Below are 41,826 nucleotides of genomic sequence, written 5' to 3' on the forward strand. Positions count from 1 at the left end.
GGGTATTCGTCTTCATTCACGGTATCGGCATGTCCCACCGCTATTTCAGGCGGCTTGCCGCAACTCTGGCCGTTCACGGCGATAGCTATCTCATTGATCTTCCCGGCTACGGCTGGACTCATCGACCAGCGGACAAGCTCACAAACCCAGACAGCGCGACGCTGATCGGCTCCCTTCTGGATGAAATCGGTGGAGGACCATACGTGGTGGTCGGCCACTCCATGGGAGTACAAAGCGCAACTGAGCTGGCCATTGAACGCCCAGATCTGGTGAGTACCCTGATTCTGATTGGGGCAGCGATAGACGTGAAACAGCGGACGGTGCTCCGGCAGGCGCCACGGCTGATGTTCAATTCGATGCTGGAAAAGCCATTGCTGAACGGTTCACAGTTCTTGGACGTCCTTCGGTGCGGGCCTCGTTGGTACGTTACAGAGCTCGCGGTAGCCATGGCCTACAAGCTTGAAGAACGCTTGCCCTTGGCGGAACAACCGGTATTGATCATGCGCGGCACCCGGGATCCAATAGCTGGCTTCCGCTGGTCCCGATCTCTGACGGACTCTGCCCAGAACGGCGAGCTCATCGAGATCAGCGGTAGCCCACATGCCGTGCACCACAGCAACCCCGCAGTTGTCGCGGCCCGAATGATTGACTTCCTTGGGCGGACCGAACCACACGTTCAACGCTGGCTGGTGAACCCCCACCGACGCTGATCAAGTCCCGCACATGAGCACTTCCGGTGTTCTGTGTAACGCCACGTCCGGGCAGACCCCCCATGCTCCGCCCGAACGTGGCGNGGGACTCGTCGAGAAATTGGCAAGTGGAGGTCCCCTGGGCATTCTGGCACCCAGGGGAAGGCTTCTTCTGGGTTGCTTGCGGCTAAAGAACATCGAGGCTGTGCTTCAGCGCGGGACAGGTAGGGAGATGAGCGGGCATCGTGATCCGGAGTTGGGGATCTGCCGCGACGGTCCCCGTAAGCGAGTAGGCCTCCAGCGAATGCAATGCTTCGGTGTCGATGTGCCGTGCGTGCGAGAGGTCAATCTGAACCGCGAGACTTCCTGATAAGCCTTGAGCGCGGATGATTAGGGGGAGAAGCGCCTTACAGCCTTGAGGCGTCAGACAACCGGTAATCTGAACGGTCGCGCTGGCATGATCGATATCCAGCTTGATAATGACTCGCAATTTATGTTCCACGCATGGCTCCACAAGTTGATCTTCTTGCGGCCAGCTACTGGACCTAAGGGACAGCGTAGACGCAAATACGCCAGGGCGGTAGCCCCGAGCGCTGCAAAGTGCGCAGAAGTAGCCCACGCGTCTCTCCACGAGTTGAGGTCCAATCGTGGTACTGACGGAGCTTCGGACGATCTGTGGACTGGATTCACATAACGCGGGATACTGGGATATGGCGGAAAGCAGTACCGCACCGAACAGACTCATTGGAGCTATCCCCAGCAATGTCGCTTTCGAAGACATGGCCGAGCAGATGAGTGAGTTCGCTCGTGTGCTGCAAGCCGAAGACGATGTGGAATCCCTCCTCGCGCATATGGTCAAGGCAGCCATCGACCTGGTGCCGGGCACCGATGATGCCTCGATCAGTCTGATAACGGGACGACGGGGCGTAGAGTCCCGCGCACCGTCGAGCGATCTCCCCCGACAGGTTGATGCTCTGCAGACCCGGGTCGGTCAGGGTCCTTGCCTTGATGCGGTATTCGAACACCGCACCGTCAGTGTTCCGGATATGGCTCACGAAGACCGCTGGCCTCGTTTTGCTGAGGGGGCGATGAACCTCGGTGCTGCGAGTATGCTCGCTTTTCAGCTTTACGTGGAAGGGGACAACCTTGGGGCGATGAACCTCTATAGCCGGCACACCAACGCATTCAATGCCGAATCGGAGGAAATTGGACTCTTGATTGCCGCTCACGCGTCGGTGGCTTTTGCGGAGAGCAAAAAAATGGATCAGATGCATGATGCTCTTGCCAGCCGGGACACGATCGGTCAGGCTAAGGGGATTTTGATGGAGCGGTACGGAATCACTGGGAATCAAGCATTCATTCTGCTTGTGCGTTCGAGCTCGAATACCAATACCAAACTTGCCACAATTGCTGAATACCTCACGGGTACTGGAGAACTTCCACGCCGCAGTCGATGAGCTGGGTGATCGGCGGGCTCGTAGGGAAGATTGGGGGATTCACCTGGGCCGAGAACAGGCTTCATCAGCGGACGATGATGGTTGTCCCCTGGGCATAATGCAAGACCGCGTGCACGGTGGACCCGAGGCGAACGGTGAGGGTGTTGCGTCCTTTGGCGCCGACAACAACGCAGGAGGCCTTTTGTGCATGTAGAACGATATTCCTCGGCACAGTGGGTCCGTCCAACGAGTCTTCCACGATGGTGACATCGACGTCATCGTCCAGCAGATCGAGAGCCTGCTGGACGACTGGATCGTTCTTTGATTCTGAAACCGGTGGTCGCGTGATGGCGTATCGGCTGTAGGGACGAATATGCAGTAGACGTAAGGAGGTGTGGCGCGCTTTCGCCATATCCGCGGCAAACAGAAGGGCCTTGTCGCTTTGGGGCGAGCCGTCAATGGCGACGAGGATGCCCCTTTTTGCCAGTCGTTCTTTTCGTACGACGGCAACGGGGCAGGAGGCACAGGATGCCAGGTGGAGACTGACTGATCCGATGAGCAAGCCTTTGAAACCGCCCAGTCCTCTGGACCCGGTGACAAGCAGAGAAGCGTCCGTGGAAGCTTTCGTGAGGACCTCGGAGGGGTGTCCAACAATCAGATGAGCGCTTGTGTTGACGTCTGGCTCGGCCTGTTTCGCGAGTTCCAACCCTTTGGCAGCAGTTCTTTCTGCTGCCCGCCGGGCATTGTCGGAGGCGTCGATGATCGAGCCAGGTCCGCCTGAATGAGACATTCCCATCCAGCAGTGCACGACGACGAGGGGCAGCCCTGTCGCAGCGGCGTGGTGCGCAGCCCACAAAACTGCCCGTTCTGATGTGTCAGATCCGTCGTAGCCGACGAGAATCGGGTGCTCAGGCGCCTCGTGGGTACTCACGCTGGCCCCCCACTGTGAGTTGGGCCAGTAGACTCCGGGCGAGGAATCATAGCTCTTTTCGCATGGGGTGGGATCAAAGTCGCGTTCACGATCAGTCCTTGACTGGTTGAGGGTCTCCTCCTTAGATCATGCCCTGGCTGAATTCGGGCAGGTAGAGCCTAAGGACCCCTTCTGGAAGGCCTTTACGGCACACAGGAGCTCCCGCTGTCCTGTTGCAGTCAGTTGCTGCACTCGGTCCGAAAGTCCCTTGTCGGATAGCCAGTGTCCGAGAAGACTGAGCCTATGCCAGCCCAGTTCGCGGCATCCGCGCCGAGCTCAGTGACGCCGCCCTCATGGCACGCGTTGAATCCTTCCGAGGTCTTCTCGGTTTTGTCAACGGGCCCGCAGGGGCTCAGCGGTTCCGAGGCTACCCGCCGACTGGCTGACCTGGGCCCGAATGAGCTGAGCTTCGCGAAGGTGAGCCCCTGGTGGCGGGTACTTTTTCGCCAGTTCATCAGCCCGCTGATTGGTATTCTGCTGGTGGCGGCTGTGGTGACCCTGGTTCAGCAGCACTGGGTGGACGCAGGCGCGATCGTCCTCATCCTGTGTATCAATGCGGCCCTGGGCTTTTTTCAGGAACGCAAGGCGGAGGAGGCCGTGCGTGCACTCCAATCGTTGGCCAGCCCGACGTGCCGGGTACTGCGGGACGGCTCAGAACAGGTAATCCCGGGGCGAGACGTCGTCCGCGGGGAAGTGGTGCTGCTGGAGAGCGGCGAACGGGTGTCGGCTGACCTGCGGCTTTTCGAAGCCAACGGACTGCAGGTGGATGAGTCGATGCTGACGGGGGAGTCGTTCGCCGCGTCCAAGCATACCGCTGCCTTGCCAGCAGACGTCAGCGACGCCGACAAAACGAACGTGGCATTTAGTGGCACATTTGTTGGGAATGGCAGAGGCAAAGGCGTCGTGATTGCGACCGGGGCCAGCACTGCCCTGGGAGAGATCAACGCCCTCGTCCAGGGCCCAACCGGGAAATCACCGCTACAGCTGCTCACCCACAGCCTGGAGCGTCGGATCGGCCTGATTGTCCTCGCCGCGATTGTCTTCATCTTCATCGCCGGGCTGGTGCTAGGCAACGACGTCTCTACGATGTTCCGCACCGCTGTCGGACTGGCGGTTGCCAGCATTCCCGAGTCACTGCCGATCGTCCTGACGGTGGCGCTGAGCCTTGGGGTGTCACGGATGGCCCGGCGGAACGCGATTGTGCGCACTCTGCCTGCCGTTGAGACGTTAGGGTCCACCAATGTCATTGGTTCGGACAAGACCGGGACGCTCACCGAGAACCGGCTGACCGTGGAGAGGATCTGGACGAGTGACGGGACCGTGGATGTTTCCGCTGGGGACGACGGCGGATCAACGGACTCGCCCCTGGTGCGTGCCGTCCTGCGCGCCGGTGCACTGACCAATGAGGCGACACTCTCCGCCGAAGACGATGACCTTGAATATTCAGGCGACGCGGTCGACGCGGCAATGGCCCTGACCGCCGTCGTCCGCGCCGCGATCAGTGAAGCGGAGCGCACAGCCGAACCGGCTGCCCATCAACCCTATGAACCTCACCTGCGCTATTCGCAGACCGTTCAGCAGGATGCCGCCGGGCGCCGGACACTGTACGTGAAGGGATCTCCGGAGGCAGTACTGGCTGGGGCAGTTGTTCTGGCGGTACCCGGCGGAACCGTTCCTCTCGACGAGGCGCAGGTCCACGCGGCCAACGAGGCGATGGGCAGGGACGGGCTGCGTGTCATTGCCACTGGGTCCAGAATCCTCGCCGATAGCGAGGAACTGCCTTCACCTCTGCCGCCGCCCTCCGGTCTGACGTTTCTGGGGATGGAAGGAATGACTGATCCTCCGCGGGCCGGAGTAGCCGACGCCATTGTGAAATGCAGACGGGCCGGGATCAAAGTCATGATGATCACCGGGGACCATCCCGTGACGGCGACGGCCATCGCCGGCCGGCTGGGCCTCTCGACGGACAAACCCGCACTCACTGGCGCGGAAATGGCGGACCTGGATGATCAGATGCTCGCCGCCCGGATACTACAGACGTCCGTTGCGGCACGGGTGTCCCCGGTGGAGAAGCTCCGGATCGTGCGCGCGCTGCAGGCCAACGGCAAGGTCGTCGCTGTCACCGGCGACGGCGTCAACGATGCCCCGGCTCTCAAGGCGGCTGCGATCGGCGTCGCGATGGGTAAGTCCGGAACCGACGTCGCCCGCGAATCCTCCGATGTCGTACTGACCGACGACAACTTCGTCACCATCGTGCACGCCGTAGAAGAGGGGCGGGTCACGTTCTCCGCGGTCCGGAAGACCACTTTCTTCCTGCTCTCCACTGGTACGGCCGCCCTGGTTGCCGTAACCTTGAGCGTTTTCGCCGAGGTGCCCCTGCTGTTCCTGCCGGTCCAGATGCTGTGGATGAACGTGGTGACCAATGGCGCCCAGGACATCGCCCTGACCTTCGAACCGGCTGAAGGTGATGAGCTCACCCGCCCGCCCCGCGAGCCGTCCGAGGGCATCCTTTCGCGCACCCTGTGGTTCCGGGCGGGGATCACCGGCTGCTGGATGGCGCTGGCCGTGACCCTGACTTTCATTGTGGCTCTCCACAACGGGTACACGGAAACCCATGCCCGGACCTTCGCGCTGACGATGTTCGTGGTGCTTACCTTCTTTCAGGTCCACAGTTCGCGGGCCGAAAACAAGTCCTTCTTCCAGCTCCGGCTGCTGGCGAACAAACCTCTGCTCTTCACCTCTCTGGCGGCCCAGACATTGCACTGGGCCGTGCAAACCTGGCCGGTCTCCGCGGACTTACTCGGGCTCACGCCGCTGCGTCCGTGGGAATGGCTCCTTTGCATCGGCATCGGCTCAACGGTGCTGATTATTGTGGAGGCGGAAAAGGGCGTCCGGCGCTGGGCGCACCGCCACGACACGCCACCGGCATGATTAGAACCCCGCCCCACGGCGAGGCGGCCCGCAACAATATCCGCCCGCCCCGCGACAGAGGCAAAAAACCTATAGCGAAACCAAACGGCAACAACAGGCTCAGCGCGCCGCGCCGGACAAACTGATTGGCCAAATTCTTGCCCACCGGAAAGATGCTCAGATCCAGCCCATACAGGAACAAGACAACCCCAACAGTGACGATGAATAACCCGGCCAACAAAACCCCGGGTTCATCAGCCACGGAACGGAAAACAAAAACCTGAAACACCACAACGACGACGACGATCGGCAGAAGATTCCTCAGGGCTTTGAGGAACTCACCTTTAAATCGGCTGAAGTGCTCCATCGGGTCTCTCCCGGCGACAGTCTTGCGTCCGCTTTGACCTTTCAGTCTGCCGGGCCTCCGAGACAACGTCCACCCCAAGGCAGAAGGAAGACCATAACTGACTCCCGGGTCGCGTAGCCGAAGTCAGTGAGCATGCCGTGTGTTCCTAGGGCTCGCGAGGCCAGGAACACGTGGTCGGTAGCTGGCTCCAGGTCGGCGTTACCTCCCGCACAGCGCTAAGGACGTGGCACGGGACCCAGCGAGACAATCGCTCACGGTTCCATTCCCAGGCCGCTCAAGCTGCGCTATTCGGCCAGTTGCTGGGGCGTAGCCTTGGTTCAGCTAGTAGATGGGATGAATGGGGATGCGGGTGTGGGGTTTGATTGAAGGGTTTCGGGAGGGATTACCGGCATGACGACAACTGATGGAACTAGAGCGGCAGGTCCGTTGTGGAAACGGGTGAGCGCCGATTTGTTGACCGAGCTCCAACGTGGCACGTTCGATGCCCGGTTCCCGGGCGAGCTTGAGTTGGCGCAACGATACGGGGTCAGCCGCGGAACGATCAGGGCAGCGTTGAGGCCCTTGCGGGATGCGGGGCACGTTAACGCGCATCCCGGGCGAATGTCGCGGGTCCAGGCGGGAGGAAATACAGCCTTCGGCCCGTTATACAGCCTGCTGGCGTCCGTGCGAGACTCTGGGATGGAACACCGAAGCGTTGTGCTTCAACAGGAAATCACACAGAGTCCTGCCACGGCGACCCTGCTTTCCTTGAAGCAGGACGCCGAATTCTTCCATCTCACTCGGGTGCGCTTTGCCGACGAGGAGCCAATTGCGCTGGACGAAGTGTGGATGCCTGCAGATATTACGGGAGGTTTAGTGGATTCAGATTTCACCAGGAACTCCTTGTATGGGGAGCTCGAAAAGCATTGCGGAATGGTCCTCAACGGCGGAACTGAGCAACTCTCGGCTGTCCTGGCCGCTCCGGAGCACTCGAGGCTTCTGCAATGTGCCGCCGGTTCGCCACTTCTACTGATCGAGCGAACTGGGTGTCATCGGGCGCAATACGTCGAGTTCCGACGAACCTATGTTGTGGGTGACCGGGTGGAGATTGCGACCAACTTCGGGTGTAAAGCGGATCCGCCGACGTCCTGAACAAACGGCCGTTATACCGACTTCGCTGGGACTGGGCAACGATCCTCGTACGCGGCGCGCCGGTAGAAGGCCCAGGAGAGTAGGCCGATAGCGAGAACCGCGAGGACGGGTTGAATGGGCTCGAAGTACTGCATCGCTCCCGAGGTTCCCAGAGCGAGCAAGACGATCTTGTTGCACACGGGGCAGCCGACGGCAAAAAAGGTCACGATCGCTCCCGCGATGCCCGAACGGGTGCGCGGAGATTCCTCGATCCGATCCTGAGCGACATAGGTACCGAGGACCAGGCCGCTTAGCACCGAGGAGATGATCAGTGCTGGCACCGACCACCAGGTGGGGGGAACTTCACGGCTGAATAATGGCGTGTCGATGAGATCGGTCGGAATGGCTACGAGCAGGAAGGTCGCCACCGCACCGAATAATACGGAGATCCACCGGCGTAAGGGCCATTGACGAAGAGCATTGAACAGACTGGGTCGCTGGGTCGTGGGGTTCTCGGTGCGGGGAGTCATGGAGCTTCCTTTGACACTTGATCCGAAGACGCTTCTGGTGATGCGGGGTCATTCGGGGGTGCTGATGACCTGTGGCTGCGCCGGCGTAAGTAGATGGCGCCGGTTGCGGTGAGGAGCATGAGAATTAACAGCATGACAGCTACGTCGGGGATTGAGTCCGCGAAGGTACGTACCGCGTTCTCGAGGGCGAACTGGTCAGTAACGGAAAGGATCCCACCCAGACTCGCTGTTCCGTCTGTGGCGATGAGGAAGATTCCGATGCCGATTGAAAGGGAGCCAGAGATCACCATAATCCAGGTGTTGGACCACCGTCCGATGGTTACAGGGCGGGGACGAAGCCACCGACGTCCGGAAACACCGAGGCGGTCCCACAGCGCAGCGAGGAAGAACAGCGGGACTGCCATTCCCAGTGCATAGATGGCGAGCAGAATTCCGCCGTAGACGGCGTTGCTGCCAGCTGCGGCGACGGTAAGAATTGACCCAAGGATGGGTCCGGTGCAGGCTCCTGCGACCCCGTACGCCAATCCGAGGACGAAGACGGAACCGCCGGAACCGACAGTCGCGGACCGGGTGCGGATGAATGCCGGTAGGCGGACACCGAGGATCTGAATGAGACCCAAAACGATCATGAGGGCGGCTGCGAGCCCGATGAGAATGTGTCTGTCAGTGGTGACGAGGGACCCCAGGGTGCCAGCGAAGACCCCCAGGGGTACGAGGGTGCACAACAATCCTGCGTAGAAGAGCATGGTCCGGCCGACCAGTTGCCGTTTTGTGCTGAAGGCATACGCGAAGAATGCTGGCAGCAACAATGCTGAGCACGGACTGAGGAGGGTGAGGAGACCACCGAGGAACGCCCCGCTGTACCCGATTAGCATTACTGGGGACTGGTTTCTGCCAGCACAGTCTCAATGGCTTGTTCAAATACTTCTACCGGTTGGGCGCCCGAGATGGGGATGTCGTTCACCAGAAACAAGGGTGTTCCGGTAGCTCCCAGGGCTGCGGCTTCCTCAGCGTCGGTTTGAACAGCCTGATTGAGCTCCTCCGAGTCCAGATCCGCTGTGAAGGCCGTGATGTCGGCTACCCCAACTTCTTCTGCGATGCGGATCAGCTCCTCGCGCGGGAGGCTGATGTGTCCGCGGTCGGGGGCCGCAGCGAAGACGGCTTTATTGAACTCCCAGAACCTATCCTGTTCCCCTGCTGCCCGGCCGGCAACTGCAGCATCAAGAGACTCAGTTCCGAAAACAGGTAAATCTCGCCACTCAATCCTTAGTTCTCCGCTAGCAACATACTGCTCGACCAACGCCGGCAATGTCTCGCGAGAGAAAACCCCGCAGAACGGGCATCTGTAATCGGCGTATTCGACCAGAACAACGGGGGCGTCGACCTCACCCATTGCTAACGGGTCGTCGGCGATGCGCCGGGATAAATCAAACTTTTCTTCCTCCCGGCCGCCGGATTCCTCTGCGACGTCTGTTCCTGATCCATCAGAAGCGGGTGAGGAGGCTCGCTGGGAAGCGATCAAGCCAATAATCAGGATGAGCGCGGCGACAAGCAGGGCAGCGATGAGGGTGGCCGATCGAACACCCGCGGTTCGTTGATCAGATTCTTGTGGCATTCATTACTCCTGGCGTCGTGCGCCCCATGGGAAGGCACAAGGGGAGGGAAAAGGGGGATTCACCCGGACACCAGATCCCTGTTTGTCGGATCTGGTGTCCGGGCGCGTCCGAGAAACACCGCTGTCAGCGAGGTCTGAGACCCGCCAGCGGCGTTGGATAACTAGATGTTGACCCGGTAATAGACAGGACCGGAACCCACATTGACGGATTCCTCAACGGTCTGGTTACCGTTCCAGCCGCTGTGGATGGCTCGTCCGTCGCCGAGGTAGACGGCGTTGTGTGAAAAGCCCATCCCGCCGTCGGCGTAGTAGACGAAGTCGCCGGGCTGGGGATCTGATACCGGAGTAGCGAAGGCCATCAAGGACTCAGGGGACTCGTCTCCCACCCCCATCACCCCGGCGGCTCGCAATGCCCCTTCGCCCAGGACGGTGCAGTCCTGAATAGCGCCCAACTGCGTGTTGGCGAAGGCAAGAATACGGCTGTTGGCAGTACCGCTCTGGGGAGCGTCCGAGGAATCCCAGATATTTCCTGACTCGCTGCTCACCCGGTTACTCAGGGGACTGATCGATGCACTTTGTGTACTCACGCTAAAGTCGGAAACCGCTGATGACGAGGCTGCGGAGCCAGAGGCAACCGGTGCAGCAGTCACGGCATTCGACTCCTCGGACAGCACGATGGTGTTTCCCGGGTAGATGATTGACGTGACGGTGAGCTGGTTTAGGCTCAGCAGCTTGTGCAACGCCACACCTGTCTGAACGCTGATAGCGCCCAGCGAATCACCTGACTTCACGGTGTACGCAGTGCCTTGATTGGTGGGGCTCGCCTCCACTTCGACTGTTGAAGCAGCCGATGAGAACGGTGAAACGGTGTGATCCTGCGCCGGGTGGGCGATCGCCGAAGCGTGGGCGGGGCTTGCTCCCGCCGCAAGCATTCCGGAAGCAACCACAAGCGCGGCGATCTTGGGTCCCCCCTGAGGCAGGACGGCTTGCCTGCTGAGGAGAAGAATCGAACGGCTTTTCGTATCGGCGCGATGTCGGGCGCGCACAGTATTTGATGACATGGATAATCTCTCCCTATACCTACGAGGTGAGCTGTCGGATTCGGATGGGAGACACCCGGCCGCACGAGCACAAACGCCCGCCCGGCTTCACCCCAAGGGTTCCTAAAGAACCCACCTATGGTTTCCCCGCCCCAGCCTTCCTATTTAAAGGACCAAGGCCTTTGGCTGGGTTCGGTAAAAGGCCTCGATAAGCCCCACCTTCAGTGGGGCACTGTATTAAACCTACTCGGAAAAACTAAATGTACAAACATTTACACTAACGGCGCCTCCCTGGTTGGCAACCTCAATGAAGAGAGAGCGATTCCCAGGCATCAGTGGAGCGTCAGACCACTCCCGTGGTGCCCAGGAGTGACCCGATCAGGAAGGTGGCTGCCAATGCCAGCGCGCCGCCAAGAACGATCCTTACGGTTGGGCGCGTCGCCGGGTTGCCGCCAATCCGTGCGCTTCCGTAGCCGGTTACGGCGAGGGCAATCAGGACTGCGACGAAGGTCGCGAGGACACGAGTTTCCTCTGGAAACAGAAGAATCGTCAGCAGGGGGAGGATCGCGCCAAGGGTGAAGGCCAGCGCAGATGCGGCCGCAGCGGCTAGCGGGCTCGCCACGGCGTCCTCGCGCAATCCGAGTTCAGCTTCGAGATGGGCCCCCAGGGCATCGTGTTTGGTGAGTTCCACTGCCACCTGATGGGCTGTGTCCCGGCTAAGCCCCTTCGATTCGTAGATTCCGGCCAGCTCCGCAAGTTCCGCTTCAGGCTCGGTTTCAAGCTCAAGGCGTTCCTTGGCGATGAGGGCCTGCTGGCTGTCTTTCTGACTACTCACGGACACATACTCTCCGAGGGCCATGGATATCGCACCGCCGACAAGACCGGCAATGCCAGCGGCAAGAATCACGGGGGTTGCCGTTGTCGCTCCCGCAACTCCGACGACGAGGGCAGCGACCGAGACGATTCCATCATTGGCTCCAAGCACACCCGCTCGAAGCCAATTGAGCCTGCCATGGATGGTGTTGTCATGGGGTTCGTCACTATGCGTGCCTGGTACGGGAGAACTAGTCATGCCCGTAATCTAGGCCTCCACGAGCCAGTACACCAGTAAGGATCGACTCTCCTGTCGGGATTCCGATTCGGGTGACCTCGACGGAATTCGCTGTGATCCACTGCGGCGCTGAAAGGGGCTTGCAATAGTCACCGCGCCGGATGTTTTGTTCCGGGCGTCGGCGAAGAGGCATGGGATTCTTTGACCGAGTAAGGTAAGCGAACCAAGTAGGCACCACATACCGCAATTGCGGTTCGAAGTTCGAGGAGGAAACGTCATGACCGGAAGTGTGATTGTTGGTGTGGATGGAAGCGAGACCGCATACAAGGCAGCCTCGCGCGCCGCGACTCTTGCCGAAGGCCTCGATGCAGAACTTGTGGTGGTCAGCGCGCATATTACGGGTAACACGGAAGTTGTCCATATCGGCAACGACACTTGGATACTGGATGATGCTGAGCAGGCTCTCAAGTTGGCCGAGCAGGTTGCAGTGAAACTGCGCGAACAACACCCTTCCGTGAAGGTGCGCCCCGCTGCGGGGCGGGGCAAGCCGCAGGATGTCCTCATCGAGGAAGCCGAGCGTGTCGGTGCCCAATTGCTGGTGGTAGGTAACGTGGGAATGAAGGGGCTTCGACGGGTTCTGGGAAGCGTTGCGTGGAGTGTCGTACATAACGCACCCTGTGACGTGCTCGTCGTGAAGACCGCCTCCTGATTTCACTGCAGCTCCCAAGCTGCGGCCTGGGCTGAAACGAGGACTGCGCACGGCCACAAAGTCAGATCGACATACTTCGCAACGGGATCGTTCGTCTCTTCGGCTTGAGTCGTAACATTGAAGCGGATACGGACTTCGGTTTCCGAAACGCGTTGTAAAGGACTATAAGAACTTGTCACTCGAATCACTGCCCGTCCTGGATTACTCTCAGCTGAACGCAGGGCCCGAGGAGGCATCGGACTTCCGGGACGATCTGCGCAATGCGATGCACGAGGTCGGATTCCTGTACCTGGCAGGCCATGGCATCCCGCAGGAGCTCACTGACGCCATGCTCGCTACCTCCAGACGCTTCTTCGACTTGTCGGAGGAGCAAAAACTGGAGCTGGAGAACGTTCATAGCCCCCAGTTTCGTGGCTACACCAGGATGGGCGCCGAATTGACTGATCGGGCGGTGGACTGGCGAGAGCAGATCGACATTGGCGTCGAGCGTAACGCTGTGGAACCGGCGGCAGGGGTCGCTGACTACTGGCGGTTGGAAGGCCCCAATTTGTGGCCGGCTGAATTGCCCGAGATGCGGAAGATCGTCTCTGAGTGGACACAGCGACTGAGTGCCATCTCCCTCGACCTTTTACGGGCGCTTGCTGTGTCTCTCGGTGCACCGGAGGACAGTTTCGATGAAGCCTTTGGTTCAAGCGCCTTCCCGATGCTGAAAATCGTGCGTTACCCGGGGGAGTCCGGCAACGAGCCGAAACAAGGCGTCGGGTCGCACCGCGACGGCGGAGTGCTCACACTGCTCCTGGTGGAACCGGGAAAGGGCGGACTCCAGGTCGAATACCAAGGAGAGTGGATCGACGTACCTCAGGTCCCTGGAACGTTCGTGGTCAACATCGGTGAAATGCTCGAATTGGCGACAAACGGCTACCTCAAAGCGACACTGCACCGTGTCATCTCACCTGGTACCGGAACCGACAGGATTTCCCTGCCCTTCTTCTACAATCCGGCGCTGGATGCCACCATGCCCGCACTGCGCATGAGCCCGCAGTTTCACGCCAAGGCCCAGGGGCTGTCGGTGGACCCGACCAACAGCCCAATCCTTGAAACCTATGGGGATAATGCTCTGCGCTATCGGTTGCGGGCCCACCCAAACGTTGCCGCGCTTCACCACGCCGACCTCCTGCAGCAGCAAGGGCAGCAATAGGGAACGTAGACAGTCACCAGGCATGAAGCGCAGCGGAACCGCTGTACCGATCCGTTGGTTAGCCACCCAGCGTCGCAAGCAGCGGACTCATCCGGTAGGGGATGGGCTGGCGAAGAAACATGCTGGTTCTGGTTCGCAGGATTCCGGGGCAGAGGCGAATCTCTTCTGACACTCGGTAGAGGTCGTCCGGGTCGCGAGCGACAACCCGGCAGAGAAGGTCCGTTTCTCCTGCGGGTGCAAGACATTCGACAATTTCTGGAATGGCGCGGAGCCCTTCAACGGCAACATCGATCCTGTGCTGGTCAAGCTCTGCGGCTACATGCGCTGATATGAACAGGCCGAGGGCCTCTGGCACGATGCGCACGCTGTTATCCCGCAGGGCACCTTGTGACTCGTAGCGCTCCAGGCGCGCCTGGACCGTGCCGCGGGCCAACCCTGTGCGGTGCGCGATGGCCAGCACGGTCATTCGAGGGTCAGCGTCGAGTGCTTCGAGGACAGCGCGATCAATAGCATCCCTGATCGGACGTTGATCTTTGTTGATGGCCATGGTTCTCCTCAATAGGCGCGGTCAGGATGACCAAGGTTGACATCCGGATAACTAAAAGTCTAGTCAGATTGACTACCAAATACGCCGACTGTTGCACACAGGTATGACGATGTTGCTCAATGGAAGACAGAAAGGTCAGGAATGGAGATCCCCTTCCCAGGCTTTGCAAGCAGCTAGTGAGTACACCCCTCCAAGGTTGCGAAGTGTCGCTCCCATAAGGAGCGCACTCGGTCCGTCGCCCCACCCCTGCTGCGGACTCCATTGAGCTGGATTGCGGCCGACGACACCGCTGGAAGGGTTCATATCTACGGTTGACCCGCACACTGGTTCTTGTCCCTGCGGTGGTCTGTGGGACGCTCGTAACAGGCGAGACACTGAATGCAAGGTGTTGCCGGAGGTCAAAAAGACGCCAAATATCGGTTTGTTGAGATGCCGGCGCGTCGTACCGGCCATGACAAGATCGAACCACCTGGGAGGTCACCACGAAGAAGTTTGCGTTCTTGCCTGCACTTGTATTGTTGGTGGCCGGTGCTGGCTGCGCTCCGGCGACAGGGAAGCCGACGGACATGGCTCCCGAAGAAACCTCGACGGCTATACCCTCTGCCGCCGATATGCTCCCGACGGATGCTGAACGTTCAGCGGAGCGTCCGTCGGCCCCCGTAGCGGAAGCACCCGAGTCACTTGATGAAGACATCACAGCGATCCTTGACGCCGCAGGTGACTACCGCGTCGGGGTCGCGATAGCCGACACTTCCGGCGATAATGCACGACTTTTCGGGGAAGAGTCAGCGTTCTTTGCTGCCAGCACGGCAAAGATCATTACGGCTGCAGCCTTCTACCATTCAGTCGAAGACGGCGAAGCCAGTCTCGATGAAAACCTGGGCAAAGAAGACGCGGGCTTCCAGATCCAGGACATGGTCAACAACAGTGACAACAATGCCTGGTTGCTCCTGATGCAGTCGGTCGGTTATCCGGAACTGACTGACTATGCCGAGTCCCTTGGTGTTGCCTATGATCCCGAGGAAAATCTGCTTACCACCGCGGATATGGCGCGGGTGCTGACAATGCTTCATGAGGGAGAACTGCTGAACCGGGAGAATACAGCTCAGTTGCTGGGCTACATGCAGGAAACGAACAATGAAGAACTAATCCCTGCAGGAGCCAGTCCGGAGGTCACCGTGCATCATAAGTACGGACTGATAGGTTCAGATCTTCACGATGCTGCACTCCTGACCCATGGCGATTCCACTGTAGCCCTGGTGATCTATACCAAGAACACCGGTGACGGTAGTGAAGCCGATCAGATCCAGCTAATTCGTTCCCTGACCCGCGCGGCTGAGGATGCGCTCTTCGCTGCTGACTTATGAGTGCCTGTGATTCCAGAGGCGAAGGCAGCGGGACTCGCAACGCCTGAGGCGAAAGCATGTGCGGAAGCTTTCTCCCAAGGGAAGATCATGCCGGTTAGGCGAGGGAGAGGAAAAGCTTCTCGAGTTCTTTCCTGTCCATCGTGGCGTCCTCGCGAACGATGCACTGCTCGAGACCGCTGGCAATAATAGCGAAGCCCGCCCTATCGAGTGCCTTGGAAACGGCGGCCAGCTGCGTCACGATGTCCTTGCAGTCCTTGCTCTCCTCAAGCATGCGCGTAACAGCAGCGAGCTGACCCTGCGCACGTTTAAGTCTGTTGACGACCGGCGCTAGTTCAGTCGAATCAAGTTGCATGAGATCTCCAAGGGCTTAGATTGTGTACGATCCATCGTATACCCCCTGGGGTGTTTTGCATACCCATGGGGTATCTGCAATACTCGGTGGGGTATCCAGTACATCCTTTTGAGAGGCACACATGACTCCTGTTTCCACGTCCACTTCCATCACAGCACTTGATCCGGGGACTCTGCGTGAATGGGCGACAGAGCATCAGGACCTCGTCGTGATCGACGTCCGCTCCGCCGCCGAATTTGAGTCCATGCATATCCGCGGCTCCTACAACGTGCCGCTGCCGTTGCTGTCAGAGCACACCGATGAGCTTGCAGCCCGCCTGGCCTCACGCGTCGTGCTGGTCTGTCATTCCGGCATCCGCGCCGAACAGGCCCGCCAGCGGCTAGCAACCTCAGGTATTGACACCGCTTATGTACTGACCGGTGGTGTTCCAGGATTTGCTGCCGCCGGTGGAGATGTAGTCAAGGGTAAGGACCGCTGGGATCTAGAGCGCCAGGTCCGTCTCGCAGCAGGTTCCCTGGTGATGGTGGGCCTCACTGGAGGTAAATTCGTATCACCGAAAATCCGTTTGTTGGCCGGTGTCATTGGCACTGGTCTCACCTTCTCGGCCGCAACCAACACCTGTGCGATGGGTAAAGCCATCTCGACGATGCCGTGGAACAGGGCCGCTGTTGATCCCACACGCGAAAGTGCCATACTGACTCTTCCCGTTGCTAACGCCGGAGATGAGACCGCAGCCTCATGACCACCACCCTGGTCCTGGTTCTGGCCCTCTCTGTGGTGATCGGGCTCTCCCTCGGCGTGCTGGGTGGCGGCGGATCGATCCTCACCGTCCCAATCCTGGTCTACGTCGCCGGGTTTGAGGCCAAGGAGGCTATCGCCGCTTCCCTTTTCGTCGTCGGCGTCACGTCAGCGGTCAGTGTCATCAGTCATGCCCGTGGGGGGAGGGTGATGTGGCGAACCGGCTTGATCTTTGGCGCGGCCGGAATGGTCGGTGCATTTGCCGGCGGTCTCCTAGGTGGCCAAATCCCGGGGCAGATCCTGCTCATTGCCTTTGCGCTCATGATGGTCGCCACCTCCGTAGCGATGCTTCGCGGACGTAAGAAAAAATCGACGGACAGCGGTGAGCCAGTCAAGCACGAACTTCCTATCGGCAGAGTGCTGCTGGATGGGGCTGTTGTGGGGCTTGTGACTGGACTAGTCGGCGCAGGCGGCGGATTCCTCGTCGTTCCAGCGTTGGCATTGCTCGGTGGCTTGCCGATGTCGATTGCCGTCGGTACCTCGCTCGTCGTCATCGCCATGAAGTCCTTCGCCGGACTCGCTGGGTATCTGACGACGGTGCAGATCGACTGGGGTATCACCCTGGCCGTGACCGCGGCGGCCGTCGTGGGCACCCTAATTGGCTCCAGACTGGCCGGGCGAATTCCCGAGGTGGCGCTGCGGAAGGCGTTTGGGTGGTTCGTTCTGGCAATGGGCACGTTTGTACTCATTCAGCAGGCACCCGCTGACTTGCGGTGGTTCTTTGTTGCTGGGGTTGCCGCACTCGCGGCAGTCGGGGTTGTGGCTTGCTGGTTCTTCCTCAAATCGTGTCCCCTTCGCAAGCCTGACGGGCCACGACGCGAGAAGGCCCCGTCGCCCGCCTGAATCACAGCCCACGCCAGGCGAGACCTGTGGGCCCACCCGCAATCCAATCGTTCGGCGGGCAAGACCTGACCGCTGCCACACCCTAATGAACTATTGAAGGAGAAAACCATGGCTGAAATCACCATCAACGAGGCCGACCAACGCCGTTCAGAGTCGATCATCCTCGATGTTCGGGAAGATTTTGAGGTAGCCGAGGGCATGATCCCCGGGGCGTTGCATATCCCGATGGGCGAGTTGCAGGCGCGACTGTCCGAACTGAATCCCTCGGTTCATGTGATCGCGGTGTGCCGGAGCGGCAACCGCTCCGCCCGGGTTGCCGACGCGCTGAACGGCGCAGGGTTTACCGCCGACACGATGGCCGGTGGAATGTCTGCCTGGACCAAGGCCGGTCTTCCGACTACCTAACCCATTCCGCCGGTGGCCGCCATGGGGGCGGGCCTCTGAGCGTGAAGCATAGAAGAATGTTGCTTTGCCATATACCCCTAGGGGTATTACAGTAGTAATAGATCAAGACCACGAACGAAGGAGATCAGCAGATGCTTATCGAGCGTATTTACGATGAAGACCTCGCACAGGCCAGCTACCTGATTGGCTGCCAGGCCAACGGCACCGCGGTAGTTGTCGACGGCCGCCGCGACATTGCCGTCTACCAGGATCTGGCCAAAAAGAACGGCATGGAGATCATCGCCGTCACTGAAACCCACATCCATGCCGACTACCTCTCAGGTACCCGCGAACTCGCCGCCGCCACTGGTGCAAAGATTTACGTCTCCGGTGAAGGTGGCCCCGACTGGCAGTACGAATTTGACGGCGAACGGCTCTACGACGGCGACAAAATTGTCATCGGCAACATCACCATCAAGGCCGTTCATACCCCTGGCCACACCCCGGAGCACCTGTCCTTCCTGGTGACCGACGGAGCTTTCAGCTCCGAACCCGGCTTCCTGCTGTCGGGGGACTTTGTATTCTCGGGAGATTTGGGGCGCCCCGATCTGCTGGATGAGGCAGCGGGCGGCGTTGATACCCGATTCGAGGGTGCCAAGCAGTTGTTCACCAGCCTGCGGGATAAGTTTCTGACCCTGCCCGACTATGTCCAGGTCCACCCTGCCCACGGTGCCGGCAGTGCCTGCGGTAAGGCCCTCGGGGCAATCCCGTCTTCCACTGTGGGATACGAGCGCCTGTACGCCTGGTGGGGACCGTATCTCGCGGCCAATGACGAACAGGGCTTCATCGACGAACTGCTTGATGGACAGCCCGATGCTCACGCCTACTTCGGTCGAATGAAGAGGGAGAATCGTGAAGGTCCAGTAGTCATGGGCCAGCGAGCACCCTTGACGGAGCTGAGCATCGCCGACGTCGCCGCAAAGCTAGCCGACGATCAGGTCACCTTCATCGACACCCGGTCACATACCGAGGTGCATGAGGGCACGGTTGCCCGCTCCCTGAACGTTCCTGCCGGCAAGTCAGTGGCAAGCTACGGAGCATGGGTGGTCAACCCGGAAACGGACAAGAATCCGCTGGTGCTTCTGGCCGCCGATCAAGAAATGGCGCAGGACATGTGGGATCACCTGGTCCGGGTAGGCATCGACAAGGTTGGCGGCTACGTCACCAGCATTGACGGGCTTCCCACGAACACCCCGAAGCTGATCCAGCCTGCGGAATTGGACGATTTCGACGCCGCCATGGTGCTGGATGTCCGCAACCGCACCGAACACACTGCCGGGCACATCCCCGGCTCGCACCAGCTCAGCGGTGGCCGTGCTATGTGGCACCTGGATGAACTGCCAGGTGAAGGAACCATTGTCACGTACTGCCAGTCCGGAGTGCGGAACTCCGTGGCGGCCAGCGGCCTTCGTCGCGCAGGGTACGACGTCGTCGAACTCGACGGAAGCTACGCGGGATGGGCCAGCTGGAAGCAGCAGGAAACTGTTTCCGCCAAGTAAACAGAGCCAGCTCAGTCCTTGAGCTGTGGCGGCGGCACGGTCATTCCGGTCGCCGCCACAGCATTTAACCTCGGCCATCGGTCCGTGACAGGAGAATATCCGTGAAACCCGGCAGAAACTCGTCGCCACCTAAACAGGGCGCTGCAATAGAGCTGGGATTGCGGCAGAATTTGGCGCAGTTCATGCTCCTCGTCGCAGTCAATGCCCTGGTGGGTGGCACTCTTGGCCAGGAGCGGACGGTGCTGCCCCTGCTGGCCGAGAAGGTCTTCCACCTCGAGCTCTACACCTCCGCGCTGACCTATATTCTCGCGTTCGGTCTCGCGAAGGCTGCAACCAACTATTTTGCCGGCACTCTCGCAGACCGCTACGGGCGCAAACCCGTCCTCATTTCCGGCTGGCTGATCGCGTTGCCGGTCCCACTCCTGCTGATCTTCGGGCCGTCCTGGGGGTGGATTGTGGCAGCCAACGTCGTCCTCGGCATCAGCCAGGGCCTAACCTGGTCAATCACCGTCATGATGAAAATGGACCTGGTGGGTCCCGAACGCCGAGGACTGGCGATGGGCCTGAACGAAGCGGCTGGCTACCTCGGCGTCGCGGGAGCAGCACTGGCCACCGGCTACATAGCATCGACCTATGGGTTACGTCCCGGACCGTTCCTGCTGGGTGCCGTCTTCATTGCTCTTGGGCTGGGGCTATCCGCCCTGACCATCCGCGAAACCCATCACCACGCCAAAGCCGAAGCGGCTCGGCATGTCAGCGTCCATGCCGGCACCGAAGCAGGGCTGAGCAGCCGTGCCGTCTTCACCCTGACGAGTTTCCGGGACAAATCCCTGTCCTCAGTGAGCCAGGCCGGCATGGTGAATAACCTGAACGATGGTCTCGCCTGGGGGCTGTTTCCCATCCTTTTCGCCACAGCGGGTCTGGGTCTTGAACGTATCGGTATTCTTGCTGCCGTCTATCCAGCTGTCTGGGGTGCCGGGCAATTGATCACTGGCGGTTTGTCAGATCGAATCGGCCGCAAGCCCTTGATTGTCGCGGGGATGCTGGTTCAAGCAGTCGCCTTGGTCATGGTCGCTGCTGGAACTGGCTTCGGAACCTGGCTTGCCGCCGTCATCCTGCTTGGTGCAGGCACCGCGATGGTCTACCCCACATTGCTGGCTGCGATAGGCGATGTCGCGCACCCCGAGTGGAGGGCCCGCTCGGTGGGGGTTTACCGGTTGTGGCGCGACGGTGGCTTCGCCGTCGGGGCCCTTCTCTCCGGCGTCATCGCGGACGCTTACGGTATTCCGGCTGCTGTGGCGGTCGTCGCGCTCGTCACCGCACTCTCGGGACTTGTCGTCGCGCTACGGATGCGAAACGGCGATCACAATGCCGCAGCTCATCCTTGACCAATACCCCTAGGGGGTATAGTGTCAGGGTACCGAGCGGGAAGTCCGAGCCCCAAGAGGGCCGCTTACTCCTTGAAGGTCTTTTGATGCGGCTGTAGCCCGCGGAATGACTGCCGGGCGCTGCACCCGTTGACTTCTAAATGACACCATTGCGTTTGTTAGGGGACCATCATGTCCAGTACTCCAGCTGCAGAATCAACTCCGAAGGTGAAAAAGGGCGAGGACCATGAGGTGCATTCTCATGGGGAGCATGCGGGGCATTCCACCGCAATGTTTAAGAACAAGTTCTGGTTGAGTTTGGTCTTGAGTGTTCCGGTGGTGTTGTTCAGCCATATGTTCGCCATGATCGTCGGCTACACGCCGCCGGATTTCCCCGGCGCGATGTGGATCTCACCGATTCTGGGTACCATCATCTTCTTCTATGGCGGTGCCCCGTTCCTCAAGGGCGGGATCACCGAACTACGGACCCGGCAACCGGGGATGATGTTGCTGATTGCGATGGCCATCAGCGTCGCCTTCATCGCATCCTGGGTGACCACCCTGGGGATTGGAGATTTCAATCTGGACTTCTGGTGGGAGCTGGCCCTGCTGGTGGTCATCATGTTGTTGGGGCACTGGATGGAAATGCGTGCCCTCGGATCCGCAGCGGGGGCTTTGGATGCGTTGGCCGCGCTGCTGCCCGATGAGGCAGATAAAGTCACCGACACGGGAATCGAAACCGTCTCCGTGAGCTCGCTGGCCACCGGCGACGTCGTTTTGGTCCGGTCAGGCGCACGGGTACCCGCAGATGGCGAGATCGTTGACGGTGTGGCCGAGTTCGATGAGGCGATGATCACCGGCGAATCCCGCACCGTGCAACGCACGGTCGGGGAGGTGGTGGTCGCGGGAACTGTGGCAACCGACAACGCGGTCCGGGTGCGGGTGACCGCCGTCGGAGCCGATACCACTCTGGCCGGAATTCAGCGTCTGGTCGCTGAGGCGCAAGCCTCGTCGTCGAAAGCGCAGGCCCTCGCTGACAGGGCCGCTGCCTTGTTGTTTTACTTTGCCCTGGTCGCTGGCATCCTCACTTTCATCGCGTGGATCCTGCTGGGTAGCCCCGATGATGCGGTCATCCGCACGGTCACGGTCCTGGTTATCGCTTGCCCGCATGCGCTTGGTTTGGCGATTCCCCTGGTGATCGCGATTTCGACGGAGCGCGCGGCGAAGGCGGGTGTGTTGATCAAGAACAGGATGGCGTTGGAGCGCATGCGCACTGTCGACATAGTGCTGTTCGATAAGACCGGCACTCTCACCGAGGGCCGGCACGCCGTCACCGCCACCACCACGTCCGGAACGATGTCCGATGCGGAAATGTTGGCGTTGGCCGCGGCGGCAGAGTCCGACAGCGAACACCCGGTGGCACGCGCCATCGTCAACGCAGCTATGGACACGCCTGAAGCGGCGGTGTTCGGTTATCGGGGAAGCGACTTTTCGTCGATGACCGGCCGGGGTGTCCGAGCCACTGTCAACGGGACCGAGGTCATTGTTGGTGGCCCGAACATGCTCAGGGAACTGCAGTTGGAGACCCCGTCGGACATGAGAGATACCGTCCAGGAATGGATCGGCCGTGGCGCTTCTGTGTTGCATGTGGTCCGTGACGGCACCGTGCTTGGTGCCGTGCGACTCGAGGACCGGGTACGGGATGAGTCCCGGGCCGCGGTGAAAGCGTTGCAGGACCGGGGCGTGAAGGTCGCGATGATTACCGGGGACGCACGCCAGGTGGCGGACGCGGTCGGGACTGAACTCGGTATCGACGAAGTCTTCGCCGACGTACTCCCGCAGGATAAGGACTCCAAGGTCGCGGAGCTGCAGTCCCGTGGCCTGAAAGTGGCGATGGTCGGCGACGGCGTGAATGACGCCCCCGCACTGGCCCGGGCAGAGGTGGGAATTGCCATTGGCGCCGGGACCGACGTCGCAATGGAATCCGCCGGCGTGGTGCTGGCAGGCAACGATCCACGATCAGTTCTGGCGATGATCGATTTGTCCCGGGCCAGTTATCGGAAGATGATCCAGAACCTGGTCTGGGCGACGGGATACAACTTGATCGCCGTGCCCCTGGCCGCCGGCGTGTTGGCCTTCGCCGGTTTCGTGCTCTCGCCCGCGGCGGGAGCAGTGCTCATGAGTATTTCCACCATCGTGGTCGCATTGAACGCGCAACTACTGCGCAGGATCGACCTCAGCCCCGAACGCTTCACCACCTAAGGCTCTCACTCAGCGACGCACCTGCCCTTCGAGGGCACTACTACAGACTATTCATCAGATATTTCAAAAGGATCAGATCAGCATGAAGCGTTATCTCTCTTTGCCAGCATTAAGTATTGCCGCCGTTATTAGCGTCGCCGGGTGCAGCAGTGACACCAGCACCCCGGCTGCGGACTCGTCTGCCTCTGCTGAACAGAGCACTCCCACCGAATCCAGTGCTGTGGTGTCCGCCGAGCACAATCCCGCGGATGCCATGTTCGCCCAGATGATGATTCCTCACCACCAGCAGGCGGTGGAGATGAGCGAGATGATGCTTGCCAAAGACGACGTCAGCCCTGAGATTACCGATCTCGCCACCAGGATCAAGGCTGCGCAGGGTCCTGAGATCGATATCATGACCGGCTGGCTCGAAGCGTGGGACCGACCGGTCATGCCCGNGACGGTGGCATGGCTGGGCACGAGATGGGCGGGATGGGTGGGATGGACGGCATGCTGGATGAAGATCAGATGGCTGATCTGGAAGCGGCTGAGGGTGACGACGCGGTCGGGTTGTTCCTGGAATCCATGATTGAACACCACGACGGGGCGGTGGAGATGGCCCAGGAGGAAATCGATAACGGGGAGAACCCTGCGGCAATTGCTCTCGCCGAGACCATCATGGAAACCCAGCTCGCCGAAATCCAGGAAATGGAACAGCTGCTCGCCGAACTCTAACCCTGGTCGGCCGCGCTAATGGATCCGGGGGAGAGGGCCTCAGCCGTGGGTGGGCTCGCCGGTGACCCGGTGGTCAGCAAGATTGAGACCCTCCTGCACGAGCCGGGCCAGGTGTCCATCGACGATGCTGTACACCACGTTGCGGCTCTCCTTGCGGGTGGTCACCAGACCGGAAAACCGCAGTTTCGCCAGGTGCTGGCTCACAGATGTCCGTGATGCGCCAGTCTGGTCGACGAGTGAACTGACGTCGTTCGGGGCCTGGGCGAGGATCCACAGGAGATGCAGCCGGGTCGGATCGGCAAGCATCCTGAACACCGCTGCGCCAGCCTCGAGGCGGACGTTGTCGGGGACGCCAGGGTGATGCAGGCTCGGCGCGGGGCCGCTTTCATGATTGATCACGTTACCGGGCCTGCTGTCTAACCGAAACCTTAGGCGGACCTGGGTGCTGGTCATCGGGCCACAACCGCAACGCGGCCACCGTCCCCAGCGTAGCGAGAGCAGAAAGGACTACTGCCGCGGCCGGTTGTCCCCACCCCGCACCAACCCAACCGGCGATCGGGTAGGTGACGATGAAGCAGGCGTGTGACAGGGAGAACTGTGCGGTGAAGAGGTAACTACGGGTGCGGTCGGTGGCGGCGCGCCGGAGCAGCCGCGCCGACGGCGTATTGATCATTGAGGTGCCCGCGCCCAGTACCATCCACAGAGCGAGAAGTAACAGCCAGGATTGTTCGGTCCAGGCGATCACCGCGGCCGCGGCGGTCGCGAGCGCCAGAATAACGCCGCCACGAACCATCATGGTGCGGTCCGTCACCCGCTCAAGGATCCGTGGAGCGGCTAGCGCAACGACCATTGAGCCAGCGCCATAGCAGGCGAGGGCCACAGCCAGATCAGTAGTAGACCCACCAAATACGTCCAGGGCGTAGACGACGGTATTGACCAGCACCAAAGCCGTCCCGGAGGCCACCACAAGGTTCAAAGCCATCAAGCCCCGGAGGGACGGGTTGCCGAGGAATATTCGCGTACCCAAAGTGGTCCGGTGTAGTAGAGATCCGGTTCGATCCAGTGCCGGTATCCGCGGCAGCGCGGTGGTAAGCACAATTATCGCGGAGAGCAAGAATCCGGCCATCGTCCCGACGAACAGGTTGTGGTAGCTCATGACCGTCAACAACACCGCAGCGATCAGTGGGCTAAGCAGCGACTCCAGATCGTAGGCCAAACGAGAGAGCGACAGGGCTCGGGTGTAATCTTTCTCCTTCGGCAGAATAACCGGTATGAGAGCCTGAAATGCCGGAGTGAACGTGGCGGATGCGGATTGCAGGAGGAATACCAGCACATAAATCTGCCAGACCTGGTCAATGAAGGGTAATGCGAGAGCGATGGCCGCGCGCATCAGATCCGCCGCGACAAGAACCGTTTTGCGGGGTAACCGCTGAACCAGGGCAGCCATTATCGGAGCGACGAAAACGTAGGCCAGCATTTTGATAGTCAACGCGGTACCCAACACCGCACCGGCCTTCCCGCCGGCCAGATCAAAAGCCAACAGGCCTAGTGCCACAGTCAGCAAACCCGTGCCTAAGAGTGCAAGAATCTGTGCTGTGAACAGCCTCCGATAGGCGACAACCTTGAGAACCTCAAGCATGCGAATCCTGTCCATTAAAACTGCACTGAAGACCTGTCCCATCTAGATATAGCATTAAGTGCACACACATGCACACTTTATTCAGAACAGGCTCGCCCCAGGTGCGGGGCCAAAGGTTGACAGAGCTGTTTTCTGGTATCCGTGTGGATACTGCCAACAACATCTAGATCGCCCGCATCGGGTGATGCTCAAGCGATTTGCCCGAGGGATACTGGCCAAACCAACGGAGCCGGAGGGCGGAATGGTGTGGTGGCGTAGAAGAATTCGGCCCGATCCCGGTCTCGCTGTCGCCGAACCGACTGAAATTCGCTCCGAACCACGGGCCGGTGAGGTATCCGCTCGGTCGTACAGGTCGGCGGCCATTCTCGCCGGGCTGGGTGGGGCCACGGTCACGGTGTTCGGCATCTCCGCCATTCAGGGGTTCTTTGCCCCGGTATTTCTGGCGCTGATCCTCACAATTTGTGCGCATCCGCTGCGACTCACGCTTGAACGCCATGGAACACCCCCAGGGGTCGCCACCGGCACCGTCATTGCAGCGGTCTTTGCTCTGCTTGCCGCATTCGTAGCGGCGCTCGTGGTGGCGTTCGCGCAGTTCGCAGCCCTCTTGCCACAGTACGCTTCGCAGATCCAGGAGATCGGCCAAACGATCGCCAATATGCTGGCTGCCACCGGGCTCGATCAACAACAGATCCAGGCAGCCGTTTCAAATCTGGATTCGGGAAGAATTGTCGCCGTTGTCGGTGGCATCCTCGGTTCGGTCGCGGGCATGACCTTCGCACTTGTCATCATCCTCACCACGCTCATCCTGATGGCTATGGACGCGACATCCATCCCGAAAGTCTTCGGTGAATTGGAGCCGGAACACCCCGCTGTGGTCGAGGCTCTGCAGTCCTTTGCGATCGGTGTGCGGAAGTATATGGTCGCCACCACCGGTCTGGGGATCGCCCAGGGGGTTCTCAACTGGGTGGCACTTTTGCTGCTCGGTGTGCCGGGCGCTTTTCTTTGGGGTCTACTGGCGTTCATCTGCAGCTTCATCCCGAACATCGGCTACTTCATCGCAATCACTCCTCCACTGGTGTTCGGCTTTTTCGTTGGTGGGTGGAGTACCGTCGTCGCGGTCGTCGTCGTCTACGGAGTGATCAACCTCGTTGTGCAGTCGATAATCCAACCCAGGATCGTGGGGAATGCGGTCGCCCTCAGCCAGACCGTCACCTTTGTCTCCGTTCTGTTCTGGGCGGTGGTCATCGGCCCAATCGGGGCAATTCTGGCGATCCCGCTCACCCTGCTGGTCCGCACAGTCCTGATCGACTCCAGCCCGGCTGCACAGTGGTGGCGGCCCATCATCGGTGGCTTCAGCCAGAAACGGGACCCATAATTGGCCCACCTGGTGCCCTTTTCTGGGACACCGGGAGTCCTATGATTGGCGCAGACCTATTCGTAGGCGAAGGAGACTGATGGCAAAGCTCATCTACTCAATGATCACGTCGCTTGACGGTTACGCAGAGGCAGCGAAGGGCGACATTGGCCGAGGAGCAGAAGATCAGAAAGTGCATACTTTTATCGGGGATATCTTCCGCCCCGTCCGCACCTTCCTCTACGGCCGGCGGATGTACGAGACGATGGTCTTCTGGGAGACAGCACACGCAGAGCCGGATGTGCCGCCGCATATAGTGCAGTACGCCCGCGACTGGCAGGCCGCAGAGAAGATCGTTTACTCCACAACACTAGAGTCGGTGTCCAGCACAAAGACCCGGATCCAGAGAACCTTCGATCCGGAGATGGTGCGCAGGCTTAAGGCCGAGTCTGATCACGACCTCAGCGTTGATGGTCCAAACCTCGCGGCCCAGGCCATTGCGGCTGGCCTGGTGGATGAGTATCACCTGTTCATCACCACCAGCGTGGTCGGCGGCGGCAAACGGTTCTTTCCCACCGGTGTGCGACTGGACCTGGAGTTGGTTCAGGAACGTGCGTTCTCCACTGGGCTCATCTACGCCCGCTATCGAACGCGCTGAAGCCTCCTCTGGGGGATGCCACTCACCAGCCGCCTCGTGTGTGCGTGTGACCCTTGCGGGCGTCGTCGGGCATTGCCATTTCTGCCCGCAGACCAAGAAGTCGAATGGGACGACCCGCCTCGATCCCGCTTGCGAGATCCGCTGTACGCGCAAGTATCTCGTTTCGATCTGATGTCGCAGAGATCCTCCGTGCGTGGGTCTTGGTGAAGAACGGTGCGTACCTCACCTTGAGGGTGAGGCCAACAACTGGCCGTCCCTCGGCCGATACCTCTGTCATGACCCGCAGTGCGAGCTCCTGCACGGCGTCGTTAATGTGAACTGGGTCGGTTAGGTCCTGTTGGAAGGTGGTTTCGCGGCTGTGTCCTCGGGCAACCCAGGGAGTGTCATCCACAACGCTGGTGCCGTCCCCGCGTCCAAGCTCCGCGTACCAGGGCCCCATTTTTGGACCAAACTCCGGGACGAGACCTTCGGGGTCGGACGCACCAAGTTCGGCCACGGTGGTGATACCGAGTTTGGCCAGCCGGCCGGAGACTTTGGTGCCAACGCCCCAAAGGTCCTTCGTCGGTCGAGTTCCCATGACGTCGAGCCAATTTTTCGCGGTGAGACGGAAGACGCCCGCCGGTTTACCGAAACCGGTGGCGACCTTGGCTCGAACCAGTGTGTCCCCGATGCCGATGCTGCAACGGAGCCGAGTTTGATCCAATACAGCGGCTTGCAGCCGACGGGCGTAGGCTTCTGGATCGTCGGTCTCAATACCAACAAAGGCTTCATCCCAGCCCAGCACCTGCACTGTGGCACCCGGCTGGCCCCGCAGGGTGGTCATCACCGTTTCAGACGCAGCGAGATAGGCTGCCTGGTCGACGGGCAGGATGACCGCCTGGGGTGCTTTCCTGGCGGCAACGCGGAGGGGCATCCCCGATCCGACGCCGAATGCCCTGGCTTCGTAGGATGCGGTCGACACCACGGCTCGTTCCGCCGGATCGCCCCTACCCCCGACAATGATCGGTTTGCCGGCGAGTTCCGGGCGACGCAACACTTCGACCGCCGCGATGAACTGATCGAGGTCGACGTGCAACACCCAGTGCACTCCGCTCACACCTGATGTGTCCGACAGGAACGGCGGGAAATCCTGGAATCCGACACTAGACAGTGAGAGAGCGGTTCAGTACAGCTTGCGCCGTCTCCCGCAGATTCTTATTGTTCGAGCGGGCGTGGTTACGAAGTCGACGGAATGCCTCGTTAGTGTCAATGTCATCGATGTGGGCAATCATGCCCTTGGCCTGCTCAATGACGATCCGACTGTTCAGGGCGTCCTGCAGTTGCTGATTGACGACGGCGGATTCCGACGCCGTCTTTTTCTGCAGGATGCTGATGGTGGACACATCAGCCAAGGCCTGCCCAATCGCAACGTCTTCGTCGGACAGCTCCCCGGTTTCAGTCCGAAACAGGTTCATCGCGCCAATAGTCCGCCCCTGCACCCTCATTGGGAAAGCATGGACTGAACGGAACCCCTGGGTCGCGGCGGCCCTCCTGAAGTCTGGCCACCGATCTTCAGTCCCGGCAATGTCACGGACGGTCACGGGTACCCCGGTGACATAGCAGTCAACGCACGGCCCTGCTCCAGATTCCTGTTGCAGCGCCTCGACCAGTTGGCTTTCCTCGCTGGTTGACGCGAGCACCTGCAGGACGCCGTCCGGGCCAGCCAGCATTAGCCCGGCGGCGGCGGCGTCGAGCAATTCAACAGACTCTTCAACGAGAGTATGCAGCAGCTCCAACACGTCATAGTCACCCACGAGCGTGTCCGCAATCTTGACGAACGCTGCACTGACCCGGCTGGAGCGGGTCTCGATTTCCATGGGCACATGCTAACAAATCTGGCGTTACTTGCTCACCCTATTTGCAAACTGAAATCCAGTTGCCTGCTCAGCACGGAGTCGCAGGTTGCGCGAAGCGTGGATCCGCTGGCAAACGCGTGGGCTCGCAGCATCATCAGTGCATCGGCAGCCGACCCCCCGGTTTGCGCCAACACCATGCCGGTTGCCTGATGTATCTCACGTCGTGAGAGCAACGAGCCGGACTGGACTGAGTCATCGGCGGACTCAAGCGTCAGTATGCTGCGCAGCAGGGACCACGCCGCCCTGTCGCTGAGCGAGCTTGCCACAGTGAGATCGCTATTGCTGAGAGGTCCGGGGTCGAAACTATAGAGTTCCACCACGCCAATGTTCATGGCACCAACGACCAACGGGAAGACGAAGAGTGCCTGCGCGTCCGTCGCCAGGAGGGCCTTCCCAAACACTGGCCAATTCTCGTGGGATGCGCGACGCACCTGGGGTATCAATATTGGTGTCCGAGACCTGATAGCCGCCCACCGTGGACCTTCCCCCAGGTCGAACTGCAACTCATCCAGTTCCCCTGAAAGGGTGTCAGTAGCGCACAGCGTTGTTTCTTGTAGGGACCCGCCGAGCGCCGATAACGCGGCTCCGGTCACCGGCAGTGCGTCCAGATAGGACGCACAGACGTTGGAACCTAACTGTTCCAGCTCGGCCACGCTTCCGTTAGCCATCGCCCGAACATTCTTCACCCCAAAGAGCCCCAAAGGACATCTTCTCCACCCTTCCCCGGGTCGTTTTCCTAGCCAAAGGAACGACGAACGGATTGAACTGGCGCCAGCCCCTATTCTAGTCTCGACGGACCCTCCCGGCACAGTCTTATCCTCCCCATAATTGGGGTGGGCGGTCCAGTGGGGAAGCGGACTTTGAACCTCTTGTGCGGTCCCGAAGCATCGCATCGTCGTCAACAGTTAGGCTCAGTGTAGACCGTGGAGATGTGGGTGACCCAGTCCAAGGCTGAGTCGCTCTAGGTCGACTCAAAGCTCAGGTTCCGACGCTCCAGGAGGCAGGGTATCGAGTCATCACCTACGACGGTAACTCAATACCTCATGCAGACCGTCGAGAATCCCGATGGGCCGTTGACCAAGGACGTCGCGGCCGGGATGACCGAAGAATTGACGAAGGATGAGGAAAGTTTCTGCGACAAGGGTGCGCCGGATGGCTGCAACGTCAGCCATCCGGACGAGTGGAACAACGCTCTGATTTCGTCTGTGCAGTAGTAAGTAGCCGTAAGCAACACCATGCGGGTGATCCGCCTGCCCGTTCGTCGGCAGGCGGATCATCGCTAGGCTACCGGCCCTTCCGGCCGAGCTTTGCCAGGAGGTCCTCTTCGGCGTCGGCTCCGGGCTTGACGCCGGTCGGGATCCGGAACAGGAAGAACAGGCCAAGCACCCACCAGAGCCCAAACAGGATCCACGGTGGGGGAGTGAGGGCCGCGGGCATGCCCGGGAGGTACAGGCTCAGCAGGCCTACGCAGAGCACCACCGCGGAGAAGCCGATAATGACTCCACCATTGCCTGCACCACCGATCCGCAGGGGCCGGTCCATGGCTGGTTCCTTGCGGCGCAGAATGATGAACACGATTGCCACCAGAAGGTAGGCGATCACAATGCTGGGGGCGCCAGAGTCCACCAGCCAGACCAGCATCGCCTCACCGAAGAACGGCGCGAGGAACGACAAGCCGCCGATGAAAAGCAAAGCGTTGACAGGCGTGCGGTATTTCGGGTGCAGTACGCCAAACCATCGCGGGAGCATGCCGGACCGGGCCATCGAATACATCAGCCGTGACGCGCCCAACAGCAGTGAGTTCCAGGACGTCAGGATCCCGGCGATACCGCCGGCAATCAGGATCTTCGCCATTACATCTGTACCAAATAGTGCACCCATCGCATCCGCCGTCGCGATATCAGCCTGAGCGATCTCGTTGGCAGGCATTGCCGAGGACGTCGTGAGAACCGTCATCACGTACCAAATGGTTGCGAGAACCACTGCGATAACCACCAGACGGCCGATCTGTCGCGGTGGAATGTTCACTTCCTCCGCAGACTGCGGGATGACATCGAAGCCCACAAACAGGAACGGCACCACTACCAGTACGGCGAAGTATCCGCCCATCCCTCCGGTGAAGAAGGGCTCCATGTTGTCGGTTGATCCACCGGTAAAGGAGCCGAATATCAGCATCAAGCCGATGATCAGCAGCAGCAGTACGACGAAGGTCTGGGCCACACCTGCCAGCTTCACTCCCCGGATATTGACACCGGTAATGACGACGGCGGCGATGGCACCGACCAGGGCCCAGGTGAGATGCACCTGGCTGCCGGCGATTTCCCACAGCGGCACCTGATTCAGATCAGGGAAGAGGTAAAGAGCGGTGCGGGGGAGCGCCACCGCTTCAAACGCCACAATGGTGACGTAGCCGCCGGTGATGGCCCAGGACCCGATGAAGGACCAGCGCGGACCCATGCCTCGCAGGAGGAAGTTGTGCTCACCGCCTGCTTTGGGCATCGCCGCGGTGAGTTCGGCGTAGGTCAACCCGACGACGGCCATGATTACACCACCCGTGATCATGGCGAGGGTGGCGCCCATGGTGCCGGCGTCGGCAATCCAGCCCCCGGTCAGCACTACCCAGCCGAACCCGATCATGGCACCGAAGCCCAGTGCCAAAGCGTCCCAGTTGCCGAGAACTTTCAGGAGCGAAGTCTCCGTCGGTGTAGATGGTGCTTTGCCCATGGGTGCCTCTTTCGTGGTGGATCAGTGACGATTAGGAACACAGTAATACCGATTGGTCCATGAGTCTGTAGCGAGTCGATACATTACTTGTGGCGCACCACCACCCGGGTCAGTGTTAGTGACCTTCTGGAGGTTGCACCGTGTCACCGTCGTCGCTGTCTTGGGCGCAAGGAGTTGCGAACTGGTCGATTCTGGGAGGTTTTCCGCGGGCCATCCGCTGAAATGTCCGAGGCGAATGGCATACTTTTTGTACTGCGACGGTATCCTCCGTCGATGTTCACCATGGGGGAAACATGGATCACAGTCCTAGCTCCGCTACGCACGGCAACACCGACGAGCCAACAGACCTTACCGGGTCGACGAAGACGGGGCGCTCAAACGATGACCGGGCGCTGGAAGTACCGCCCTATGCGCTGGATTTCCACCCCGCGTACTGGCCATGAAGCTCCCACAGTGGGCGGGCAGCAGCGGTGAGTGAACTCAAACCAACGGACAGAGCTGGCGGGTAAGACAGGGTCCAACTCGCCACAGGCGCGCAAGGCTGGCGGCTGCGGCACACCGGGTCCTGCCGATTAAAGCGATAAGGCGATTTCCGTGCTACGGAAATCGCCTTTTCGCATGGTTCACCCCGGGTTATGCGTCCCGGTTCTTGGTGGGTGGTTGCTCGCTCCGGTCGGTGCCGGGTGCAGCATCTTCCGCTGCAGGTGCTGTCACTGTTTCATTTGCTGGGTTGTCCTGGTAAACATCAGGGATTCCGTCGCCGTCGTCGTCGACGTTTTCCTCAGCCTCAATCGCCTTGTACTGCTTGTTACGTGCTCGCAGGATGACTGACGCAACGAGTGCCGCAACAATGGACGCCGTGAGGATGCCGACCTTGGCGTGATCATTGGTGGAGCCGTCTGGGGTGAAACTCAGATCCGCAATCAGGAGGGAGACCGTGAAGCCAATTCCCGCCAGCAGCGCCACCCCGATCAGGTCCACCCAACGCAGGGCAGGGTCGAGGTTGACCCTGGTGAGTTTGGTGAGCAGCCAGGTGGTCCCGACAATGCCGATGGGCTTGCCGATCACCAGGCCAAGAATGATTCCGAGCGCCACCGGATCGGTCACCGCTGAAACAAACCCGCTCCAGCCGCCGATGGTGACACCTGCAGAGAAGAAAGCGAAGACGGGGACGGCGAAACCTGCGGATAGTGGCCGGATCCGGTGTTCGAACAGCTCCGCCAGGCCCGGGCCCGCATCAGGTCCCGCGGTGGCCTTTCGATGCAGCACGGGGACGGTAAACCCGAGGATAACCCCAGCGACTGTCGCGTGGATACCACCGGCGTGCACGAGGGCCCAGACGACAAAGCCGATGGGCAGCAGGATGAACCAGGCAGCGGACGGTTTCAGGTGAAAAAACTCGCGATACTTCTGCGCCAGCACCGCGTAAAGCGCCAGCGGGATGAGGGCCAGAAGCAGGGGGGTGACCTGGATATCGTCCGAGTAGAAGATGGCAATGATGGAAATGGCGATCAGATCGTCAACTACAGCGAGCGTCAACAGGAAAATCCTGAGCGCGCTGGGCAGATGTGATCCCACAATGGCCAGCACTGCGACGGCGAAGGCGATGTCGGTGGCGGTGGGAATGGCCCACCCACGGAGGGTGTCCGGGCTGAAGATGTTGATCCCGACATAGACCAGGGCCGGGACGACTACGCCGCCGACTGCTGCAGCAACCGGGACTATCGCCTTGCGTGGGTTACGCAGATCCCCTGCTACAAATTCCCGTTTCAGTTCGAGACCAACAAGAAAGAAGAAGACAGCCAGCAGGCCGTCAGCCGCCCAGGCACCGAGGCTTAGTTCCAGATGCCACGGCTCGTAGCCGAAGGTGAAGTCCCGCAACGCGAAGTAGCTATCGGCCGCGGGGGAGTTGGCCCAGATGATTGCTGCGGTGGCAGTGATCACGAGCAGGATGCCGCCAACGGTTTCCTTACGGAGGATCTCGCCGACTCTGAGTGATTCTGAGTATGTGCCGCGGCCGAGCAACCCTGATTTTGGTTTGGGCTCGGTGGTGGGGTCTGCCATAAGTAAAGCTCCTGGATTGGGGTCGACAAAGATAATGCCGACCAGTCTTCCCGGCTCACCTTCGTTTCAGTCTACCGGTCCCGCACCCTATGAGGTCCAGTGGGTTCTGATTGAGCCGCCGCCGTGCAGTGACTTAACGGGGCTGCCTTTTCCTCCGGATAGCGATCCGGCGGGTGAGATCGGAGGCTGCAAGGACGGCAACGGTGATGGATATCGCGATCAGGGCGAGCATGAAATAGAGCCCAATCAGGGTAGCCATGGGGGACTGTGCCTCGCGCAGCATCGCCAGTCCTCCCACCAGCCCAACAGCCCAGAAAGCCACCACGCAGGCGAGGACTCCCACTGCGGGCAACCAGTCACGATTGGTCCGCAGCCACCGCCACGTGCCAGCCGTCACCTTGTTCATTTTCTCCATGCCTCATAGTGCGCCCTGTGGCGGCCGGATCACCGCTGGGACACGTGTCGGCTCGGTCACGTTTCGATGTCCTGATCCAGGCGGAATGGTGGGTACTCATCACGCATCAGGGAACCGTAGGCCAGAACCCGGTAGATCCAGCGGTTCAAGCCGATGATGAAAGCGAACAAAGGCCGCGGGTAGTTGCCGGTGAAGAGCATGGCCACCACCCCGACCAGCACCAGCAGCCCTAGCAAGGACAGGCCGCCGGTGGCGTCATACTCTCCACTTTGCACCTGCCAGCCCCAGGTGGCTGAGCCGGTGATAGCAGCCACGATGAGCAGGTGTGGGATCAGAAGGAGCCAGGATTTGATGAGCACCAGACCACGGGAGAGCCGCTCCGGATACTCCACCACGATGTCGGCTGGGTAATCGGTGCGTCCCAGAGTGAATGGGGGATACCTATCGGTGCCGGCAGCTGCATAGGCGTAGAAGGCCACCCGCCAGTTCCATCGCAGTACCCCCACGTTGAATTTGAAGAGCGAGCGGGGGTAGCGGCCGGTGAAGAGGATCGCGAACCAGGCCACCAGGGTGGTCACGGCGAAGGCGAACCAGAGGAAAAACAGTACGAAGAAATGTGGAATGGCCAGGAACCATTTCACCAGCCACATCCAACGGGACAGTGCGGGGTCGAGTTGCGCAACGAGGTGCACCGGGTACGACGGCGGTCCGGCAGCAACTCCGGCAGCAACTCCGGCAGTCGGTCCGGTCACCGGGGCAGCCCGACGCGGCGTGGTTTCGGGGCCGGCGGTGCCGGATTCGGGTTGGTTGCGTCCCAGCCCGATGGCGCCGATAACAAGGAGAGGCAGACCGATGGCCAGGGTTACAAGGCCGATGATGAGGACGATCGCGCCGGCAGGGCGAATCAGTTCGGACCGGAAGCCAGCCTGGAGATCGACCGAGAAGCCAGGCGAAGCATCGGCATTCATCACGACGACGGTCCAGTTGCCCGGCTCGATGTCCCAGATGAGTTCCTGCTCTCCCGGCCCTGATGCTGAGGCAGCCCAAAAATCCTGGGATTCTGGTTCCGCTGGTGCTGCTGACCCCGAAATGTTGCGGTAAACCGGACGGAATGGATCGAAGTCGACGTCCCGCAGTTCGGTGCGGTTAACCCCAGCGAGGTACTCGTCGACCTCATCCTGTGGTGCCAGGCCAATAAAAATTTCAGCGTCCGGTTCGGCGGCGCGCAACCTGAGCGTCCCGACGTCGAACGGGAGGCGTTCCGGTGTACCCTCGCCGAATGCCTCAAGACTCGGCGAGACAAGCGCATGGGACGCGACAGCGTAGCGTTCGGTCGGGGAGGTGAAATAACCGTCGTCCCGCTGATCGGAGGCAACCCACGCGACGGCGATTCCTCCGGCCGCCATCGACGCGCCGATGATCGACAGGATGATCCCGATGATGAGCATTGCGATTGAACCTGCTCTGTTCATGGAAAGACTCCCCTCCCGCCGAACGGCGTCCTGCCGTCCTGTGCTGTCGCCTAAGAGTGTTGGCGCACCGATATCGCTCGATAGGGTCGAAAGTCCCAAGAGTTGTGGGTGTCCACGCAGCCCTGGTCGTCGCAGCTCTATTCGGGCACAAAGGCACTTCCTGCGGTTCCCGGGCGCCGGTACATCTAGCTGATGACCAGATCACCGACACTTGCGGCAGCGCAGCCACCCTTCGACGCCGTCATCTTTGATTTGGATGGCGTGGTCACCAACACGGCGGTCATTCATCAGCGGGCCTGGGAGGATGTCTTCGAAGCAATCATCAATGATCCAAGATGCCCGTCCGACGCTGACCGTTCCCCCTTTACCCAGGACGACTACTTCAGGACCGTTGACGGTAAACCACGGGAGTCGGGACTGATCGACCTGCTGGCGTCGCGCGGGATTCCCCTCGGCCTGGGTCAGGTCACGGATGCCGTGGGGGACTGGACCGCATATGGGTTGGGGGCGCTCAAGAACAGGGCCTACCTGGAACGGCTCGCTGCAGACGGTGTGCAGGCCTACCCGGGAACCAGTCGGCTGCTCAAGACGATGCAGGATGAGGGCGTGCCCGCTGCGATCGTGACCTCCAGCCGGAATGCCATGCCGGTGTTGTCCGCTGCAGGGTTGGCCGACGCTTTCCAGGTGGTAGTGGATGGGACGCTTGCCCTACAGTTGGGCCTGCCCGGCAAGCCAGCACCGGACGTCTTCCTTGAAGCCGCCCACCGGTTGGGGGTATCACCCGAACGTGCCGTTGTCATTGAGGATTCGGTGGCCGGTGTGTTGGCAGCCCGCCGCGGCGGCTTTGGTCGTGTTGTAGGCATCGACCGGCTCACGGCACGCCGGACGCTTGAAGAGGCTGGAGCGCACGTCGTGCTAAACGACGTGAGCCAGCTGGATCTTGGCGTGGTCCTCGGGGACCCCTGGCAGCTGGTGTATCGGGGCATGAATTCCGATCATGAGGGCCACCGTGAAGCGCTGACAACCCTCGGCAACGGCTATCTGGGTGTGAGGGGGGCAGCGCCGGAGGGCGGAGAATTTTCGTACCCAGGGATGTATCTGGCTGGGGTCTTCAACCGATTGGAGAAGCAGGTTGGCGGGAGCCGTGTGCTCGAGGAACACCTGGTCAATGCCCCGGATTGTCTCTCGCTGGACATTCGAGTCGATAGTGGCGACTGGTGGTCGGCGGGAGGTCTGCGGGTCATCAGCGAGCTACGAACCCTGGATCTGGCGAGAGCGGTCCTGGAAAGGCAGGTTGTCCTCGAGACCGCTGCCGGCCGGCACCTGCGGGTCGAGCAGCAAAGGTTCGTCTCAATGGCCGAATGCCACCTGCTCGCCACCGAAACCCGGGTCACCCCCTTGGGCTGGGATGGCGCCATCACGTTCCGCACGGGGGTCAATACCGGGACCCGAAACACGAACCTTCCGGACCCCAATGGTGGTGCACGGGTACATCTCCTTGACTGCACCGCCGACGACCACGGGCAAGCCGTCACCGAAACCATTGTCGAAGCTGAAACCACGCAAAGCCGGATCCGCATCGCCGTCGCCTTCAGGGCCGCAGTCGACGGGGAGACAACGCAGGGAATCCCCGGGCGCATCGGCCAGCATCATTTTCGACTGTACGAATCGACCTTGATGGACGGCGAACCGACAGTCCTGACAAAGGTGGTTGCGGTGGTGACATCCCGGGACCGGGCCATTTCCTCGCCGCGAACCGAAGCTCAGTCAATTCTCGCCCGTTCGGGCAGGAACTTCGAGGCGCTCCTTGCGTCGCACGGGGCCGCCTGGCAGCGCCTCCTCCGTCCTTTCCGGGTGGATCTCGACGCGCCGACGCAAGTGCGCCTTGTCCTGAACCTGCACCTGTTCCATTTGCTCCAGACCTTGACACCGCACACCGTGGAACTCGACGCCGGGGTCCCCGCCAGGGGCCTGCACGGAGAAGGCTACCGGGGGCAGATTTTCTGGGACGAGCTCTTCGTGCTCCCGGTTCTCACACTCAGAACTCCCGACGTCGCACGCGCCCTCCTCAACTACCGCTGGCGACGGCTTCCCGCCGCCCGCCAAGCCGCAGCAGACCAGGGCCGAACCGGAGCAATGTTCCCCTGGCAAAGTGGAAGCGACGGCACCGAAGAGACACCCCGCTGGTTGTACAACCACCGTTCAGGCAGGTGGATGGCCGACAATTCCCACCTCCAGCGGCACGTGGGGCTAGCGGTCGCTTTCAACGCCTGGCAGTACTACGAGGCCACAGTCGATCGTGCATGGCTCTTCAGCAAGGGTGCAGACCTGATCGTGGGGGTGTGTCGTTACTTCGCGTCCCTGGTGGAGTACGAGGCGGCCACTGACCGCCACCATCTCCGGGGACTGGCCGGACCCGATGAGTATCACACCCGACGGCCGGGTAGCGACCATCCTGGCGTGGACGACAACTCCTACACCAACGTGATGGCGTCCTGGGTCTTCGTCCGGGCCGCAACCCTCCACCGGACCTTCGTTGGGCATGAGCTCGACGATCTGGAGGCGCGATTGGGAATCAACGCTGATGAGGTGGCGCGCTGGGAACGGATGGGGCGGTCAATGTACGTGCCTTTTGAGGCTGACGGCACCATCAGCCAGTTCGATGGGTACGGCGACCTGGTGGAGCTGGACTGGGCGCGATACCGCGAGACCTACGGCAACATCGAACGCCTTGATCTCATCCTTGAGGCCGAGGGTGACACCGTTGACCGCTACAAGCTAGCGAAACAGGCCGACGTACTCATGTTGCCCTATCTTCTCGGTCACGGCGGGCTGATCACGCAGTTGGCGCACCTCGGCTACACCCTGACTCGGGAACAGCTGGCTCGGACCATCGACTACTACCTGGCCCGAACCGCCCACGGATCGACCCTGAGCAGGGTGGTGCACGCCTCGGTGCTCGCTTCGACCGATCCCAACCGGGCGTGGGACAGCTTCCGTGAGGCGTTGGATGCCGACCTGGACGACACCCAAGACGGGACCACCAAATCAGGCATCCATTTGGGCGCCATGGCCGGAACGATCGATGTCGTGCAGCGCAGCTTCGCCGGACTTCGACTGAACGGTGACCATTTGGTGTTTGAGCCGAGCATGCCTGCCGGGCTGGGTGCAGTAGCCTTCAGCATCTCGTATCGGGGGCATCAGCTCCAGATCAATTTGAGTCCAGGCTGTCTCGACATCTCCTCCGCGCCGGGGGACGCTGCCCCGATCTGGATTCAGGTGAACGCTCAAACGAAGCCCCTGGCCGCCGGGGACCTGAAAAGATTCAGTCTGTGACCAGCCGTCAGCGAGCCGTTTCTCGGGGTGGGGCCTTTATGCCCTGTTGATCCCACCGCCGCGACCCTATCGTCACTGTCATGACTAACCAGCGATCCCTGCCGTCGGTCGAGACTCTGCAATCGCAGGCTTGTTGGGACCTGTTGCGGAGTACTTCAGTGGGGCGGCTTGCGGTCTGGGTTGAGGATCACCCCGACATTTTCCCCGTCAACTACAAGGTGGACCACGGCAGTCTAGTGTTCCGCACCGGGGAGGGCACCAAACTCCAGGCAGCAGCAGGCGACACTCCCGTCGCTCTCGAGGCCGACGGCGTTCTGGTGGATGCGAATGTGGCCTGGAGCGTGGTGGTGAAAGGCCGGGCGGAAGTCATCGAGCTCACACCAGACACCCTCGACTCAGTGGGGCTTCTGCTTTTCCCCTGGCAGGCAGGCCAGAAGGACCATTTCGTCCGCATCGTCCCGACATCCCTGACCGGACGCCGCTTCGCCGTGACCCCGCCCCTGATGTGGTGGAGTCCTCTCAGCGACGACCTGCGCGCAAAACTCGAACGTTTGAAGGAAGAAACCGATTGAAAGCCCTCGTTTTCAACCCCACTGGGAGTAGACCCTGAGCCGCGAACCCATCGGGCCGATCAACTTGATCACCAGGTTTCCGTTGGTGTCCGCGACCCTCCTTGTCGGAGTCGGCGTGGCGGTGCTCCTCGTCAGCTCGCAGCCTGCTGCCGCACAACTGGCTGCGAGCAGCTACGCCCTCGCCGTTGCAGTGTTCCGCTCCGTGACGATGGTCCGGGGACTGTTCCACGGTCGATTGGGTATCGATTTGCTCGCTGTCGCAGCGATCGGCTCAACGGTGGCGGTCGGCGAGTACATTGCTTCCCTGATCGTCGTCCTCATGTTGACCGGGGGCGAGGCGCTGGAAGACTTCGCGCACGGACGGGCAACGAAAGAGTTGCGCGCGCTACTCGATCGCTCCCCCCGCACAGCGCACCGCGAATCACCGGGGCTTCCCCTGCAGGACATCCCGGTGGCGGACGTCGTACCGGGGGATTTCCTGCTCGTTCGGCCCGCCGAGACGGTACCGGTCGACGGCACGCTGGCGTCCGATGCCGGTACCTTCGACGAGGCTGCCCTGACAGGGGAAAGTCTTCCCGTGGAACGGGTACACGGTGACCGTTTGCTCAGTGGCACCGTGAATGGGGCCGATGCAGTCCGCATGAAGGCGACCGCCACCGCATCCAATTCCCAGTACAGCCAGATCGTTGCCCTCGTCCAGGAGGCGGCAGCAAGCCGGGCACCGATGGTCCGACTGGCCGATCGATACGCCGTCCCGTTCACCGTGTTCGCGTTTATCCTGGCTGGGGTGGCCTGGTTCCTCAGCCAGGACGCAGCACGTTTTGCCCAGGTGCTGGTGGTCGCAACCCCTTGCCCGCTGCTGATCGCAGCCCCTGTTGCGTTCCTTGCCGGCACCAGCCGGGCCGCCCATGCTGGGATTATCATCAAGAATGCGGGGACGCTGGAGCAGCTCAGCCGGGTACGGACCGCCGTGTTCGATAAGACCGGGACGCTCACGTCCGGGCGTCCTACCCTCCTGCAGGTCCAGATCGCGGTGGGAACCGGGGACGCCCTCACTGAGGAACGGTTGTTGCAGCTTGTCGCTTCGGCGGAGCAGTATTCGTCCCACGTCCTCGCGGGGTCCGTCATCGAAGCCGCTTCGGCGCGTGGACTGACCCTTCTGCCGGCGGAGAACGCGAGCGAACACGCCACCGATGGAGTGAGCGCCGATTGCGGCGGGTACACGGTGATTGTGGGGAAGCCAGCCTTCGTCCGCGCCCGGACCTCCGGATTTGAAAGCGTCGACCTGGTCAGTGGTCAGTTGGGGATCTACATTGGAGTCGACGGGATCTACGCCGGGGCTCTGATCATGAGCGACCCCTTGCGTGCCAACGCCGTCGATACCCTGGCCGCGCTTAGACGGTTGGGCGTTTCAGAGACTGTTCTGCTGACGGGTGATGCCGCTTCCACGGCCGAACACATTGCCGATGAAGCGGGAATCACCCGCTTCATCGCTGATTGTCTCCCGGTCGACAAGGTGAATGAGGTCGCCTCCCTGTCATTGCGGCCGGTGATGATGGTCGGGGATGGAGTCAACGACGCTCCGGTGCTGGCAGCGGCCGACGTCGGCATCGCGATGGGTGCCAAAGGTTCCACTGCCGCCAGCGAATCCGCCGACGTCGTGCTGATGCTCGACGACCTGTCACGAGTCGCTACGGCCGTCGACATTGGTCAGCACACCATCCGGGTGGCGAAAGCCAGTATCTGGACGGGGATTGTTCTCAGTGTCGTCCTAATGATCGCTGCATCCCTGGGGATGGTTCCCGCGGTGGCTGGCGCGTTGCTGCAGGAGTTGGTGGATCTCGCAACCATCCTTAACGCGCTCCGGGCGCTCGGCGGG

General features: G+C 60.8%; 39 protein-coding genes and 1 riboswitch. Of the genes, 21 read left to right on the forward strand and 18 right to left on the reverse strand.

Going from position 1 to position 41,826, the window contains the following annotated elements:
* A partial coding sequence (locus K728_RS0100805; RefSeq protein ID WP_193353908.1) for an alpha/beta fold hydrolase occupies positions 1-710 on the forward strand: 710 nt, incomplete at its 5' end.
* Positions 711-1,336: 626 nt separating this feature from the next.
* The gene (locus tag K728_RS0100815; protein ID WP_237742061.1) at positions 1,337-2,146 is read left to right on the forward strand and encodes a GAF and ANTAR domain-containing protein; all 810 of its coding nucleotides are present in this window, start codon (positions 1,337-1,339) and stop codon (positions 2,144-2,146) included.
* A 64-nt stretch (positions 2,147-2,210) separates the two neighbouring features.
* Here K728_RS0100815 and K728_RS0100820 read toward each other — a convergent pair whose 3' ends face one another.
* The gene (locus K728_RS0100820) at positions 2,211-3,056 is read right to left on the reverse strand and encodes a universal stress protein (RefSeq protein WP_024475544.1); all 846 of its coding nucleotides are present in this window, start codon (positions 3,054-3,056) and stop codon (positions 2,211-2,213) included.
* A 282-nt stretch (positions 3,057-3,338) separates the two neighbouring features.
* Here K728_RS0100820 and K728_RS0100825 point away from each other — a divergent pair, with 282 nt between their 5' ends.
* Positions 3,339-6,026, forward strand: coding sequence for a cation-translocating P-type ATPase (locus K728_RS0100825; RefSeq protein ID WP_024475545.1), 2,688 nt, complete (start codon positions 3,339-3,341; stop codon positions 6,024-6,026).
* Here K728_RS0100825 and K728_RS20335 read toward each other — a convergent pair.
* The gene (locus tag K728_RS20335; RefSeq protein ID WP_084442776.1) at positions 5,962-6,372 is read right to left on the reverse strand and encodes a DUF1538 family protein; all 411 of its coding nucleotides are present in this window, start codon (positions 6,370-6,372) and stop codon (positions 5,962-5,964) included. The two genes, K728_RS0100825 and K728_RS20335, sit on opposite strands and share 65 nt — an antisense overlap.
* A 390-nt stretch (positions 6,373-6,762) precedes the next feature.
* On the opposite strand from K728_RS20335, the gene K728_RS0100830 reads away from it, so the two are divergent.
* A complete protein-coding gene (locus tag K728_RS0100830; RefSeq protein WP_024475546.1) occupies positions 6,763-7,503 on the forward strand; it encodes a GntR family transcriptional regulator in 741 nt (246 codons plus the stop codon).
* Between the two features lie 11 nt (positions 7,504-7,514).
* Here K728_RS0100830 and K728_RS0100835 read toward each other — a convergent pair whose 3' ends face one another.
* From K728_RS0100835 to K728_RS0100855, 5 genes are all read right to left on the reverse strand, one after another.
* Positions 7,515-8,012 (reverse strand): hypothetical protein, encoded by a 498-nt coding sequence (locus K728_RS0100835; protein WP_024475547.1) that lies wholly within the window; start codon positions 8,010-8,012, stop codon positions 7,515-7,517.
* Positions 8,009-8,887: a cytochrome c biogenesis CcdA family protein gene (locus K728_RS0100840; RefSeq protein ID WP_024475548.1), complete on the reverse strand. Its 879-nt coding sequence runs from the start codon at positions 8,885-8,887 to the stop codon at positions 8,009-8,011. Before K728_RS0100840 ends, K728_RS0100835 begins: the two co-directional genes overlap by 4 nt.
* Positions 8,887-9,627 (reverse strand): DsbA family protein, encoded by a 741-nt coding sequence (locus K728_RS0100845; RefSeq protein WP_024475549.1) that lies wholly within the window; start codon positions 9,625-9,627, stop codon positions 8,887-8,889. Before K728_RS0100845 ends, K728_RS0100840 begins: the two co-directional genes overlap by 1 nt.
* Positions 9,628-9,788: 161 nt before the next feature.
* On the reverse strand, positions 9,789-10,688 hold the full coding sequence (locus tag K728_RS19995; protein ID WP_024475550.1) for a C40 family peptidase: 900 nt from the start codon (positions 10,686-10,688) through the stop codon (positions 9,789-9,791).
* 2 nt (positions 10,689-10,690) lie between these two features.
* A riboswitch (cyclic di-AMP (ydaO/yuaA leader) is annotated at positions 10,691-10,868 on the reverse strand.
* A gap of 142 nt (positions 10,869-11,010) precedes the next feature.
* Positions 11,011-11,739, reverse strand: a complete 729-nt coding sequence (locus tag K728_RS0100855) for a VIT1/CCC1 transporter family protein (RefSeq protein WP_024475551.1) — start codon at positions 11,737-11,739, stop codon at positions 11,011-11,013.
* 256 nt (positions 11,740-11,995) lie between these two features.
* On the opposite strand from K728_RS0100855, the gene K728_RS0100860 reads away from it, so the two are divergent.
* A complete protein-coding gene (locus K728_RS0100860; protein ID WP_019482230.1) occupies positions 11,996-12,427 on the forward strand; it encodes a universal stress protein in 432 nt (143 codons plus the stop codon).
* 172 nt (positions 12,428-12,599) lie between these two features.
* Entirely contained in the window at positions 12,600-13,625 is a 1,026-nt protein-coding gene (locus K728_RS0100865) for an isopenicillin N synthase family dioxygenase (protein ID WP_019482229.1), read from the forward strand.
* A 58-nt stretch (positions 13,626-13,683) separates the two neighbouring features.
* Here the strand turns inward: K728_RS0100865 and K728_RS0100870 are convergent, their stop codons facing one another.
* A complete protein-coding gene (locus tag K728_RS0100870; RefSeq protein ID WP_019482228.1) occupies positions 13,684-14,172 on the reverse strand; it encodes an Lrp/AsnC family transcriptional regulator in 489 nt (162 codons plus the stop codon).
* Between the two features lie 500 nt (positions 14,173-14,672).
* Here K728_RS0100870 and K728_RS0100875 point away from each other — a divergent pair, with 500 nt between their 5' ends.
* Complete coding sequence (locus K728_RS0100875; protein ID WP_237742062.1) at positions 14,673-15,539, forward strand: serine hydrolase; 867 nt, start codon at positions 14,673-14,675, stop codon at positions 15,537-15,539.
* Positions 15,540-15,633: 94 nt separating this feature from the next.
* On the opposite strand, the gene K728_RS0100880 is transcribed toward K728_RS0100875, so the two are convergent.
* On the reverse strand, positions 15,634-15,891 hold the full coding sequence (locus K728_RS0100880) for a metal-sensitive transcriptional regulator (protein ID WP_019482226.1): 258 nt from the start codon (positions 15,889-15,891) through the stop codon (positions 15,634-15,636).
* 121 nt (positions 15,892-16,012) lie between these two features.
* Here K728_RS0100880 and K728_RS0100885 point away from each other — a divergent pair, with 121 nt between their 5' ends.
* From K728_RS0100885 to K728_RS22440, 8 genes are all read left to right on the forward strand, one after another.
* Complete coding sequence (locus K728_RS0100885; protein WP_024475553.1) at positions 16,013-16,633, forward strand: rhodanese-like domain-containing protein; 621 nt, start codon at positions 16,013-16,015, stop codon at positions 16,631-16,633.
* Positions 16,630-17,532, forward strand: coding sequence for a sulfite exporter TauE/SafE family protein (locus K728_RS0100890; protein WP_019482224.1), 903 nt, complete (start codon positions 16,630-16,632; stop codon positions 17,530-17,532). The genes K728_RS0100885 and K728_RS0100890 overlap by 4 nt, the downstream gene beginning before the upstream one ends.
* 108 nt (positions 17,533-17,640) lie before the next feature.
* Positions 17,641-17,937: a rhodanese-like domain-containing protein gene (locus tag K728_RS0100895; RefSeq protein WP_024475554.1), complete on the forward strand. Its 297-nt coding sequence runs from the start codon at positions 17,641-17,643 to the stop codon at positions 17,935-17,937.
* A 131-nt stretch (positions 17,938-18,068) separates the two neighbouring features.
* Positions 18,069-19,475 carry an MBL fold metallo-hydrolase gene (locus tag K728_RS0100900; protein ID WP_019482222.1) on the forward strand — a complete coding sequence of 469 codons (1,407 nt, stop codon included), beginning with the start codon at positions 18,069-18,071 and terminating at the stop codon, positions 19,473-19,475.
* Positions 19,476-19,657: 182 nt separating this feature from the next.
* Positions 19,658-20,863 carry an MFS transporter gene (locus K728_RS0100905; protein WP_035746658.1) on the forward strand — a complete coding sequence of 402 codons (1,206 nt, stop codon included), beginning with the start codon at positions 19,658-19,660 and terminating at the stop codon, positions 20,861-20,863.
* 171 nt (positions 20,864-21,034) lie between these two features.
* Positions 21,035-23,104 carry a heavy metal translocating P-type ATPase gene (locus K728_RS0100910; protein WP_237742063.1) on the forward strand — a complete coding sequence of 690 codons (2,070 nt, stop codon included), beginning with the start codon at positions 21,035-21,037 and terminating at the stop codon, positions 23,102-23,104.
* A gap of 307 nt (positions 23,105-23,411) precedes the next feature.
* Positions 23,412-23,672, forward strand: a complete 261-nt coding sequence (locus tag K728_RS22775; RefSeq protein ID WP_443110899.1) for a DUF305 domain-containing protein — start codon at positions 23,412-23,414, stop codon at positions 23,670-23,672.
* Positions 23,594-23,818: a DUF305 domain-containing protein gene (locus K728_RS22440; RefSeq protein WP_337587476.1), complete on the forward strand. Its 225-nt coding sequence runs from the start codon at positions 23,594-23,596 to the stop codon at positions 23,816-23,818. The genes K728_RS22775 and K728_RS22440 overlap by 79 nt, the downstream gene beginning before the upstream one ends.
* 39 nt (positions 23,819-23,857) lie before the next feature.
* On the opposite strand, the gene K728_RS0100925 is transcribed toward K728_RS22440, so the two are convergent.
* On the reverse strand, positions 23,858-24,217 hold the full coding sequence (locus K728_RS0100925) for an ArsR/SmtB family transcription factor (protein WP_019481403.1): 360 nt from the start codon (positions 24,215-24,217) through the stop codon (positions 23,858-23,860).
* A gap of 1 nt (position 24,218) precedes the next feature.
* Positions 24,219-25,457, reverse strand: coding sequence for an MFS transporter (locus K728_RS0100930; RefSeq protein ID WP_024475558.1), 1,239 nt, complete (start codon positions 25,455-25,457; stop codon positions 24,219-24,221).
* 184 nt (positions 25,458-25,641) lie between these two features.
* Here K728_RS0100930 and K728_RS0100935 point away from each other — a divergent pair, with 184 nt between their 5' ends.
* Both K728_RS0100935 and K728_RS0100940 read left to right on the forward strand, forming a co-directional pair.
* The gene (locus K728_RS0100935; protein WP_237742064.1) at positions 25,642-26,832 is read left to right on the forward strand and encodes an AI-2E family transporter; all 1,191 of its coding nucleotides are present in this window, start codon (positions 25,642-25,644) and stop codon (positions 26,830-26,832) included.
* A 79-nt stretch (positions 26,833-26,911) separates the two neighbouring features.
* Entirely contained in the window at positions 26,912-27,469 is a 558-nt protein-coding gene (locus K728_RS0100940) for a dihydrofolate reductase family protein (protein WP_024475560.1), read from the forward strand.
* A gap of 22 nt (positions 27,470-27,491) precedes the next feature.
* Here the strand turns inward: K728_RS0100940 and K728_RS0100945 are convergent, their stop codons facing one another.
* From K728_RS0100945 to K728_RS0100955, 3 genes are read right to left on the reverse strand one after another with little or no spacing between them, the layout of a single operon-like run.
* The gene (locus tag K728_RS0100945) at positions 27,492-28,565 is read right to left on the reverse strand and encodes a DNA polymerase IV (protein WP_443110897.1); all 1,074 of its coding nucleotides are present in this window, start codon (positions 28,563-28,565) and stop codon (positions 27,492-27,494) included.
* A 46-nt stretch (positions 28,566-28,611) separates the two neighbouring features.
* The gene (locus K728_RS0100950) at positions 28,612-29,325 is read right to left on the reverse strand and encodes a GAF and ANTAR domain-containing protein (protein ID WP_024475562.1); all 714 of its coding nucleotides are present in this window, start codon (positions 29,323-29,325) and stop codon (positions 28,612-28,614) included.
* A 32-nt stretch (positions 29,326-29,357) separates the two neighbouring features.
* Complete coding sequence (locus tag K728_RS0100955; RefSeq protein WP_237742065.1) at positions 29,358-30,032, reverse strand: GAF and ANTAR domain-containing protein; 675 nt, start codon at positions 30,030-30,032, stop codon at positions 29,358-29,360.
* A gap of 375 nt (positions 30,033-30,407) precedes the next feature.
* Between K728_RS0100955 and K728_RS20805 the strand changes: the two genes are divergently transcribed.
* A complete protein-coding gene (locus K728_RS20805) occupies positions 30,408-30,578 on the forward strand; it encodes a hypothetical protein (protein ID WP_156911119.1) in 171 nt (56 codons plus the stop codon).
* Positions 30,579-30,648: 70 nt separating this feature from the next.
* On the opposite strand, the gene K728_RS0100965 is transcribed toward K728_RS20805, so the two are convergent.
* The 4 genes from K728_RS0100965 to K728_RS0100980 all read right to left on the reverse strand — a co-directional run bounded on the left by K728_RS0100965 (position 30,649) and on the right by K728_RS0100980 (position 36,039).
* A complete protein-coding gene (locus K728_RS0100965) occupies positions 30,649-32,088 on the reverse strand; it encodes an APC family permease (protein ID WP_019481411.1) in 1,440 nt (479 codons plus the stop codon).
* A 633-nt stretch (positions 32,089-32,721) separates the two neighbouring features.
* Complete coding sequence (nhaA, locus tag K728_RS0100970) at positions 32,722-34,152, reverse strand: Na+/H+ antiporter NhaA (protein ID WP_024475564.1); 1,431 nt, start codon at positions 34,150-34,152, stop codon at positions 32,722-32,724.
* 133 nt (positions 34,153-34,285) lie between these two features.
* The gene (locus K728_RS0100975; RefSeq protein ID WP_019481413.1) at positions 34,286-34,558 is read right to left on the reverse strand and encodes a hypothetical protein; all 273 of its coding nucleotides are present in this window, start codon (positions 34,556-34,558) and stop codon (positions 34,286-34,288) included.
* Positions 34,559-34,623: 65 nt separating this feature from the next.
* Positions 34,624-36,039: a DUF4389 domain-containing protein gene (locus tag K728_RS0100980; RefSeq protein ID WP_024475565.1), complete on the reverse strand. Its 1,416-nt coding sequence runs from the start codon at positions 36,037-36,039 to the stop codon at positions 34,624-34,626.
* A gap of 192 nt (positions 36,040-36,231) precedes the next feature.
* Between K728_RS0100980 and K728_RS0100985 the strand changes: the two genes are divergently transcribed.
* From K728_RS0100985 to K728_RS0100995, 3 genes are all read left to right on the forward strand, one after another.
* Positions 36,232-39,375, forward strand: a complete 3,144-nt coding sequence (locus K728_RS0100985; protein ID WP_024475566.1) for an HAD-IA family hydrolase — start codon at positions 36,232-36,234, stop codon at positions 39,373-39,375.
* Positions 39,376-39,455: 80 nt separating this feature from the next.
* Entirely contained in the window at positions 39,456-39,947 is a 492-nt protein-coding gene (locus K728_RS0100990; protein WP_024475567.1) for a pyridoxamine 5'-phosphate oxidase family protein, read from the forward strand.
* An 85-nt stretch (positions 39,948-40,032) separates the two neighbouring features.
* On the forward strand, positions 40,033-41,826 hold a 1,794-nt coding region (locus K728_RS0100995; RefSeq protein WP_237742066.1), incomplete at its 3' end, for a heavy metal translocating P-type ATPase.

Origin of the sequence: Arthrobacter sp. CAL618 (genome assembly GCF_000468215.1) — a bacterium.
Classification (GTDB): Bacteria; Actinomycetota; Actinomycetes; order Actinomycetales; family Micrococcaceae; genus Arthrobacter_D.

Excerpts from the sequence above, each read along its gene's own strand:
- K728_RS0100825 (WP_024475545.1), top strand. The coding sequence starts at position 3,339 with ATGCCAGCCCAGTTCGCGGCATCCGCGCCGAGCTCAGTGACGCCGCCC.
- K728_RS20335 (WP_084442776.1), bottom strand. The coding sequence starts at position 6,372 with ATGGAGCACTTCAGCCGATTTAAAGGTGAGTTCCTCAAAGCCCTGAGG.
- K728_RS0100830 (WP_024475546.1), top strand. The coding sequence starts at position 6,763 with ATGACGACAACTGATGGAACTAGAGCGGCAGGTCCGTTGTGGAAACGG.
- K728_RS0100835 (WP_024475547.1), bottom strand. The coding sequence starts at position 8,012 with ATGACTCCCCGCACCGAGAACCCCACGACCCAGCGACCCAGTCTGTTC.
- K728_RS0100840 (WP_024475548.1), bottom strand. The coding sequence starts at position 8,887 with ATGCTAATCGGGTACAGCGGGGCGTTCCTCGGTGGTCTCCTCACCCTC.
- K728_RS0100845 (WP_024475549.1), bottom strand. The coding sequence starts at position 9,627 with ATGCCACAAGAATCTGATCAACGAACCGCGGGTGTTCGATCGGCCACC.
- K728_RS19995 (WP_024475550.1), bottom strand. The coding sequence starts at position 10,688 with ATGTCATCAAATACTGTGCGCGCCCGACATCGCGCCGATACGAAAAGC.
- K728_RS0100855 (WP_024475551.1), bottom strand. The coding sequence starts at position 11,739 with ATGACTAGTTCTCCCGTACCAGGCACGCATAGTGACGAACCCCATGAC.
- K728_RS0100860 (WP_019482230.1), top strand. The coding sequence starts at position 11,996 with ATGACCGGAAGTGTGATTGTTGGTGTGGATGGAAGCGAGACCGCATAC.
- K728_RS0100870 (WP_019482228.1), bottom strand. The coding sequence starts at position 14,172 with ATGGCCATCAACAAAGATCAACGTCCGATCAGGGATGCTATTGATCGC.
- K728_RS0100880 (WP_019482226.1), bottom strand. The coding sequence starts at position 15,891 with ATGCAACTTGATTCGACTGAACTAGCGCCGGTCGTCAACAGACTTAAA.
- K728_RS0100885 (WP_024475553.1), top strand. The coding sequence starts at position 16,013 with ATGACTCCTGTTTCCACGTCCACTTCCATCACAGCACTTGATCCGGGG.
- K728_RS0100890 (WP_019482224.1), top strand. The coding sequence starts at position 16,630 with ATGACCACCACCCTGGTCCTGGTTCTGGCCCTCTCTGTGGTGATCGGG.
- K728_RS0100895 (WP_024475554.1), top strand. The coding sequence starts at position 17,641 with ATGGCTGAAATCACCATCAACGAGGCCGACCAACGCCGTTCAGAGTCG.
- K728_RS0100900 (WP_019482222.1), top strand. The coding sequence starts at position 18,069 with ATGCTTATCGAGCGTATTTACGATGAAGACCTCGCACAGGCCAGCTAC.
- K728_RS0100905 (WP_035746658.1), top strand. The coding sequence starts at position 19,658 with ATGCTCCTCGTCGCAGTCAATGCCCTGGTGGGTGGCACTCTTGGCCAG.
- K728_RS0100910 (WP_237742063.1), top strand. The coding sequence starts at position 21,035 with ATGTCCAGTACTCCAGCTGCAGAATCAACTCCGAAGGTGAAAAAGGGC.
- K728_RS22440 (WP_337587476.1), top strand. The coding sequence starts at position 23,594 with ATGCTGGATGAAGATCAGATGGCTGATCTGGAAGCGGCTGAGGGTGAC.
- K728_RS0100930 (WP_024475558.1), bottom strand. The coding sequence starts at position 25,457 with ATGCTTGAGGTTCTCAAGGTTGTCGCCTATCGGAGGCTGTTCACAGCA.
- K728_RS0100935 (WP_237742064.1), top strand. The coding sequence starts at position 25,642 with ATGCTCAAGCGATTTGCCCGAGGGATACTGGCCAAACCAACGGAGCCG.
- K728_RS0100940 (WP_024475560.1), top strand. The coding sequence starts at position 26,912 with ATGGCAAAGCTCATCTACTCAATGATCACGTCGCTTGACGGTTACGCA.
- K728_RS0100950 (WP_024475562.1), bottom strand. The coding sequence starts at position 29,325 with ATGGAAATCGAGACCCGCTCCAGCCGGGTCAGTGCAGCGTTCGTCAAG.
- K728_RS0100955 (WP_237742065.1), bottom strand. The coding sequence starts at position 30,032 with ATGGCTAACGGAAGCGTGGCCGAGCTGGAACAGTTAGGTTCCAACGTC.
- K728_RS20805 (WP_156911119.1), top strand. The coding sequence starts at position 30,408 with ATGCAGACCGTCGAGAATCCCGATGGGCCGTTGACCAAGGACGTCGCG.
- K728_RS0100965 (WP_019481411.1), bottom strand. The coding sequence starts at position 32,088 with ATGGGCAAAGCACCATCTACACCGACGGAGACTTCGCTCCTGAAAGTT.
- nhaA (WP_024475564.1), bottom strand. The coding sequence starts at position 34,152 with ATGGCAGACCCCACCACCGAGCCCAAACCAAAATCAGGGTTGCTCGGC.
- K728_RS0100975 (WP_019481413.1), bottom strand. The coding sequence starts at position 34,558 with ATGAACAAGGTGACGGCTGGCACGTGGCGGTGGCTGCGGACCAATCGT.
- K728_RS0100980 (WP_024475565.1), bottom strand. The coding sequence starts at position 36,039 with ATGAACAGAGCAGGTTCAATCGCAATGCTCATCATCGGGATCATCCTG.
- K728_RS0100985 (WP_024475566.1), top strand. The coding sequence starts at position 36,232 with ATGACCAGATCACCGACACTTGCGGCAGCGCAGCCACCCTTCGACGCC.
- K728_RS0100990 (WP_024475567.1), top strand. The coding sequence starts at position 39,456 with ATGACTAACCAGCGATCCCTGCCGTCGGTCGAGACTCTGCAATCGCAG.